Origin of the sequence: Streptomyces sp. NPDC015242 (assembly GCF_043079125.1) — a bacterium.
GTDB lineage: Bacteria > Actinomycetota > Actinomycetes > Streptomycetales > Streptomycetaceae > Streptomyces.
On record NZ_JBIBUF010000001.1, the window covers coordinates 646,945 to 702,726 of the forward strand.

Annotated in this window: 53 protein-coding genes (2 of these 53 cut by a window edge); 19 read left to right on the forward strand and 34 right to left on the reverse strand. The window is 72.8% G+C overall.

Annotation, left to right across the window (positions count from 1 at the left end):
* From ACF07N_RS02935 to ACF07N_RS02950, 4 genes are all read right to left on the reverse strand, one after another.
* On the reverse strand, positions 1-1,806 hold the 5' portion of the coding sequence (locus ACF07N_RS02935; RefSeq protein ID WP_392107554.1) for an AAA family ATPase. The gene continues 1,128 nt to the left of window position 1, outside the view; the window shows 1,806 of its 2,934 coding nt (coding positions 1-1,806); it begins with the start codon at positions 1,804-1,806; its stop codon lies beyond the left edge, outside the window.
* 84 nt (positions 1,807-1,890) lie between these two features.
* Positions 1,891-2,247: a UBP-type zinc finger domain-containing protein gene (locus ACF07N_RS02940; protein WP_383336009.1), complete on the reverse strand. Its 357-nt coding sequence runs from the start codon at positions 2,245-2,247 to the stop codon at positions 1,891-1,893.
* Complete coding sequence (locus ACF07N_RS02945; RefSeq protein WP_392107557.1) at positions 2,244-3,689, reverse strand: ATP-binding protein; 1,446 nt, start codon at positions 3,687-3,689, stop codon at positions 2,244-2,246. The genes ACF07N_RS02940 and ACF07N_RS02945 overlap by 4 nt, the downstream gene beginning before the upstream one ends.
* A complete protein-coding gene (locus tag ACF07N_RS02950) occupies positions 3,686-5,362 on the reverse strand; it encodes an FAD-dependent oxidoreductase (protein WP_383336011.1) in 1,677 nt (558 codons plus the stop codon). Before ACF07N_RS02950 ends, ACF07N_RS02945 begins: the two co-directional genes overlap by 4 nt.
* 192 nt (positions 5,363-5,554) lie before the next feature.
* Here ACF07N_RS02950 and ACF07N_RS02955 point away from each other — a divergent pair, with 192 nt between their 5' ends.
* A complete protein-coding gene (locus tag ACF07N_RS02955; protein ID WP_392107560.1) occupies positions 5,555-6,448 on the forward strand; it encodes a universal stress protein in 894 nt (297 codons plus the stop codon).
* A 1-nt stretch (position 6,449) separates the two neighbouring features.
* Here the strand turns inward: ACF07N_RS02955 and ACF07N_RS02960 are convergent, their stop codons facing one another.
* The 3 genes from ACF07N_RS02960 to ACF07N_RS02970 form a co-directional block, all read right to left on the reverse strand.
* Positions 6,450-7,721, reverse strand: a complete 1,272-nt coding sequence (locus ACF07N_RS02960) for a DUF4032 domain-containing protein (protein ID WP_392107562.1) — start codon at positions 7,719-7,721, stop codon at positions 6,450-6,452.
* A 41-nt stretch (positions 7,722-7,762) separates the two neighbouring features.
* On the reverse strand, positions 7,763-8,509 hold the full coding sequence (locus tag ACF07N_RS02965; RefSeq protein ID WP_392107565.1) for an MBL fold metallo-hydrolase: 747 nt from the start codon (positions 8,507-8,509) through the stop codon (positions 7,763-7,765).
* 129 nt (positions 8,510-8,638) lie between these two features.
* Positions 8,639-9,262, reverse strand: a complete 624-nt coding sequence (locus tag ACF07N_RS02970) for an alpha-ketoglutarate-dependent dioxygenase AlkB family protein (RefSeq protein WP_383336015.1) — start codon at positions 9,260-9,262, stop codon at positions 8,639-8,641.
* Between the two features lie 97 nt (positions 9,263-9,359).
* Here ACF07N_RS02970 and ACF07N_RS02975 point away from each other — a divergent pair, with 97 nt between their 5' ends.
* Both ACF07N_RS02975 and ACF07N_RS02980 read left to right on the forward strand, forming a co-directional pair.
* Positions 9,360-10,025, forward strand: coding sequence for a TetR/AcrR family transcriptional regulator (locus ACF07N_RS02975; RefSeq protein WP_392107568.1), 666 nt, complete (start codon positions 9,360-9,362; stop codon positions 10,023-10,025).
* Between the two features lie 17 nt (positions 10,026-10,042).
* Positions 10,043-11,716 carry an FAD-binding dehydrogenase gene (locus ACF07N_RS02980; RefSeq protein WP_392107571.1) on the forward strand — a complete coding sequence of 558 codons (1,674 nt, stop codon included), beginning with the start codon at positions 10,043-10,045 and terminating at the stop codon, positions 11,714-11,716.
* 39 nt (positions 11,717-11,755) lie between these two features.
* Here ACF07N_RS02980 and ACF07N_RS02985 read toward each other — a convergent pair whose 3' ends face one another.
* A complete protein-coding gene (locus ACF07N_RS02985; protein WP_392107574.1) occupies positions 11,756-12,106 on the reverse strand; it encodes a DUF488 domain-containing protein in 351 nt (116 codons plus the stop codon).
* Between the two features lie 145 nt (positions 12,107-12,251).
* On the opposite strand from ACF07N_RS02985, the gene ACF07N_RS02990 reads away from it, so the two are divergent.
* A complete protein-coding gene (locus tag ACF07N_RS02990) occupies positions 12,252-12,695 on the forward strand; it encodes a DUF6098 family protein (protein ID WP_392107577.1) in 444 nt (147 codons plus the stop codon).
* Between the two features lie 131 nt (positions 12,696-12,826).
* On the opposite strand, the gene ACF07N_RS02995 is transcribed toward ACF07N_RS02990, so the two are convergent.
* Together ACF07N_RS02995 and ACF07N_RS03000 are read right to left on the reverse strand one after the other, a co-directional pair.
* A complete protein-coding gene (locus tag ACF07N_RS02995) occupies positions 12,827-13,078 on the reverse strand; it encodes a WhiB family transcriptional regulator (RefSeq protein ID WP_383335709.1) in 252 nt (83 codons plus the stop codon).
* Positions 13,079-13,191: 113 nt separating this feature from the next.
* The gene (locus ACF07N_RS03000) at positions 13,192-14,409 is read right to left on the reverse strand and encodes a saccharopine dehydrogenase family protein (protein WP_392107580.1); all 1,218 of its coding nucleotides are present in this window, start codon (positions 14,407-14,409) and stop codon (positions 13,192-13,194) included.
* Between the two features lie 125 nt (positions 14,410-14,534).
* On the opposite strand from ACF07N_RS03000, the gene ACF07N_RS03005 reads away from it, so the two are divergent.
* Positions 14,535-15,281, forward strand: a complete 747-nt coding sequence (locus ACF07N_RS03005) for a TetR/AcrR family transcriptional regulator (RefSeq protein WP_392107582.1) — start codon at positions 14,535-14,537, stop codon at positions 15,279-15,281.
* On the opposite strand, the gene ACF07N_RS03010 is transcribed toward ACF07N_RS03005, so the two are convergent.
* Positions 15,247-16,146, reverse strand: a complete 900-nt coding sequence (locus tag ACF07N_RS03010; protein WP_392107585.1) for a LysR family transcriptional regulator ArgP — start codon at positions 16,144-16,146, stop codon at positions 15,247-15,249. The two genes, ACF07N_RS03005 and ACF07N_RS03010, sit on opposite strands and share 35 nt — an antisense overlap.
* 70 nt (positions 16,147-16,216) lie before the next feature.
* Here ACF07N_RS03010 and ACF07N_RS03015 point away from each other — a divergent pair, with 70 nt between their 5' ends.
* Both ACF07N_RS03015 and ACF07N_RS03020 read left to right on the forward strand, forming a co-directional pair.
* Entirely contained in the window at positions 16,217-16,834 is a 618-nt protein-coding gene (locus ACF07N_RS03015) for a LysE/ArgO family amino acid transporter (RefSeq protein ID WP_392107588.1), read from the forward strand.
* 83 nt (positions 16,835-16,917) lie between these two features.
* Positions 16,918-18,207, forward strand: coding sequence for an MFS transporter (locus ACF07N_RS03020; protein ID WP_392107591.1), 1,290 nt, complete (start codon positions 16,918-16,920; stop codon positions 18,205-18,207).
* A 13-nt stretch (positions 18,208-18,220) separates the two neighbouring features.
* On the opposite strand, the gene ACF07N_RS03025 is transcribed toward ACF07N_RS03020, so the two are convergent.
* The 3 genes from ACF07N_RS03025 to ACF07N_RS03035 form a co-directional block, all read right to left on the reverse strand.
* Positions 18,221-18,676, reverse strand: a complete 456-nt coding sequence (locus ACF07N_RS03025; protein ID WP_392107594.1) for a cyclic nucleotide-binding domain-containing protein — start codon at positions 18,674-18,676, stop codon at positions 18,221-18,223.
* Between the two features lie 266 nt (positions 18,677-18,942).
* The gene (locus ACF07N_RS03030) at positions 18,943-20,424 is read right to left on the reverse strand and encodes an aminotransferase class I/II-fold pyridoxal phosphate-dependent enzyme (protein WP_392107597.1); all 1,482 of its coding nucleotides are present in this window, start codon (positions 20,422-20,424) and stop codon (positions 18,943-18,945) included.
* A 463-nt stretch (positions 20,425-20,887) separates the two neighbouring features.
* The gene (locus ACF07N_RS03035) at positions 20,888-21,109 is read right to left on the reverse strand and encodes a hypothetical protein (protein ID WP_392107600.1); all 222 of its coding nucleotides are present in this window, start codon (positions 21,107-21,109) and stop codon (positions 20,888-20,890) included.
* 271 nt (positions 21,110-21,380) lie between these two features.
* Between ACF07N_RS03035 and ACF07N_RS03040 the strand changes: the two genes are divergently transcribed.
* From ACF07N_RS03040 to ACF07N_RS03065, 6 genes are all read left to right on the forward strand, one after another.
* Positions 21,381-21,815, forward strand: a complete 435-nt coding sequence (locus ACF07N_RS03040; RefSeq protein ID WP_392107602.1) for an ATP-binding protein — start codon at positions 21,381-21,383, stop codon at positions 21,813-21,815.
* A gap of 209 nt (positions 21,816-22,024) precedes the next feature.
* Entirely contained in the window at positions 22,025-22,888 is an 864-nt protein-coding gene (locus tag ACF07N_RS03045; RefSeq protein WP_383335719.1) for an RNA polymerase sigma factor SigF, read from the forward strand.
* 29 nt (positions 22,889-22,917) lie between these two features.
* On the forward strand, positions 22,918-23,184 hold the full coding sequence (locus ACF07N_RS03050) for a DUF5133 domain-containing protein (RefSeq protein WP_392107604.1): 267 nt from the start codon (positions 22,918-22,920) through the stop codon (positions 23,182-23,184).
* Positions 23,185-23,302: 118 nt separating this feature from the next.
* On the forward strand, positions 23,303-24,163 hold the full coding sequence (locus tag ACF07N_RS03055; protein ID WP_392107607.1) for an ANTAR domain-containing protein: 861 nt from the start codon (positions 23,303-23,305) through the stop codon (positions 24,161-24,163).
* Between the two features lie 154 nt (positions 24,164-24,317).
* Positions 24,318-25,154 (forward strand): DUF1206 domain-containing protein, encoded by an 837-nt coding sequence (locus ACF07N_RS03060; RefSeq protein WP_383335722.1) that lies wholly within the window; start codon positions 24,318-24,320, stop codon positions 25,152-25,154.
* Positions 25,155-25,182: 28 nt separating this feature from the next.
* Complete coding sequence (locus tag ACF07N_RS03065) at positions 25,183-25,617, forward strand: hypothetical protein (protein WP_383335723.1); 435 nt, start codon at positions 25,183-25,185, stop codon at positions 25,615-25,617.
* 25 nt (positions 25,618-25,642) lie between these two features.
* Here ACF07N_RS03065 and ACF07N_RS03070 read toward each other — a convergent pair whose 3' ends face one another.
* The 8 genes from ACF07N_RS03070 to ACF07N_RS03105 all read right to left on the reverse strand — a co-directional run bounded on the left by ACF07N_RS03070 (position 25,643) and on the right by ACF07N_RS03105 (position 35,112).
* Entirely contained in the window at positions 25,643-27,886 is a 2,244-nt protein-coding gene (locus tag ACF07N_RS03070; protein WP_392107612.1) for an FUSC family protein, read from the reverse strand.
* Positions 27,887-27,973: 87 nt separating this feature from the next.
* Positions 27,974-29,344, reverse strand: coding sequence for an NAD(P)/FAD-dependent oxidoreductase (locus tag ACF07N_RS03075; protein WP_392107615.1), 1,371 nt, complete (start codon positions 29,342-29,344; stop codon positions 27,974-27,976).
* Between the two features lie 215 nt (positions 29,345-29,559).
* Complete coding sequence (locus ACF07N_RS03080; RefSeq protein WP_383335726.1) at positions 29,560-31,284, reverse strand: PP2C family protein-serine/threonine phosphatase; 1,725 nt, start codon at positions 31,282-31,284, stop codon at positions 29,560-29,562.
* Positions 31,281-32,699 (reverse strand): SpoIIE family protein phosphatase, encoded by a 1,419-nt coding sequence (locus tag ACF07N_RS03085; RefSeq protein ID WP_392107618.1) that lies wholly within the window; start codon positions 32,697-32,699, stop codon positions 31,281-31,283. Before ACF07N_RS03085 ends, ACF07N_RS03080 begins: the two co-directional genes overlap by 4 nt.
* Positions 32,699-33,139 (reverse strand): anti-sigma regulatory factor, encoded by a 441-nt coding sequence (locus tag ACF07N_RS03090; protein ID WP_383335728.1) that lies wholly within the window; start codon positions 33,137-33,139, stop codon positions 32,699-32,701. The genes ACF07N_RS03085 and ACF07N_RS03090 overlap by 1 nt, the downstream gene beginning before the upstream one ends.
* A complete protein-coding gene (locus tag ACF07N_RS03095; RefSeq protein WP_383335729.1) occupies positions 33,139-33,558 on the reverse strand; it encodes an STAS domain-containing protein in 420 nt (139 codons plus the stop codon). Before ACF07N_RS03095 ends, ACF07N_RS03090 begins: the two co-directional genes overlap by 1 nt.
* Entirely contained in the window at positions 33,555-34,442 is an 888-nt protein-coding gene (locus ACF07N_RS03100) for an STAS domain-containing protein (protein WP_383335730.1), read from the reverse strand. Before ACF07N_RS03100 ends, ACF07N_RS03095 begins: the two co-directional genes overlap by 4 nt.
* A 268-nt stretch (positions 34,443-34,710) precedes the next feature.
* Positions 34,711-35,112, reverse strand: a complete 402-nt coding sequence (locus ACF07N_RS03105; protein ID WP_392107623.1) for an STAS domain-containing protein — start codon at positions 35,110-35,112, stop codon at positions 34,711-34,713.
* Positions 35,113-35,450: 338 nt separating this feature from the next.
* On the opposite strand from ACF07N_RS03105, the gene ACF07N_RS03110 reads away from it, so the two are divergent.
* The gene (locus tag ACF07N_RS03110; protein WP_383335732.1) at positions 35,451-35,822 is read left to right on the forward strand and encodes a PRC-barrel domain containing protein; all 372 of its coding nucleotides are present in this window, start codon (positions 35,451-35,453) and stop codon (positions 35,820-35,822) included.
* Positions 35,823-35,874: 52 nt separating this feature from the next.
* On the opposite strand, the gene ACF07N_RS03115 is transcribed toward ACF07N_RS03110, so the two are convergent.
* A complete protein-coding gene (locus tag ACF07N_RS03115) occupies positions 35,875-36,309 on the reverse strand; it encodes an ATP-binding protein (protein WP_351367353.1) in 435 nt (144 codons plus the stop codon).
* A gap of 117 nt (positions 36,310-36,426) precedes the next feature.
* Entirely contained in the window at positions 36,427-38,325 is a 1,899-nt protein-coding gene (locus ACF07N_RS03120; RefSeq protein WP_392107627.1) for an AMP-dependent synthetase/ligase, read from the reverse strand.
* A gap of 151 nt (positions 38,326-38,476) precedes the next feature.
* Here ACF07N_RS03120 and ACF07N_RS03125 point away from each other — a divergent pair, with 151 nt between their 5' ends.
* A complete protein-coding gene (locus tag ACF07N_RS03125) occupies positions 38,477-38,710 on the forward strand; it encodes a DUF6480 family protein (RefSeq protein WP_383335735.1) in 234 nt (77 codons plus the stop codon).
* 25 nt (positions 38,711-38,735) lie between these two features.
* Here the strand turns inward: ACF07N_RS03125 and ACF07N_RS03130 are convergent, their stop codons facing one another.
* From ACF07N_RS03130 to ACF07N_RS03155, 6 genes are all read right to left on the reverse strand, one after another.
* Positions 38,736-39,824, reverse strand: a complete 1,089-nt coding sequence (locus ACF07N_RS03130; RefSeq protein ID WP_392107630.1) for a glutamate--cysteine ligase — start codon at positions 39,822-39,824, stop codon at positions 38,736-38,738.
* A 108-nt stretch (positions 39,825-39,932) separates the two neighbouring features.
* Entirely contained in the window at positions 39,933-42,134 is a 2,202-nt protein-coding gene (gene glgB / locus ACF07N_RS03135) for a 1,4-alpha-glucan branching protein GlgB (protein ID WP_392107633.1), read from the reverse strand.
* A 3-nt stretch (positions 42,135-42,137) separates the two neighbouring features.
* Positions 42,138-43,508, reverse strand: a complete 1,371-nt coding sequence (locus ACF07N_RS03140; protein ID WP_392107635.1) for a maltokinase — start codon at positions 43,506-43,508, stop codon at positions 42,138-42,140.
* A gap of 28 nt (positions 43,509-43,536) precedes the next feature.
* Complete coding sequence (treS, locus tag ACF07N_RS03145) at positions 43,537-45,255, reverse strand: maltose alpha-D-glucosyltransferase (RefSeq protein ID WP_392107637.1); 1,719 nt, start codon at positions 45,253-45,255, stop codon at positions 43,537-43,539.
* Complete coding sequence (locus ACF07N_RS03150) at positions 45,252-47,249, reverse strand: alpha-1,4-glucan--maltose-1-phosphate maltosyltransferase (RefSeq protein WP_392107639.1); 1,998 nt, start codon at positions 47,247-47,249, stop codon at positions 45,252-45,254. The genes treS and ACF07N_RS03150 overlap by 4 nt, the downstream gene beginning before the upstream one ends.
* 70 nt (positions 47,250-47,319) lie before the next feature.
* On the reverse strand, positions 47,320-47,661 hold the full coding sequence (locus ACF07N_RS03155; protein WP_392107641.1) for a DUF5133 domain-containing protein: 342 nt from the start codon (positions 47,659-47,661) through the stop codon (positions 47,320-47,322).
* Positions 47,662-48,023: 362 nt separating this feature from the next.
* Here ACF07N_RS03155 and ACF07N_RS03160 point away from each other — a divergent pair, with 362 nt between their 5' ends.
* Entirely contained in the window at positions 48,024-48,536 is a 513-nt protein-coding gene (locus tag ACF07N_RS03160) for a pep a2 (RefSeq protein WP_383335742.1), read from the forward strand.
* Positions 48,533-50,695 (forward strand): glycogen debranching protein GlgX, encoded by a 2,163-nt coding sequence (glgX, locus tag ACF07N_RS03165; protein WP_392107643.1) that lies wholly within the window; start codon positions 48,533-48,535, stop codon positions 50,693-50,695. Before ACF07N_RS03160 ends, glgX begins: the two co-directional genes overlap by 4 nt.
* A 67-nt stretch (positions 50,696-50,762) precedes the next feature.
* Here glgX and ACF07N_RS03170 read toward each other — a convergent pair whose 3' ends face one another.
* Positions 50,763-51,566: a VOC family protein gene (locus ACF07N_RS03170; RefSeq protein ID WP_383335744.1), complete on the reverse strand. Its 804-nt coding sequence runs from the start codon at positions 51,564-51,566 to the stop codon at positions 50,763-50,765.
* 249 nt (positions 51,567-51,815) lie between these two features.
* On the opposite strand from ACF07N_RS03170, the gene ACF07N_RS03175 reads away from it, so the two are divergent.
* Positions 51,816-52,166, forward strand: a complete 351-nt coding sequence (locus ACF07N_RS03175; protein WP_383335745.1) for an ANTAR domain-containing protein — start codon at positions 51,816-51,818, stop codon at positions 52,164-52,166.
* A gap of 27 nt (positions 52,167-52,193) precedes the next feature.
* Here ACF07N_RS03175 and ACF07N_RS03180 read toward each other — a convergent pair whose 3' ends face one another.
* On the reverse strand, positions 52,194-53,015 hold the full coding sequence (locus ACF07N_RS03180; RefSeq protein ID WP_383335746.1) for an RNA polymerase sigma factor SigF: 822 nt from the start codon (positions 53,013-53,015) through the stop codon (positions 52,194-52,196).
* Positions 53,016-53,461: 446 nt separating this feature from the next.
* Here ACF07N_RS03180 and ACF07N_RS03185 point away from each other — a divergent pair, with 446 nt between their 5' ends.
* Positions 53,462-53,983: a hypothetical protein gene (locus ACF07N_RS03185; protein WP_392107646.1), complete on the forward strand. Its 522-nt coding sequence runs from the start codon at positions 53,462-53,464 to the stop codon at positions 53,981-53,983.
* Between the two features lie 24 nt (positions 53,984-54,007).
* Here ACF07N_RS03185 and hemC read toward each other — a convergent pair whose 3' ends face one another.
* The gene (gene hemC / locus ACF07N_RS03190) at positions 54,008-54,943 is read right to left on the reverse strand and encodes a hydroxymethylbilane synthase (RefSeq protein WP_383335748.1); all 936 of its coding nucleotides are present in this window, start codon (positions 54,941-54,943) and stop codon (positions 54,008-54,010) included.
* Between the two features lie 162 nt (positions 54,944-55,105).
* Positions 55,106-55,782, reverse strand: the 3' portion of a protein-coding gene (locus ACF07N_RS03195; protein ID WP_392107649.1) for an NPP1 family protein. The gene runs 97 nt beyond the window's last position; the window shows 677 of its 774 coding nt (coding positions 98-774); its start codon lies beyond the right edge, outside the window; it ends in the stop codon at positions 55,106-55,108.

The window sequence follows — 55,782 nt, forward strand, 5'->3', positions numbered from 1 at the left end:
CGCCAGGTTGAACAGGGCCCGCAGTTCCACGGCCGCGTTGCCGGAACCGCGGGCCAGTTCCCGCGCCCGCAGCAGCCGCTCACGCCCCTCGGGGCCACGCCGCCCGCCTCCGTCGAACACGGCCAGCGAGATCAGCAGATCCGCCTGGGCGTCGGTGACCCGCAGCTCCTCGGCCACGCTCAGGGCCCGCCGGGCGACCCGCACCGCCGTCTCGTTCTCCCCGACGTGACGCGCGGCCATGGCGTGTGTGGCCGCCGCCCACACCCAGGTGCGTGAGGGGGGCTCCTCCGGGATCATCGCCAGTGCCTCACTGCTGTAGGCGAACGCCGCGGTCAGGCTGTCCACGCTCAGCAGGTTCCCGGCGAGCGTGTAGCGGACCCGGGCGGCGAGTTCGGAGTCGGCGTCCTGGCCCAGCTGGGTCAGCGCCGACCGGGTCAGCGAGACCGCGCGGTGCAGTTCCCCGGCGTGCGCGGCAGCCGCCGAGGCCCGCAGCGTCAGCGTCACCCGGCCGGCGCCCGCCGCCGCGGGCCGGGCCTCGGACGGCACCGCCGACCACAGGTCGAGGGCCGCTTCGAGGTGCCGGTGCTCCTCGGCCGGCGCCCCCACCCGCTGGGCGTGGTCGGCGGCCTCCAGCGAGGCGGCCAGCGCCTCGGCGAGGTCGTGGCTCTCCCGGTAGTGGTGGGCGCGTTCGGCCGCGCTCTCGGCCCGGTGCCCGCGCCCGGCGAGCAGCCGCGCGAACGCGCCGTGCAGCCGGGCCCGTTCGCCGGGCAGGAGATCCGCGTAGACGGCCTCGCGGGCGAGCGCGTGCCGGAAGGAGTAGGTGTCGTCGCCCCCGGCGACGAGCAGCTGCCGCCCCACCGCCTCGCGCAGTGCGCCCTCCAGCTCCTCCTCGGGCAGCCTGACCGCCTCGCGCAGCAGGTCGTGCTCGACACGGCGCCCGGCGACGGCCGCGGTGCGCAACACCTGCTGGGCGGTGTCGGACAGCTGCTCGAAGCGGATGAGCAGCACGTCGGCGAGCCCGCTCGGCACGCCGCCGGAGCCGGTGTCCGTGGCCGCGAGCAGTTCCTCGGCGTAGAAGGCGTTGCCCTCGGCCCGTTCCACGATCCGCCGCACCGTCGCCTCCGGCAGCGGCCGGCGCTCCAGCGCCCGCACCAGCCGGGCCACGTCGGGGTCGGGCAGCGGCCGCAGCTCCAGCCGCTCGACGGCCGGCAGCCGTATCAGCTCCGCGAGCAGCGGCCGCAGGGGATGGCGGCGGTGCAGGTCGTCCGCCCGGTACGAGGCGAACACCGCCAGGCGCCGGCGCAGGACACCCCGCCCGAGCAGGAACCGCAGCAGGTCCCTCGACGACTGGTCGGCCCAGTGCAGGTCCTCCAGCACGAGCAGCAACGGCGCCACGTCCGCCACCTCGGCCAGCAGCCCGGCGATCCCCTCGAACAACCGCAGCCGCCCGTCGACGTCCCGCACGGCGTCGGTCCCGGACCCCAGCAGCCGCTCGGCGACGGGATGCGCGGCCACGGCGGCCGAGAAGCGCTCGTCGGCGGCGAGCACCCCGAGGACCTCGGTGAACGGCAGATAGGGCAGTCCGACGTCGCCGAGATCGACGCAGTGCCCGACGAGCACGGTCATGCCCGCCTCGGCGGCCCGCTTCCCGGCCTCGTCCAGCAGCCGTGTCTTGCCGACACCGGCGTCCCCGGCGAGGAGCACGGCACGCGCCTCACCGGCGCGGGCACCGCGCAACACCTCGGAGAGCCGGGCGAGTTCGGCTTCCCTTCCGACGACCGGCGCGATGAACGAGGCCTGCGGCACTGCACCAACCTTCTTCTCCGGGCGCGGGGACCTGCGCGCCCCCTCCTGACGATCCGCAGCCGCCCGCAGCGGCTCAATCCCGGGCTAGCCGGCCCGCAGCACCTTGGCCCAGTCCGCCGGCACCCGCCCGGCGGGACCGGGAGCGGGCTGGTCCTCGGGATGGCTCACCGGCGCGGCCAGCTCCGGCCCGCCCTCGTACAGCTCGTTCGTCGCATAGCTCCAGAACCAGCTCTCGCCCGGCTCGTAGCTCTGCACGAACGGGTGCCCGGTCTCCCGGAAGTGCGCCGTCGCGTGCTTCGCCGGCGAGCTGTCGCAGCAGCCCACGTGCCCGCACTGCGCGCACCGCCGCAGGTGGAACCACCACCCGCCGTCCGCGTCGCACTCCGCGCACCCGCTGCCGCTCGGCGGGACACTCGGGTCGATCCCGTCCTGGCCACTCATTCCGACTCCTCCTCGGCCGCCGTCAGCGGCAGCAGCACCTGGAACCGGGTGTCTCCCGGCTCCGACTCCACCTGAATGCTCCCGTGGTGCTTGTTCACCACGATCCGCCAGGAGATGTCGAGCCCCAGCCCGGTCCCCTCGCCCACCGGCTTGGTGGTGAAGAACGGGTCGAAGATCCGCCCCCGGTCCTGCGCCGGGATGCCGACCCCCGTGTCCCGGAACTCCACCAGCAGCCGGTCGTGTTCCCGGGCCGTCCGCACGGTCAGCGTCCCTTCGCCGCCCGCGCTGTTCATCGCCGAGACCGCGTTGTCGATCAGGTTCGTCCACACCTGGTTGAGCTCCGCCGGGTACGCCGGGATCCTCGGCAGCGTGCGGTCGTAGTCCTTCACGACCTCGATCCGCCGGCCGATCTTGCCGGACAGCATCAGCAGCGTCGAGTCGAGGAGTTCGTGCACGTCGGCGTTCTGGAACGGCGCCCGGTCGAGCTGCGAGTACTGCTTCGCCGCGTCCACCAGGTGCGAGATGCGCGTGGTGGAGTCGCTGATCTCGTCCATCAGCAGCTCGGTCTCGACGGTGTAGCTGAGCCAGCCGATCGCGCTCGGCACGATCTCCTCGTCGACGGCGGCCGCGACCTGGTCGAGCCAGTCCACGTCCAGACCGGCCTGCACGAACGTGGGCGCGATCCGCCAGCCGTCCGGGATGCCGTGGTCGTCGAGCCAGTCGGCGAGCGCGTCCTCCCGGTCGGATGCCTCCAGCGGACTCAGCACGGGTGCCTTGGCGACGCGCTCGGCGGTGCGCTCCTGGATGTCGATGAGGTTCGCCATCACCTCCGGCGAGTACGAACCCTGCGCGATGACCGCCAGCTTGTGGCGCATCTTCCCGACCCGCTCGCGCAGCGTCGCGGTCGCCCGCACGGCCGCCGCGGCCGGGTTGTTCAGCTCGTGCGTGAGACCCGCGGACAACGAGCCGAGCGCCAGCAGCCGTTCCCGCTGCCCGATGGCCCGCTGGGTGTTCTTCGAACCGAAGAAGAGCCCCTCCAGCAGGTGCACCGCCATCGGGAACCACTCTTGCATGATCCGCGCGAACGTGTCGGCGGGCAGCACGAAGAAGCGCGTCGGCTCGGTCACGCGCATGGAGTTGTTGTAGACCTGCCGCACCCGGTCGCCGAGATAGGCCTGCATCGAGCCCGCGTACACCCCGCGCTGGGAGGTGCGGCTCACCTCCACATCGTCGCCGCCGACCCGGCGGTAGAGCACGACCGTGCCCTCCAGCATCACGTAGAAGCAGGTGGCGGGCTCGCCCTCGGTGTACACGGGGCCGGGCTCGAAGCGCTCGACGCGCCCCTCGGCGCACAACCGTCCGAGCTGCTCGGGCGTGAGCTTCTCGAACAGGAACAGCGACCCGATCTCCTCGGGGTTGCACGGCAGGCACACCCCGCTCACGACTGCTCCAGGTACCGGTGGACGAGCATGACGGCCATGGCTCCCTCTCCGACGGCGGACGCGACCCGCTTCGCGGATTCGGAGCGGGCGTCGCCCGCCACGAACACGCCGGGCACATTGGTCTCCAGGTGGTACGGCGGCCGGTCCAGCTCCCAGCCCTCGGGCGGGCGGCCGTCGGCGCTCAGATCGGGCCCGGCGAGGATGAAGCCGCGCTCGTCGCGCAGCACCGTGCCGTCCAGCCAGTCCGTCAGCGGGGCCGCGCCGATGAACACGAACACCCATTGCGCGTCGACCTGTTCGGTCTCGCCGGTGTCCACGTCCCGCAGGGTCAGCCGCTCCAGGTGCCCGTCGCCGTGCGCCTCCTCGACGACCGTGCGGGCGCGCACCCGGATGTTCGGGGACTCCTCGATCTGCTGGATCAGGTAGTGCGACATGGACGCCGTCAGCGACTCGCCGCGCACCAGCAGCGTCACGGACTTGGCGCTCCGGGACAGGTACATCGCGGCCTGGCCCGCCGAGTTGGCGCCGCCGACGATGTACACGTCCTGCCCCTGGCAGGCGGGCGCCTCCGTCAGGGCGGAGCCGTAGTAGACCCCGCAGCCGGTCAGGTCGTCGCAGCCGGGCGCCTGAAGCTGCCGGTAGCTCACACCGGTCGCCAGGATCACGCTGTGCGCGGCGACCGCCGACCCGTCCGAGAACCGCACGACGCGGGCGGCGCCGCTGACCTCCAGCGCCGTCACCTCGCGCGCGGTGAGGATCTCCGCGCCGAACTTCGCGGCCTGCCGCCGCGCCCGGTCGGTCAGCTGCGCCCCGGACACGCCGTCGGGGAAGCCCAGGTAGTTCTCGATGCGGGAGCTCTGCCCGGCCTGCCCGCCGGTCGCCGACCGCTCCACCAGCACGGTCCGCAGCCCCTCGGAGGCGCCGTACACGGCCGCGCCGAGCCCGGCCGGGCCGCCCCCGATCACGACCAGGTCGTAGAAGTCCGCGGTCGGGGTGGTCGCCAGGCCCACCCGGGCGGCGAGGTCGACGGCCTCCGGCTCGACCAGCGGCGTCCCGTCCGGGGTGATGACGACCGGCAGCCGCAGCCCGTCCGCGCCGGCCGCGGCCAGCAGCCGCCGCCCCTCCGGCTCGTCGGAGGAGTACCAGCGGTAGGGCACCTGGTTGCGGGCCAGGAACTCCCGCACGTCCGAGGAGCGCGCCGACCAGCGGTGCCCCACCACCTTCGTGGCGGGCACGGGCCGGAAGTCGCTGGACCGCCACGCCTGGAGCAGGTCGTCCAGGACCGGGTACAGCTTCTCCTCCGGCGGGTCCCAGGGCTTGAGCAGGTAGTGGTCGAGGTCGACGACGTTGATCGCGTCGATCGCCGCGTTCGTGTCCGCGTACGCGGTCAGCAGCACGCGCCGTGCGCCCGGGTAGACGTCCAGGGCCTGTTCGAGGAACTCGATGCCGTTCATCTGCGGCATCCGGTAGTCCGCGAGGATCACCGCGACGAGATCACCGCGCAGCTTCAGCTCCCGCAGCGCCTCCAGCGCGGACTCGCCGGACTCCGCCCGCACGATCCGGTACGACGCGCCGTACCGCCGCCTCAGGTCCCGCGCCACGGCCCGGGAGACCCCCGGATCGTCGTCCACGGTCATGATGACGGTCCGCGCCGTATCGGCGGCCTGTGCCATTGCATCCCCCACACCGGGCGGTCGACTCACGGCACGGCGCTCCGGGGCGCCGCGCCGACCTCCGCCCATCGTATGTTCGATCGCCGCGGAACGCCCGGATACGGAGATCACCTCCACCACGGCGCCCGACGTGCGCGGAGGTTGGGGGAGACTGATCACCCCCGCCCGTGACCCACACAAGGAGACAGCCGGATGACACGCCCGATCACCGCAGGAGTCGACGGAACGCAGGAGAGCCTCGCGGCGCTCGGCTGGGCGGCCCGCGAGGCGGTGCGGCGCGACCGGCCGCTGCGGGTGGTGCACGCCTGGTGGTTCGAGCCCCGGGAGGCCCTGGAGGCAGGCATCGAGGGGGACGCGGACAGCCAGGCCGAGTGGGTGCACAGCGCCGTCACCGAGGCCGTCACGACCGTCACCGGACGCCACCCCGACCTGGAGGTCACCACGGACGTGGTGGAGGGCCCGGTCGTCGACACCCTGATCGCCGCGGCCGCCGAGTCGGAGCTGCTGGTGCTCGGCTCGCGCGGGCACGGGCCGATCGTCGGCTTCCTGCTCGGCTCGGTCGGCCAGCAGGTCATCGCCGGGGCCACCCGGCCCGTGGTCCTGGTGCGGGCCGGCGACCAGCCCTCGGGCGAGGCCGCGGGGCGCGAGGTCGTCGTGGGCCAGCAGGGCGCCCCCGAGGACAGCGCCGACGCGCTCCGCTTCGCCTTCGAGACGGCTGCCGCGCGCGGAGCGACCGTGCGGGTGGTGCGGGCCTGGACGCTGCCGCCCGTGTTCGCCTACAGCCCCGGTTCGCTGAAGCTGCTCGACGAGGCCGGGGGCCTGGAGCCGTACGAGAAGAAGGCCCTGGCCGCCGCGGTCCGGCCCTGGCGGGAGCGGTTCCCCGAGGTGCCGGTGGAGGAGCACGTGGAGATGGGCAGCGCGGGCCAGGTCCTGCTGTCCGTCGCCGGGACGGCCCAGCTGATGATCGTCGGCCGCCGCGCCCACCGGACGGCGGTCGGCGCCCGGATCGGCTCGGTGGCCCACGGGGTGCTGCACCACGCGGACTGCCCGGTGGCGGTGGTGCCGCACGCCGCCCCGGCGCAGTAGGTCACTCGGCCGTCGGCTGCAGCGTCTTGCGCGCCTTCGGCAGGATGTTCCTGATGTAGTCCTCGACGGCCGTGTCGAGGCCGATGTCGTGCTGGGCCCGCTCGGACAGGTACCAGCGGTGTTCCAGGAGCTGGTGGTAGATCTCCGCCGGGTCCATGGAGCCGCGCAGTTCGGGCGGGACGGCCCGCACGGTCGGCCGGAACACCTCCCGCACCCAGCGGTGCGCGAGGACCTCGGGCCGGGCGCCGTGGGGGTCCCCCCTGTTCGAGCGAAGCCGAGAACTCGGGGGAGGGTCACCCGGGGCGTAGTCGTCCTGGGTGGCCATCCAGCTCTCCAGGTCGTTCAGCAGCCGCCGGGCCTGGTTCTCCTCGGTGTCGAGGCCGGTGAGCCGCAGCAGTTGCCGCTGGTGGTGGCCCGCGTCGACGACCTTGGGCACGAAGCTGACCGTGTCCCCGTGCGGGGCGTGCTCGATCTGCATCTCGGCGACGTCGAAGCCGAGTTCGTTCAGGCGCCGGATGCGCCGTTCTATGTAGTGGTGCTTGCCCGCCGGGTAGACGGACGTGCGGGTCAGCTCGTCCCACAGGCCGCGGTAGCGGGCGCAGATCTCCATGCCGAACTCGATCGGGTCCACCGACGGGTGCAGCGCCCCGGAGGCCTCCAGGTCCAGCAGCTCGCCGCTGATGTTCACGCGGGCCAGGTCGAGGTCGTACTCGCGCTGTCCCGGGCTCAGCCGCGGGTGCAGGTCACCGGTCTCGGCGTCCACCAGGTAGGCCGCGTAGGCGCCCGCGTCGCGGCGGAAGAGGGTGTTGGACAGGGAGCAGTCGCCCCAGGCGAACCCGGCCAGGTGCAGCCGCACCAGCAGCACGGCGAGCGCGTCCATCAGCCGGTGCATGGTGGCCGGGCGCATGGTCGTCTCGAACATGGAGCGGTACGGCATCGAGCCGCCCAGGTGCCGGGTGATCAGCACGCTCTCCAGCGGGGCGCCGTCCGCGTCGGTGCGGCCGGTGACCACGGCCAGCGGGTCGACCGCCGGGATGCCGAGCCGGTCCAGGTCGCGCAGCAGCTCGTACTCGCGCAGCGCGGGCCGTTCGGCCAGCTCCTTGACGGCGATCACCTCGTCCCCGGCGCGCGCGTAGCGCACGACGTGGCGGGAGATGCCGCGCGGCAGCGGGACCAGGTACTCCTCCGGCCAGTCCTCCAACGGCACGTCCCAGGGCAGTTCCAGCAGGAGCGCGGGGTGCTCCGGGTTGGTCGCGCTGATCTGCAGTGCCATGCGCCGGGTGTCCTTGTCTCGCCGCCGATCGTCGCCTCACTCTAAAGGGCGCGCTCCCGGGCCAGGAGTGCGGCTTCGCGCACCGGGCCGCGGTGCACCGGCCCGTGCCCCGGCAGCAGCAGCTCGCCCTCCAGACCGGCGAGGACGTCGAGCGAGGCCACCGCGCGCGGCCGTTCGTGGTGGAACATGCCGGGCAGCAGCTGCGGCCCCTCGATCCGCGAGGTGGCATGCCCGCTGACCAGGGCGTCGCCCGAGATCAGCGCGCCGATGCCCGGCAGGTGGTAGGCGCAGTGCCCGTCGGTGTGGCCCGGCGTGTGCACCGGCACGGGGCGGCCGGGCAGGTCCAGGGCGCCCGCCCGCGGGAACGGCTCGGGGGCCGTGACGGGGTGCTGCTGCGTGCCGCCGGACCGCAGCACGTGCGCCGTCCAGGACAGCACTCCGGGGCGCCAGGCGTTCCGCAGTACCGTTCCGACGGTCACCTGCTGCAGGAAGTCCCGTCGCGCGTGCGGCACTTCGGCCTCGTGCAGGTACACGGGCGCGCCGTGGGCGGACCGCAGGCACTCGGCGGAGCCGAGGTGGTCGTTGTGCGCGTGCGTGATCAGCACGGCCGTGACCGCCTCCGGGGCGCTGCCCACCTCCGCGAGGGAGGCGAGGAGCTGCTCCCGGTCGCCGGGGTAGCCGGTGTCGACCAGCGTGACGGCGTCGCCTTCCGTGAGGATGACCCAGTTGGTGTTCGAGCCGTGCACCAGGTAGGTGCCGTCCGCGACGTGCTGTACGCCTGCCCGCATGATCGCCCCGCGCCGTGTGTGGTCCCGCTCCCGCTCCCGACGGGAGAAGGAAAGCAGACCCGGTGCCGGACGGGAACGCCGGGTCCGTGCCGACGGGCCCGCGCGGCGGGGACACCGGCCGGCGGCGCGTCAGCGCACGCCGTGCGGGCGGAACTGGATGCTGATGCGCGGCCCGGTCGCGCGGCTGCTCTTGGGGATCGCGTGCTCCCAGGTGCGCTGGCACGATCCGCCCATCACGACGAGGTCGCCATGGCCCAGCGGCCGGCGCACGGTGTCCCGCCCGCCGCGCAGGGGCCGCAGCAGCAGGTCCCTGGGCGCTCCGACGGACAGGATGGCCACCATCGTGTTCTCGCGGGCGCCGCGCCCGATCCGGTCGCCGTGCCAGGCGACGCTGTCCCGGCCGTCGCGGTAGTAGCACAGGCCGGCCGTGGTGAACGGCTCGCCGAGCTCCTCGCCGTAGTGGGCGCTCAGCGCGTCCCGTGCCTCGGCCAGCACCGGGTGCGGCAGCGCCTCGCCCGCGCCGTAGAACGCCAGCAGCCGGGGGACGTCCACGACGTGGTCGTACATCTGACGCCGCTCCGCACGCCAGGGCACCTCGGCGGCGAGCTGTTCGAACAGCGTGTCGGCGCCGCTGAGCCACCCGGGCAGCACGTCGAGCCAGGCGCCGAAGCCGAGGTCGGTCCGGCGGATTCCGTCGAGCGGACCGAGGCGCAGCTCGTCGGTCTGGTCGAAGAGGGAGCCCTGGAGGTGCATGCCTGCAGCGTACCTCGCAATCGAAAAGATGTTCCATTCTTGGCGCGGGATCCCCGGTGCGCGGACCCTTCCGTGTGCGGCCTCTTCCGATACAGCGATGTATCGAATACGTTCCCGTATCGGAAGGAGGCCGACCGTGCAGGGAACCACCGGCCGCGTGACCCGGCGCCGGGTCCGCACCCGCGCCAACCTCCTGGAGGCCGCGTTCGCCGTCTTCGCGGCCAAGGGCTTCGGGCACGTCTCGATCGAGGAGATCTGCGAGGCCGCCGGCTACAGCAGGGGCGCCTTCTACTCGAACTTCTCCAGCCTCGACGAGCTGTTCTTCGCCCTCTACCGCGAACGGGCCGAGCTGATCGCCGAGCAGGTGTCCGGGGCCCTCGCCCTCGACGGGCCCGGACTGGACGTCCCGGCCGCCGTGGACCGGGTCACCGAGGTGCTGCTCCTCGACCGGGACTGGCTGCTGGTGAAGACGGACTTCCTCGTGCACGCCGCCCGCGATCCGGAGGTGGCCCGCACGCTGCTGGAACACCGCGCACGGCTGCGGGAGGCGATCGCCGACCGGCTCGCCCGCGCCCACACCGCGCTGCCCGCCGTCCTGGGCGGTGGCGAGGGTGCCGCCCACGCGGTCGTCGCGGCGTACGACGGCGTCACCACGCAACTGCTCCTGGACCGGGACGCCGACCACGCCCGGGCCTGGCTGAAGCAACTGCTCACGGCCCTGCTGACCGACGGCAGCGGCACCCCCGATCACGCGAAGCACTGAGGAAGGGAACGGTCGCCATGGATGCCGACGTCATCGTCGTCGGAGCGGGCCTCGCCGGCCTGGTCGCGGCACACGAACTGACCAGCAGGGGCAGGAAGGTCGCCCTCGTCGACCAGGAGAACGCCGCCAACCTCGGCGGCCAGGCCTTCTGGTCCTTCGGCGGGCTCTTCCTCGTCGGCTCGCCCGAACAGCGCCGCCTCGGCATCAAGGACTCCTTCGACCTGGCCTGGAGCGACTGGCGGGGCAGCGCCGGCTTCGACCGCCTCGACGACGAGGACTCCTGGGCCGTGCGCTGGGCCCGCGCCTACGTGGAGTGGGCGGCGGGGGAGAAGCGGTCCTGGCTCGACGGCCACGGCATCAGCTTCCTGCCCACCGTCGGCTGGGCCGAGCGCGGCGACCTCACCGCGCACGGGCACGGCAACACCGTGCCCCGCTTCCACATCGCCTGGGGCACGGGCACGGGCGTCGTCGAACCCTTCGTCCGCCACGCGCGGCAGGCCGCACGCGACGGCCTGCTCACCTTCCATCACCGCCACCGCGTCGACGCCCTCGTCGTCGAAGGCGGCACGGCGAAGGGCGTGCGCGGCACGGTCCTCGCGCCGGACACCGTGCCCCGTGGCGTCGCCTCCAACCGCGACGCGGCCGGGGAGTTCGAGCTGACCGCGCAGGCCGTCATCGTCACCAGCGGCGGCATCGGCGCGAACCACGACATCGTCCGCCGCCACTGGCCCGAGCGGCTCGGCACCCCGCCGAAGGAGATGGTCACCGGCGTACCCGCCTACGTCGACGGCCGGATGCTCGACATCAGCGCCGAGGCGGGCGTCCGGCTGGTCAACCGCGACCGCATGTGGCACTACACCGAGGGACTGCGCAACTGGGATCCCATCTGGCCCGGCCACGGGATCCGCATCCTGCCCGGCCCGTCCTCGCTCTGGTTCGACGCCCTCGGCCGCCGCCTGCCGTCCCCGTACCTGCCCGGCTACGACACCCTCGGCACCCTGAAGCACCTGCGCACCACCGAGGACATCGCCGGGTACGACCACTCCTGGTTCATCCTCACGCGCAAGATCATCGAGAAGGAGTTCGCGCTGTCGGGCTCCGAGCAGAACCCCGACATCACCGCCAAGGACCGCGCCGGGTTCCTCAAGGAACGCATCCTCGGCAAGGGCGCGCCCGCACCGGTGGACGCGTTCCTGCGCAAGGGCGCCGACTTCGTCACCGCGCCCGGTCTCGATCAGCTGGTGGAGAAGATGAACCAGCTCACCGGCGAGCCGCTGCTCGACGCCGCGGAGATCAGGCGCCAGATCGAGGCCCGTGACCTGCAGATGGCCAACCCCTACGCCAAGGACGCCCAGGTCCACGGCATCCGCAACGCCCGCCGCTACCTCGGCGACCGGCTCGGCAGGGTCGCCTCCCCGCACCGCATCCTCGACCCGGCTGCGGGCCCCCTGATCGCCGTCAAGCTGAACATCCTCACCCGCAAGACCCTCGGTGGCATCCAGACCGACCTGGACTCCCGGGCCCTGGGCACCGACGGCAAGCCGGTCGAGGGACTGTACGCGGCGGGGGAGGTCGCCGGGTTCGGCGGCGGCGGGGTGCACGGCTACAACGCCCTGGAGGGCACCTTCCTCGGCGGCTGCCTCTTCTCCGGGCGTGCCGCGGGCCGGGCGGCGGCCCGGCAGACCGCCTGAGCCACCTGCGGCGGCCCGTCTCCCGCGGCGCGCGGAGGCCTACCCTCCGAGGAGACGGGCCAGCACCGCGGCGTGGCTCTCCGCGGGTGTCTTCGACGCGGTCAGCAGGGTCACGTCACCCGCGCGGGCCAGCTCCCGCAGCCCCTCCAGGGCCTCGGCCGCCTCCGTGCCGGCCAGCTCCGCCTCGTACCGCCCGGCGAACTCCTCGTACGAGCCCTCGCCGGCGTGGTACCAGCGCCGCAGATCCGTCGAGGGGGTGAGGGCCTTGGGCCACCGGTCCACCCGTGCCGCGTCCTTCGCGAGACCGCGCGGCCACAGCCGGTCGACCAGGACCCGCTGCCCGTCCCGCCGTCCGGGCGGATCGTAGACGCGGCGCACGCGGACGCTCATGGGCGGGCCCTCTCGGCGGCGGACGGACGTGCCGCGAGCGTAACGCCGCAGGCAGCCGTCGGCGCGTCGTGCCGAAGGGCCGATTCCGCTCGCGCCGGGCGGGTACTCCGTCCGCCTGACCGCGCCACGGAAGGAGGTCTCGACAATGAGTGCACCGGACGACCTGCCGGTCGTGCGCACACTCGACGAACTCGCCGAGCTGGTCGAGGGAAACCAGGGCCTGTACGTGCGCTGGTCCCGCGGCCCGGGCACCGATCTCCGCGACGTGTCCAGCACGGACGATCTGACGGGCGTGTCCATGCCGGGCCTGTCCGCCAATTCGCTCGACGTCGAGGAGTGGTGGGAGCCCCGGCCCGTGCGCGTGTGGGTGGCGCGCCGCCTGTACGACTACGCCCACCTGCCGCACGAGAAGGGGCCCGGGGTCCGTCCCTGGGTGCTCGCGGGCAAGGAGTGCGCGCGCGGGCCCGACAACGAGCCCCTGGTCACCGATGTCCACCCGATGGGCTGGGTCGACCAGGAGGTCATCCACGAGGCGAAGGCGGAGGTGGCGCGGCAGGAGAAGCCCTGGGGAACGCTGCGGCGCGGCTGAAGGGCGGACGACAGCGCGGGGCCCGGACCGTTTCCCGGTCCGGGCCCCGCGCTGTCGTCCCCGCTTCACGCGGCCTGGGCGAGAGAGCGAGGGGCCGCCCGCGGCCCGTGCCGCGGGCGGCCCCCATCGGTTCAGCCCGAGCGGCGCCGGGCCGCGGCGCGCCGCTTCAGCGCACGCCGCTCGTCCTCGCTCGTCCCGCCCCACACACCGATGGACTGTCCTGTGTCCAGCGCCCACTCCAGGCACTGCTCCGTCACCGGGCAACGCCGGCACACCGCCTTGGCCTGCTGTGTCTGCATGAGGGCCGGGCCGGAGGTACCGATCGGGAAGAAGAGCTCGGGGTCCTCGTGCCGGCAGGCAGCGTGGTTTCGCCAGTTGTCCATCGAAGTCACCTGCATCGCGGTAGAAACGTGCTCTTTCGGAGGCTTGCTCCTCTTCGGGTCACCTGTCGATGCCGGGTGAAACAGCGCCTTCCCCGACCGCCGTTCACACCTGTTCACTGCTCGCGCATGCCCCAGGGGGAGCCGTAGGCCGTCAGCAGGTCGAGGAACGGCCGGGCCGGGAAGGCCTCCGGCCCGAGCACGCCCGCTCCGGACCAGGCGCCCGTGGCGAGGAGTTCGAGCGCGACGACCGGGTTGACGGCGGTCTGCCACACCACGGCCTGCGAGCCGTACTCCGCCATCGACCACTGGTTGTCGACCACGTGGTACAGGTACACCTCGCGCGGCCTGCCGTCCTTCACGCCGCGCACCCAGGTGCCGGCGCACGTCTTGCCGTGCATCCGCTCGCCCAGCGTCGCCGGGTCGGGCAGACACGCGGCGACCACGTCCCGGGGCGAGACCGCCACCGGGCCGTCCGGCCCCGGCACCGTCACCGGGTCGGTGCGGTCCAGGCCCAGCAGGTGCAGGGTCCGCAGCGTCTCGACGAACTTCCGGCCCAGCCCGTACTTGAAGGTGACCCGGCGCGCGTCGATCCAGCGGGGGACCAGTAGCACCTCCTCGTGCTCCACGTTCACGCACTCGACCTCCCCGATGCCCTCCGGGAAGTCGAACACCTCGGGCTCGCTGAACGGGGCGGTGGTGTACCAGCCCCGGCCGGACTCGTAGACGACCGGCGGGTTGAGGCACTCCTCGATGGTGGTCCAGATGCTGAACGAGGGCGCGAAGCCGTAGCCGTCGACGGTCAGGTTCGCGCCGTCGCGGACGCCGATCTCCTCGATCTCGTCGAAGAGTTCGTCGGCGGCGTGGCGGGCGAACACGTCCGACAGTCCCGGCTCCACGCCCATGCCGACCAGCGCCAGCAGTCCCTCCCTCTCCCACTCCGCCGCCTGCGCGAACTGCTCGTCTCCGAGCTTGACCCCGCACTCCTCGTAGGGCCGCTCCGGGTGCGGCCGGGACAGCGACATCGCCATGTCCGCGTAGGTCGCGCCCGCCGTGCGGGCCGCGCGGAACAGCGGCATCACGAAGCGCGGGTCGGTGGCGTTGAGGAGGACGTCGCAGCGGTGCTCGGCCAGCAGACGGACCACGGCCGCCTCGTCGCCCGCGTCCACCCGCTCCGCGGTGAACCGCGGGTCGCCGCCCAGGGCCGCGACCGCCGCCCGGGCCCGCTCCGGGTCGTGATCGGCCACCACCATCGCCTCGAAGAACGTCCGCCGGGCCGCGATCCGGGTGATCGCGCCGCCCACGCCGCCGGCACCCACGAGCAGTACACGCATGTCAGAAACTCCCTCTGTGCGAAGAACGTGGCGCGCCCTCGGGGAGATACAACGCGGCCCGGCGACATAAGGTCAATGGCGTTGGCATAAGACCGCACCGCACCCGACCGAGGAGGGATCCCGACGTGCCCAAGCCCGTGGTGCCCGAGGAGAAGCGCCGCCGGCGCAGGCCGACCAAGCGCGGCACGGTGCTGTCCGAGGAGCTGATCGTCCGGACGGCGCTGCGCCTGCTGCGCGAGCACGGCAGCGCGGGCCTGACCGCCCGCCGCCTCGGCCTCGCCCTGGACGCCGACCCGAGCACGCTCTACCGGTACTTCCGCGGCATGGACGACCTGACGCTCGCCATCGGCGACGCGCTCATCGGCCGGGCGCTCGACGGCTGGCGGCGCACGGGCCGGTGGCGGGCGGACCTGCGGGCCTTCGGGCTGGCCGTGCACGCCGCGTACGTCGGGCATCCGCAGGCGGCGGTGCTCACCGCGAGCCGGGTCTCGGGCCGGGCCAACGAGCTGGCGGCCGACGAGGCGGTCCTGGACGTCCTGCGCACGGCGGGCTTCCCGCTGCCGGAGGCGGTAGGGGTGTACCACGCCTTCATCGACACCACGCTGGGCTTCGCCGCCCTGGACGCCGCCGCGCTGGCCCTGCCCCGCGAGTCGCTCCGCGCCGACGAGGACATGTGGCGCTCGACCTACGCCCGGCTGCCCGCCGCGACCCATCCCCGCATCGCCGAGGCGGCCCCCCTGCTCGCCACTCGGATGGTCACCAGCGCCTACCCGACGGCCCTGGAGATGCTGCTGGACAGCGCCGAGGCCCGGCTGGCGTCCGTGCGGGGCACGGCCGTCAGGGACGCAGGGCCGCCGCAGCGGTCGCCGTGACCGTTTCCGCCACCCGGGCCAGGGCCGGTGAGTCGAGTTTCCACTGCTGCCAGTACAGCGGCACGTCCACCGCGCGGTCCGGGGCGATGCCGACGAGCCGGCCGGCGCGCAGCAGGGGGTCCGCCTGGGCCTCGGGGACCAGGCCCCAGCCCAGCCCGGCGGCGACCGCCTCGACGAAGCCCTCCGACGTCGGCACGTAGTGGCGCAGCGCGCTCGCCCCGCTCCGCCCCCGGGTCAGCCGCCGCACGAAGCCGTCCTGGAAGTCGTCCCGCCGGTCGAACACCACCACGGGAACCTCCGGCAGCGTCTCGGCCGGCGGACCGGCCAGCCGGCGCGCGGCGAAGCCCGGCGCGGCGACGGGCAGGTACCGCATCCGCCCGAGCGCGCGCACGGAGCAGCCCGGCACCGGATCCGGCGACGACGTCACCGCCGCCATCACGGCGCCCTCCCGCAGCAGCGCCGCCGTGTGGTCCTCGTCCTCGCGGCGCAGCTCGAAGTACAGCCGCGCTTCCGGCGGGACCCGGGAGAGCACCGGCAGGAACCAGGTGGCCAGCGAGTCCGCGTTCACGGCCACCGACACCCGGGTCGGCTCACCGGTGCCGCTCAGCCCGAGCTCGGCGTACGCGTCCCGTTCCAGCCGTGCCACCTGCCGGGCCAGCCGCACGAGCACCTCACCGGACTCGGTCGGCCGGACCGGCTTGGTCCGCAGCAGCACGACCCGCCCCGTGCGCTGCTCCAGCGCCTTCACGCGCTGGCTGATCGCCGACGGCGTCACGTGCAGCGCGGCCGCCGCCGCGTCGAACGTCCCCTCGTCCACGACCGCCAGCAGCGTCCGCAGCTGGTCCAGCGGGAGATCGGGCATCATCACAGCGGCTAATGATACGTAAGAATCTTTAGCTGGACCGTGCCACGGGCCCGTCCGTAGCGTCGACGCCATGACCAGCACCCTCACCGCCGGCGCGGCCGGTTTCGGCACCGGCCTGTCCCTCATCGTCGCCATCGGCGCCCAGAACGCCTTCGTCCTGCGCCAGGGCGTTCGCCGGCAGGCCGTCCTCGCCGTCGTCGCCATCTGCGCGCTGTCGGACGCGCTGCTGATCGCGCTCGGCGTCGGCGGGGTCGGCGCGGTGGTGGTGACCTGGCCGGGCGCGCTCACGGCGGTCGGCTGGATCGGCGGCGCCTTCCTGCTGGCCTACGGCGCGCTCGCGGCCCGGCGGGTGTTCCGGGCGGACGGCGGCGCGCTGCGCACGGAGGGGGAGGCGGCCGGGTCGGTGCGCCGGGCCGTGCTCCCCTGCCTGGCGATGACATGGCTCAACCCGCACGTCTACCTCGACACCGTCTTCCTGCTGGGCTCCGTCGCCGCCGACCACGGCCCGCTGCGCTGGACGTTCGGCCTCGGCGCCGTGCTGGCCAGCCTGTGCTGGTTCACCGCGCTCGGATTCGGTGCCCGGCTGCTCGGCCGGTTCCTCGCCAGGCCCGCCGCCTGGCGCGTCCTGGACGGCCTGGTGGCCGCCACCATGATCGTGCTCGGTGTCCTGCTCATCGCCGGAAGCTGACCTCGGCGGCCGGTCGTGCGGCCGCCGGTGCGATAGTGATCCCGCCCGGAAAGATGTAGTGAGCATCGAGAAAGCGACGGCGCGTGGACACGAGTGAGAACACGACCGGACGGCGGGAGCGCGAGCCGGAGGCGCCCCGGCGCGGCTGGCGCCGCTGGGCCATGGACACCCGTCCGCTGCGCCGCCCGGCCTACCGGCGGCTGTGGGGCTCGACCGTCGTCACCGCCGTCGGCAGCCAGCTCACCGCCGTCGCCGTGCCCAAGCAGATCTACGACATCACGGGCTCCTCGGCCTGGGTGGGCGCCGCGAGCCTGGCGGGCCTGGTGCCGCTGATCGTGTTCGCCCTGTGGGGAGGGGCGATCGCCGACACCATGGACCGGCGCAAGCTGCTGCTGATCACCAACACCGGCATCGCGGTCACCTCGCTGCTGTTCTGGGTCCAGGCCTTCGCCGGCCTGGAGTCCGTGGCCGTCCTCATGCTGCTGCTCGCGCTGCAGCAGGCCTTCTGGGGCCTGAACGCACCGGCCCGCAGCGCCTCCATCGCCCGTCTGGTCCCCGAGGACGAACTGCCCGCCGCCAACGCGCTGGGCTCCACGGTCATGCAGACCGGTCAGGTGGCCGGGCCCCTGCTCGCCGGGGCCCTCATCCCGGTCGTCGGACTGCCGGAGCTGTACCTCGTCGACGCCCTGGCGCTGTGCGTCACGGTGTGGGCCGTGTACCGGCTGCCGTCGCTGCCGCCCCTGACCGGCGCCACCGCACGTCGCGCGGGCGTGAAGGAGATCGCGGCCGGCTTCCGCTACATCCGGGGACACACCGTGCTGCTGCTGTCCTTCCTCGCCGACATCGTCGCCATGGTCCTCGGTATGCCCCGGGCCCTGTTCCCGCAGCTCGCCGCCCAGACCTACGCGCCGTACGGCGAAGGGCTCGCGCTGGGGCTGCTGTTCGCGGCGATCCCCATCGGAGCGGTGCTGGGCGGGCTGTTCTCGGGCACCTTCTCCCGGGCCCGGCGACACGGCTGGATGGTCATCGGCGCGGTCGTGGTGTGGGGCGCGGCCATCACCGGCTTCGGCCTGAGCTCCAGCCTGTGGCTCGGGGTGGCGTTCCTGGCCGTCGCCGGCGTGGCCGACATGGTGTCCATGGTCTTCCGCGGCGCGATCCTGCTGTCCGCCGCCACCGACGAGATGCGCGGGCGCATGCAGGGCGTCTTCACCGTCGTCGTGGCGGGCGGCCCGCGCCTGGCCGACGTGCTGCACGGCACCGCGGGCTCCGCCTTCGGTCCGCGCACCGCCGTCGCGGGCGGCGGGCTGCTGGTCGTCGCCGTGATGCTGGTCCTCGCCGCCGCGGTACCGGCCCTGCGCCGCTACCGCGTCTGACCGGCCGGGGGCCTCACAGCGCCCCACGCCGGTGCAGCGTGTACTGCTCCATCAACTTGCCGCGGGTCATCTCCAGCCGGTGGGCGAGCACCTCGGCGACGTTGCGCACGAGCGTCAGCCCGAGCTGCGGGTCCTGCTGGCACAGGTCCAGCACCGCCCTCGCGTCGAACTCGTAGGCCCGCACCGGGCTGAACGCCACCGCGCCGAAGTCCCAGGTGTACGGCGGGAACAGCCAGGACCAGCCCAGCAGGTCGCCCGCGCCGAGGCTGGCCACGGTGACCCGCTGCAGGGAGTTGACCTGCTGGTCCAGGGAGACGGCGCCCGAGCGGATGACCCAGAAGCGGTCGGCCGGGCCGTCCGCCTCGAAGATCCGGGTGTCCTCGGGGAAGGACACCTCCCTGGCGAGCGCCATCAGGCGCTGCCGCTGGGGCGGAGGCAGGGCGGTCAGGAGTTTGATCGCTTTGGTCATGCGGAGCTCCTCGCCGGGCGGTCGACTGCGGTGCTGTCCCTACGCCCATTTCAGCCGCTGGCGGGGCCGTGGGCACCTCGGCGTACGAGACTTCCTCACCGGCGCCGTCCGGGCAGGAAAAAGCCCTGGCTGGACGGGGGAAACCAGCCAGGGCCGTAAGCGGTGGCGCACGAAGGACAGGGGGTCGACTCCGTCACCACGTATGTGTGAACCGTAAACCATTCCGGCGGCTCACGTGTACCCCGAAGCGGGTCACGTGACCGGTTTCACTTTCCGGCGCCCTCGGTGACGACCCGGACCGTCTCCAGGCCGGGATCCGTCGGGTCGGGCAAGTGCATGCCCGCCTCCAGCCCGGTCCGCAGGTACGCCAGCACCGGCTCGGTGAGGAGTTCGCCCGGCAGGACCGCCGGGATGCCCGGGGGATAGGGCGTGATCATCTCCGCCGCGACCCGCCCGGCCGCCTCGGACACGGGGACGTCCTCGGCCGGGCCGAAGAACGCGTCGCGCGGCAGCACCGCCTGCTCCATCCGCAGCTCGGCGGGCGAAGGCACCTCCGTGCGCGGAGCCTCCGGCAGGTCCCGGGCGGCCCGGGCGAGATCGCGCAGGGCCGACAGCAGCTCGCCGGTCGTCTCCCGGTCGTCGCCGTGAGTGATCTGGGCGCCGATACGGCGGTGGTCCACCAGATGCGCGTCGATCTGCCGGTGCTCGCGCAGCCAGTCCGCCGCCTGGTAGCCGGAGATGCCGAGTTCGGTGAGGTCGATGACGCCGGGCAGCGGATCGAAGTCGTCGGACAGGTCAGGGCCGCAGAAGTCGCCGCGGTCGTTGACGTGCATCCCGCCGATCTCCTCGATCGCGGCGCGCACCTCCGCCGCCAGGTCCAGGGCGCCGCCCATCAGCTCCTCGCCGTGCAGCGCCATCTGCCGGCGCCAGCCGTCCAGACCCGCGAAGATCAGCACCGACGGACTGGTGGTGCCCAGCAGGTCCGCGCGCATGCCGAGCAGGGCCGGCGGCACCAGGTCGCCCTGGAGGTGGAAGACGGAACCCTGCTCCAGGCCGCTGCCCATCTTGTGGATGCTGGTCACGCAGATGTCCGCGCCCGCGTCCATCGCCCAGGACGGCAGGTCCGGATGGAACGGCAGATGCGCCCCCCAGGCCTCGTCGACGATCAGCGGGCGTGAGCGCCGGTGGCAGACCTCGGCGATCGCCCGCAGGTCGGCGCAGCCGCCGTACGGGGTCGGGCTGGTGACCAGCGCGCCGCGGGCGTCCGGGTGGGCCTCGAAGGCCTGGTCGAACTCCTCGGCCGACGGCGGGTGCGCGAGGTGCCGCTCGGCGTCCCAGCGGGGTTCGACCCAGACCGGTTCGATACCGGAGATGATCAGGCCCGACACCACGGACTTGTGGGCGTCCCGCCCGACCAGCAGCTTCTCGTGCGGGCCCGCCACCGACAGCATGGCGGCCTTCACCGACAGGGAACTGCCGCACGTGCTGAAGAACGTGTGGTCGGCGTGGACCGCGTCGGCCATCAGCTCCTGCGCCCGCTGCAGCACCTGCCCCCGGGTGAGCCGGTCGTCCAGACCGCCGGTGGCCAGCACGTCCCCGAGGTACACCGCGTCCCCGAGGATCTCGCGAGCCTCCGGATCGGCACCGCGGGCCTGCTTGTGCCCCGGCGGCGTGAAGGAGAGATGCCCCTTGCGGCGGTACGCGTCCAGGGCTTCCAGAACGGGCGCACGGGTGTGGTCGACTGTCATGCGCACCGGGTTCCCGGGCCGGGGACGAACAATCCGTGGGCGGCTGTCCCACGGATCCCTTGCGTCCGGATCCGCGGCACGGGAGGCCCGGTCATGCCGGGCGGTGCCGCACCCGCCCACCCGGCCCGAAGCCCGCGGCCGTGCGGGCCGCCGTCGGAGATGAGTCCGGCAGCGGAGCGAGCGGCCTGGAGTTCTGGTCTCGCGGCCAGCGGCCGGTCCGAGTGGCCGCGTTCGCGGTCCAGCGGGCGGCGGCGCCACGCGCCCGGCCTCGCTGCGCCGGCGGACCGCGCGGATACCTGGGTCCGCGAACCGAGCGGTCGGCGCGAGTACTCGGATCCGGTCGAGCGGCCGCCCGCAGCTGTGCCAGCAGCCCGCGTGTCCCGGTCCGCCACCGAATGGGCCGTCCGACCACCGAGTCCGAGGTCGCCGCACGGCCGCCCAGGACGGCCCGCGCGCCGGACGGTCAGCTCTCCTGTGTGTGTTTGCCCGGGGTCAGGATCTCGTCCAGAACGGTCAGGACCGCCTCGTAGGACATGCGCCGCACGGTCGCGTCCCGCGCGCCCTGCGGGTCCGTCGCGCTCAGTTCGTCGCTTCTGGTCTGCCACGCCTGCTCCTCCCGCAGCGCGCAGGCCCTCGCGCGCTGGATGCGTCGCAGCAGTTCGTCCGAGTCCACCACTTCGGTCATGTCCACCGCGTACCCCGGAAGCGCCCATGGATGGCACCGGCCCCCGGCTGTCCGGGGGTTTTCCGGCCGAGGGCGTGCCCCGGAGGTTTGCATATGCGGCGAAAGGTGAGCCGAAAGGGGAGCGAGCGGCGCTCGTGAGGTGCGTACGGGGAACGCCGCGACAGCCGAAGGAAGCAGCGGGTCCGTGAGCCCGGGGCGTACCCGTGTGCGCGTGGCCGGGGAACGCGATCCGGACCCGTCCTTCCGTCCTGACCGACCAGGGAGCTGAAGGATGTGCGAGGAGCACATGATCGAATCCGTATTCGAACCGCCCGGCGCGAGCCGGGCCCGGCCGTGCCAGCCCGCCGAGGCGCGCCGGGCCGTGGAGCGGGCCGTGGCGGAACGCTGCCGCGCCACCCGGACCCCGTGTGACGCGAACGCCCTGTCCGACGCCCTGCTCGTCGCCTCGGAGCTGACGACCAACGCGATCCTGCACGGCGGCGGGGTCACCGACTTCCACGTCGACGTCGACGGACCCGGCCTCCGTGTCTCGGTGAGCGACCGCAGTGACCAGCTGCCGGTGGCCGTGCCGCGCACCGACCCGCAGGGCCGGATCCGGCACGGCGGCCACGGCTGGCCCATCGTGTGCCGGCTCGCCCGCGACATCAGGGTGTCGGACCTGCCGACCGGGGGCAAACGGATCACCGCTGTGGTTCCCCTGTCCTGAGCTGCCGCGGCCGGTGCCGAAACGGTTCCGGAAGATTGCGCGGCAAAGCGGAGTTTGTTCCACCGGGGGCAGGGCAGACGCAGTTTCGTGCTTCGGACCGGAGGCGCGCCAGCGGGAGCGGTATGGCTGCCCCGGAGGCCGTCCATGGCGATCCGGGCAGCGACCTTCCCGCGGTAATCCCTGAAACCACCGTTCAGGAGCGAATCCGCATGCTCATCGAAACGCCCACCAACCGTCCCGGCACGCCCGAAACGACGACCACCGCCACCAAGCGGCGTCACGACGACGCGCCCGACACCGCCGCCCTCTTCGCCCGTATGGCGGAGCTCGAGGAAGGGCCCGAGAGGGAAGCCGTCCGCGACGAACTGGTCACGCTCTGGCTGCCCATGGCCCACCGCATCGCCGGCCGTTTCCGCGACCGCGGAGAGTCCATCGAGGACCTCCGGCAGGTCGCCGCCCTGGGGCTCGTCAAGGCCATCGACCGGTTCGACCCGAGCCGGGGAGCCTTCGAGAGCTACGCCGTCCCCACCATCACCGGCGAGGTCAAGCGCCACTTCCGGGACCGCATGTGGGCCCTGAGGGTCCCCCGCCGTGTGCAGGAACTGCGCAACAAGGTGCGCGTCGCACGGCGTGAACTCACCCAGAACCCCGGCAGCCCCGAGCCGTCCGTGGCGGACATCGCCACCCACACCGGGCTGACCGAGGAAGAGGTCAACGCCGGACTCGAGGCCCTCGACAGCTTCAGCACGCTGTCGCTGGACGCCGAGCTGTCCACCGACGACGACGGCTACAGCCTCGCGGACACCCTCGGCGCGGCCGACTCGTCCTACGACACCGTCGTCGACCGGGAGTCCGCCAAGGAAGGCCTGCGCCGCCTGCCGGAACGCGAACGGGCCATCCTCTACATGCGCTTCTTCGAGGACATGACCCAGAGCCGCATCGCCGACCGGCTGGGCATCTCCCAGATGCACGTCTCCCGTCTCATCAGCCGCAGCTGCGCCCGCGTGCGGGACGAGGTCCTCGGTCAGCGGACCGGGACCCGGGGCAGCGGCGGCCCCTCCGCCACGGCCTGACACACCACCCCCCACAAGGAGCGAACGACATGCTGAGGCCCCACCCCGCCGTGCTGCGCCGTCTCGTCGAGGAGTACGAGGCACTGTCGGCGACCACCGAGGCCGGCCGCGCCACGGCAGAGGTGAGCGCACGGGTGCGCGACCTCGCGTACACGCTGTGCGTGTCCACCGGCACCCGGGACGTCCGGCACGCCCTGGACACCGCACACCAATGGCTCGGGACCGCACCCGCACCGGTCCGCGAGACCGTTTCCCTGCCCACCGAGCGGCGGATGGCGGTGACGGAGCCCGCCTGACCGCGTGTGCGCGTGACGCGACGGGGAAGGCGAACAGCACCCGGGTCCGGCCGGCGGCGGCAGCCGCCGGCCGGACCCGCGCGTCCCCCCACACCGCACGGAAACACCAGGGAGTCCCATGTCCACAGCGGGGCGGCCGCCCGCCGCAGACGACGACGGTGAGCTGGAGCGGCTGCGCGCCGAGGTGCGCGACCTGCGGGCCCGGGCGCGCGTGTACCCGCTGATATCCCAGGCCCAGGGCATGCTGCAGGAGCGGTACGCGCTGGCCGACGCGGAGAGCGCCTTCGCGCTGCTGCAACGGGCCTCCCAGCGGTACAACATCAAGCTGCGCACCCTGGCGAACGTCCTGGTCACCGCGCCGCGCCCGGACAGCCGGGAGCGGTTGTGGTTCCCGCGCCGGGTCCGGCAGCCGCAGCCGGAGCTGACGTTCACCAGAGCCCATGAGTCCGGGTCCGGCAGTCGCGGCGCCGTCCTGAAGGCCGTGCTGAGCCGCACCCTGACCGTGACGGACACCTCCATGGGCAACGTCCAGCTCGCCGACCGGGCCCGCGGTGGCCTGCGCATCGAGGAGCACACCGGGCTCACGCCGGACTTCGTCGACTTCTTCGCCCATGTCGGCGAGGACGGCACCTCCTGCGCGCAGGCCGCCCGGGACGTCGCCCAGGTGACCGTGCGCGACGTGGAGAGCGACCCGGTGTTCACCGAGCCGGCCCGGCACGCGATCCTCGCGGCGGGCAGCAGGGCCTGCCACAGCGTCCCGCTGACGACCGCGTCCGGGCTGTGCGTCGGCATGGTCTCGGCCCACATGGACCGGACCCTGCGGGGACTGACCGCGACGCAGACCAAGGCCCTCGACGCCGTGGGCGCCGAGGCGGGCCGCTGGCTGGCCTGGCACGACCGGACAGTGGTCATGGACGCCCTGGAATACCTGCACGCCCTCGGCCGGGCCCGCAGGGGCGCGCGACTGAGGCGGTCCTGAGCCCCGGCGGGATGAGCCCGGGGCGGGGCTGCCTGTGACGGGAGGGGCCCCGCCGTGTCCCTGATCCCGGGCGCGAGGGGACAGGTCCGGTCCGGGCCGCCGCGCCGGGTGTGCGGCCGCCGCCGCGGGGCATCCGGAGTCCCGGGAGGTCCACATGAACACGAGTGCGATGGCACGGAGCGGTCGCTTCCGGGCCCGGCGGATGGCGCGGGGTTCGGTGACCGAGGGGGCGGCACGGGCGGGCTTCACCGCCCGGGGCGTGATCTATCTGCTCGTCGGGGCGCTGGCCCTGCAGATCGCCTTCGGCGGCACCGGCCGCCAGGCCGACCGCGGGGGAGCCCTGCAGGAACTGGCGCAGCAGCCGTTCGGCGCGGTGCTGCTGTGGGCCCTGGGCATCGGGCTCGTCGGCATGGCCCTGTGGCGGCTGTCCGAGGTGATCTTCGGCTCGGTCGGCAAGGACGGCCGCAGCCCGCGCAAACGGCTCATGGCGGCCGCCCGCTGCGCTTTCTACGTCTTCGTCGCCTACTCGGTCCTGTCGTTCGCGGCCAGCCGGCACCAGAGCGGCGGCTCCAGCGACCAGCAGTCCCGGGACGCCACGGCCAGGGCCCTGGAGATCCCCGCCGGGCAGTGGCTGGTCGGTGCCGCCGGGATCGCCGTCGTCGCGGCCGGCGGCTGGATCGCCGTACGCGCCGTCCTGCGCAAGTACCACGACAAGCTCAGGCTCGGGCAGATGAGCCCGCGCACACGGCGGCTGGTCGACGTCACCGGAGTGGCCGGCGGCGCCGCCCGCGGGCTCGTCTTCGCCGTCGCCGGAGTCTTCGCCGTTCGCGCGGCGATCGACTACGAGCCGGACCGGGCCAAGGGCCTGGACGACACCCTGCGCAGCCTCGCCGAGACCCCCCTCGGCCCCTGGCTGCTGGCGTGCGTCGCGGCCGGGCTGGTGCTCTTCGGCGTGTTCTCCTTCGCCATGGCCCGCTGGCGGCGCGTCTGAGCCGCGTCTGGCGGGGAACACGGAGCGAATGAGCGATTCCGAGATCCCGCATGGCGACGGCCGGCCCGTGGACGTGTACCTGGACCTCCTGCGCATCCGGATGGACACGGAGGACTACCGCCTCCTGATGCGTGTGGTGGAACCGGTCCTCGAGGCGATCGACGAGGAACGCCTGGCCAGCCTCGACTTCGCGCTCGACTCCGGGGCCAACGACGAACTGCCCCAGGAGGTCCGTGACGAGGTGGCCCTCGTCATCGCCACCGCCGTCACCGGCCGCCTCGACAACGAAGTGATCGAACTCGAGCTCGACGAGACCGGCCCGGTCCGGATCGTCACCGACGCGACCACCGCGTCCGACCCCGTCCGGCTCGGCGAGATAGCCGACTACATCAAGGAACGCCACCGGCAGACCGAGGAGCTGCGGGGCATCGCCGAGGTGAGCGGACTGCCCACCGACTTCTGACCAGGCGCTCCGCGCCCCCGGGCGGTCACCCCCGCGGTGTCGCCACCGGCACGTCCAGCGGCCGGGCGAGCCCCACCACGGCCTCGTCCAGCCGCTCCAGGTGCCGCAGCACGCGGTCGGTGATGCGGCCGTAGCGCGGTGTGCCCGCGTCGGAGCCCAGCAGCGAGGCGATGCTCGGCCCCGTCTCGACCTTCGCGCCGGCGTGCTCGTCGGCGACCCGGGCCGCGATGGCCTGGATGTTGCGCACGGTGCGCGCCGCCGCCCCGCGCAGCCGCGGGTCCGCCGCGATCGACGGATGCGTGGGCAGCAGCTCGGCGGTGGCCGCCAGCGTCCGCGCGTGGTACGCGCACGTCTCCAGCAGGGCCACCACGTACCGGGCCGTGTCCCGACGGGCCCGCAGCGGCGTGACCGGATGCGTCAGCGGCTGGGTGGCGGCCCGCAGATCGGCCAGCGCCTGGTCCAGGTCGCGCGCCTTGTCCAGCAGCTCGTCGGCCGCCCCGCCGCTGAGCTGCCCGACCGCGGCCTCAGCGACGTCGGCCAGCCGGTCCAGCACGGTCCCGAGCAGCTCGTTCGTCCGCCGGTCCGTCCGCACCGGCAGCACCAGCGCCGCCGCGACCACCCCGCAGGCGGCTCCGATCGCGGTCTCCTCGATGCGCAGCACCAGCACGTCGAGGCTGTAGGTGTGCAGCAGCGTGTACAGCAGCCCCAGCATCGCCGTGACGAAGAAAGACATCAGCGTGTACGACAGCGGCGCCACGTAGAACATCGCGAAGATCAGCACCAGCACGAGCGCGAACGCCGTCAGCGTGTGCTGCCCGACCAGCCCCGCCAGCACGATGCCCGCCACCACGCCGAAGACCGTGCCGAGCAGCCGCCGGTAGCCCTTCACCAGGATCTCGCCGGTCGACGAGGTGTTGATGAACACGATCCAGCACGTCAGCACCGCCCAGTACCAGCGCTGCGTGGACAGCAGCTCCCCGCCCGCGATGGCCAGGGAGGAACCCACCGCGACCTGCACGGCCGCCCGCGTGGTGGGACGCCGCAGGCCCGTCTGCTCCTCCTGCGCCGGTTCCTCCGCCCCGCCGTCGAGCGCGGCCTCCTCGGCGTCCAGCTCCTCGCGGGAGCGGGCCGTGGCGGGGGAGTCGTCCGACTCGTCCTGCGGCCCGTCCAGGGCGATCCGCAGCCCCAGCACCGCGCGGGCCGCCTCGCCGATGCCCCGGAACACGTCCTGCACGGCGGCCGAGGCGGGCGGCAGGTTCTCCTCGTCCCGGTAGCCGAGCAGCCGGTTGCGCACATGCGCCAGCGCGGTGCCGGAGTCGCCGCCGCCGGCCCGCAGCACCAGCGTGTGCAGCGCCCGCAGATCGCGGCGCAGCGTGGCGGTGGACTCGTCGGGCACGGCCGGCACGGCCACCGAGGGTGCGGGTGCGCCCGGCAGGTGCAGGGTGAGCGTGTCGGCCCGTTCGGCGCTGCGGGCCGACAGCAGCAGCAGGCCGAGCCGCTCGGCGGCGATCTCGGCGTCCGCGATCCGGCGCTGCACCAGCCGTGCCGCCGACTCGTCCGGGGTGCCCTCCTCCAGCCGTCCCTGGATCATCATGGCGGTCTCGTGCAGCCGCGCGGTGCCCTCGCGCACGGCCCCGAGCGCCTTGTCCATGTCGTCCCCGCCCGCGTCGAGGAGGTCCAGCTGCGCGGACACCAGCTGGGCCAGCCGGGCCCGGAAGGCCAGCCGCAGCCGCACCAGGATCCCCGCGGGCGTCGCGGGCACCACCGCGAACCGCAGGACGGCACTGGAGGCGAAGGCCAGGGCGATGGCGCCGTACAGCGCGGGCAGCGAGGAGACCGTGGCGCCGACGAACAGGGCCAGGAAGTACACCTGGAAGGCGATCAGCCCGAGCGCCGTGCCCCGGTCGCCGAACCGGCGGCCGTAGACCGCGCAGAAGATCAGGACGACGAAGAACGCGTCACCGACGACACGCCGCTCGCCGAGCACCGCGCTCAGGCTCACGGAGGCCAGCGCCACCGGCAGCCCCAGGGCCAGCGTCACGGCCTGGGCGCGCGGCTGCTTCTCCCGGATGGCGAAGGTGGCGACCATCGCCGCCATGGCCCCCGCCACCAGATGGGGCACATCGGTCCCCAGCAGGGCGAGCACGGCCAGGGTGAGGGCGATCGCGCCGACCGTCCGCAGTCCGGCCGTCAGACGCAGCAGTCCCGGGTCGGACGCCGCGATCCGGTCCCGCAGCCGTGTCCGCACCGAGTGTCCCGCCGCCCTCACGCCGCCGTACTCTCTCCCGACTCACCCAGCAAGATCCGCACCTCAGCATGTCATGCCACGTGCGGCGGCTCCCGGCCGGGCCGGGAGCTACTCCTGCCGTCCGGTGCCCTCGACGTGCGCCCGCACCTGCTCCGGCGTCAGATAGGCGTCCGTGTACTCGAAGTCCTTCAGCCGCGCGGGCTTGCGCGCCTGGAACCCGGTCCGCACGAAGTCGTCACCGGCGACCGCGTTGAGCAGCCAGTTCGTCATCACGCGCGTTTTGGCGACGTTGGTGCGCAGCGCCGACCAGTGGTACCCGCGGGCGACGGCCTGGGCGGGCAGGCCGCGCAGCTCGACGCCCAGCGGCTTGGACACCGCGTCGGTGCCGCCGAGGTCGACGACCAGCCCCAGGTCCTTGTGGACGTACGGCGTCATCGACTGCCCGCGCAGCGAGGCGATGACGTTGTCGGCGACGTGCTTGCCCTGCCGCAGCGCGTGCTGCGCGGTGGGCGGGCACATGGCCCCGTCGCCCTTGGCCAGGTCGGGCACGGCGGCCGCGTCGCCGAGCGCGAACACACCGTCGCAGCCCGGCAGGTTCATCTCGGCGGCGACGGCGAGACGGCCCTTGACGGTCTCGGCGCCCAGCGTGGCGATCAGCGGGCTGGCGACGACGCCGGCGGTCCAGATGAGCGTACGGGTCGGGATCACCCGCCCGTCGGTGAAGGTGACCTCCTCGGGGCCGGCCTTCGCGATGGAGGTGCCCAGGGAGATCTCGATGCCGCGCCGCTGCAGGATCTCCTGCGCGCTGCGGCCGAGCTTCTCGCCCAGCTCCGGCATCAGCTTCGGCGCGATGTCGATCAGGTGCCACTTGATCAGACCCGGGTCCAGCCGCGGGTAGCGCTTGACGGCGGCGTGCGTCAGGCGCTGCAGGCAGGCCGCGGTCTCGGTGCCGGCGTAGCCGCCGCCGACCACCACGAACTGCAGCCGCGAGGCCCGCTCCTGCGGATCCTGGCTGGCGTCGGCCAGGTCGAGCTGCGAGATGACGTGGTCCCGGATGTACGCCGCCTCGGCGAGCGTCTTCATCCCGAACGCGTGATCCGTCAGGCCCGGGATGTCGAAGGTCCGGGTGATGCTGCCGGGCGCCAGCACGATGTAGTCGTACGGCTCGTCGACGATCTCGTCGGTGATGGTGCGGATGACGCACACCTTGGCCTTCAGGTCGACGCCGATGGCGCCGCCCGGAATGATCCGCGTGCGGTACTTCTTGCTGCGGCGCAGGGAGACGGCGATCGACTGCGGCGTCAGCACGCCGGAGGCGACCTGGGGGAGCAGCGGAAGATACAGCTGGTAGGCGAACGGCGTCACCAGGGTGACGTCGGCCTCGTCGGGGGAGAGTTTCCGTTCCAGACGGCGGACGCACTCCACGCCGGCGAAGCCTGCGCCAACCACCAGGATCCTGGGTCGTGTCACGGTGTTCATCCCTTTCTGCGGCTCCAGGCGGTCTGCCTCGAACGCCTTTCGCCTGCCCCTGGATCGCCGGTTCGCACCCTTTCGATCCCACCCCGTGTCCGGCCGGTTCGCCAGTCGGGCGTGGCAGGCAGACGAACGCGTCGATCACCACCATGCCCGCAGGGTGGCCGAAAAGCACCGGCCGGGAGCGCAGAACGCGTGCGCACCGCCGCGGCGCCGGCCCGTCAGGACGCGGTGTCCCCCCGGACGTGGCACAGCAGCAGGCACACGTCGTCGTCGCGCTCGGAATCGCTGAGCAGCGGGTGCAGGATCCGGTCCGCCGAGCCCTCCAGATCCGCGTCCAGCTCCGCGGAGCCGAACCGCCCCAGCGCCGCGGCCAAGCGCTCGATCCCCGGGTCTATGCCCTGCGCGCGCCGCTCCACCAGCCCGTCCGTGTACAGCGCGAGCGTCGAGCCGGGCGTCAGCTGCACCGTGTGGTCGTCGATCTCCTGGGTCAGGGGAATGCCGAGCATCGCCCCGGGCTTGGCGTCGAGCGTGCGCACGGTGCCGTCGGCCAGGCGCAGCACCGGCGGCGGATGACCCGCGGCCGCCCAGGTCAGCGTGGGCTCGTCGGGGTGGAACCGGGCGATGACGGCCGTGGCGTACAGATCCGGCTGCAGGTGGTGCAGGAAGCGGTGCAGCCGGGTCAGCAGCCGGCCCGGGCTGTCGCCGTCGACGGCGTACGCCCGCAGCGCGGTGCGCAGCTGGCTCATCATCACCGCCGCGTGCAGCCCGTGCCCGGTCACGTCGCCGATGACGGTGATGAGCCCGCCGTCGCGCTGCGGGAACGCGTCGTACCAGTCGCCGCCGATGTTCAGCCCGTGCGTGGCCGGCAGATAGCGCGCGGCCAGGCTGAGCCCCGGCGTCGCCGGCAGGTCCGTGAGCAGCGCCCGCTGCAGCGTCTCGGCGATGTCGCGGTTGTGCTCGAAGCGGCGGGCGTTGTCGATGGCGATGCTGGCCCGCCGGGTGAGCTCGATCAGCATCACCGCGTCGTCCGGGTCCCAGCGCGCGCCGGGCGGCGACAGCGTCAGCACGCCCAGCGGCGCCCGCCGTGTCGGCAGTGGCACGCACAGCAGCGGCGTGCCCGGGTCCAGCGCCGACGGCGGCTGGTCGCCGACGCCCGGCAGGTTGCCCGGATGGTCGGCCGCGTACTGGGGCCGCCCGGTCCGCGCGGCCAGCACCGCGGCGGCCGGGTGCGGGGTCGTGCGGTGCTTGTCGTCCTCGTCGAACAGCCACACGTCGACGCTGCTCGCGTACTCCGGCACCAGCAGTTCGGGCAGCCGGCGCACGATCTCCTCGTGGTTGAGGGACGCCGTCAGCACGGCGCTCGCGTCCGCGAGGAACGTCAGCCTGCGGCGGGCGCTCTCCGCCTCGTTACGGGCGCTGCGCTCGGCGGCGAAGGCCTCGCGCTGCGCCCGTCCGGCCGCGTCCAGCTCGGCGTGCAGGGCCAGCACGCCCTGGTTGGTCTGGTGCAGCTCCTCCCGGTGGAAGGCGACCAGGTCCTCCTGCTCGGTGAGCTTGTCCAGCACCACGGCGGTGTCCTCGTCGGCGCCGAGCAGCGCCTCGGCGAGGGCCGCCGGGTCCTCGGCGACCGTGCCGGCGTCCGCGGGCCCGGCCGCCTCGGGGCAGGGCACCGTGACCTCCCACGGCGGCTCCCCGGCGGCACAGGCCTCCGGCGACGGGGTCACCAGGGCGCGCAGCAGCCCTTCCTCGGCGGGCGATCCGGCGACGTTCAGGGTGAGCAGCCAGGTGCCGCCCTTGGTGAGGCACTGCCGCAGGTGGGCGCTGAGGGCGGCGGCGAGCCTGGTTCGTTCGAGGGTGGGCACACCGTAGGCGGCGGCCAGGCGCGCGAGGGCGATCCGCGCGCGTGCCGCGTCGGTGACGGTGGTGATCTGCCAAGTGCGCATCATGGGCGTTCCGGCGGGGTGGGAGTCAGCACGGCCACGGCGGTGTCGTCCCGCACCGGGCGGGCGGGACTGCTGGCGTCGCGTATCGTCACGGCGGCCGTCACGGCCGGGTCGGCCGCGGGCGCGCCGGAGTCGTCCGGCGGCGTCCAGCGGCTGGGCAGGCCGTCGGTGTGCAGGATGAGCAGCCGGTCGGCCGCCCAGCGGGCCTCCTCCTCACGGAGGGTGGTGGGCCGGTGGACGCCGACGATGCCGGGGCGGGACAGCAGGGCCCGCCAGCTGCCGTCCGCGCGCAGCCGGGCCCCCACGTTTCCTATGCCGGCGAACTTCAGCCGCCCGGTCCGCAGATCGAGCTGGGCCAGCGCGACGGCCGCGCCGCGGGTGCCCCGCAGCGCCTCGTGCAGGTGCCTCAGGGCCTCGGCGGGGGAGAGGTGGGCCCACCGGTGCAGCGCCGCGACCGCGGCGGACGAGGCCCGGGCGGCCTCCGGCCCGTGCCCCAGCCCGTCCGCCAGCATCAGCGTCACCCGCTCCCCGGAACGCACACAGGTCCAGGCGTCACCGGAGTACTCGGCTCCGCCGTAGGGGATGTTCACGCCGCCGGCCCGGACGCGGGCGAGCGGGTCGCGAGGCGCGCGCGCCGGTGCCTCGCGGAGCGCGTGCCCGGCCGGGCCGCCACGCTCCGCCGGGGAGGGGTCCGGCGCCGCGCCGGTGCCCGGGCGGCCGCGGGACCCGGTCGGTGCCGCATCGTTCCGGGACGTCGGTGACGCGCCCCGCCCGGTGAGGCCGGGCGCGCCGGCGTGCCCGGTGAGGCCCCCGCAGGCCATGGCCGCGAGCGGCGCCGAAGCGGCGCGCGGGGCGCCGCCCGGCCCCGGCTCGTCCCGGGAGACCGGGTCGTCGGGCCCCGTCCAGGGGTCGCCGTCCGGGGGGACGGCCCGGCCCGCCGCGCCTCCGTCGGGCCACGCGGCGGCCGTCGCCCCCGCGGGCACGGCACCGGTCCGGGACGTCGAGCCGACCCGCGCCACCGCCACCGTGCCGCGGCCGGGCGTGCTGTGCAGGCCGAAGTCGTCGGCCAGGCGGCGGCACGTGCCGAGGCCCGCGCCGAGCGAGCGGGTCGTGGAGAAACCGTCGCGCACCGCAGCGGGGACGTCGCGTATGCCCGGGCCGTGGTCGATCGCGGCGATCTGGACCACCCGGGACTCCTCACGGCCGTCCCGCAGCACCGGCGGGTCCACGACGTCGATGAGCACCTGCCCGCCCTCCGCGTGCTTGAGCAGGTTCGTGGCCAGCTCGGTCGCGACCAGCGCGGCCGCCGCCGTACGGCGCTCGTCGAGCCCGGCCAGCGCGGCCGCCTGTTCGGCCGCGACCCGCGCGTCGCGGACCCGGGTCGCGTCGCGCACCGGGATGTCCCACACGCGTGGCATCAGGCCTCCTCGCGGGGGCGCGGCGGCTGGGCCACCCAGCACGTCACCCGCACCGTCGTGCCGGCACCGGGCGTGCTGTCGATGTCGAAGTCGTGCACCAGGCGCCGGGCACCGCTCAGCCCCATCCCGAGCCCGCCGCCGGACGTGTAGCCGTCGCTGAGCGCCAGGTCGAGGTCGGGGATGCCCGGCCCCTCGTCGCTGAAGGACAGCCGCAGCCCCTGCGCGGCCCCGCTGCTGACGCGGGTCGCCTCCATCTGTCCGCCCCCGCCGTGGACGAGGGTGTTGCGGGCCAGCTCGCTCGCGGCGGTGACCAGCTTGGTCTGCTCCACCAGGCCGAAGCCGAGCCGGGCAGCGGCCTGCCGTACGTGCTGGCGCACCCACACCAGGTCCATGTCGGACCGGATCGGCAGGCAGGCCTCCACGCCCGCGGCGGTGTGCATCACGGAATCTCCTGACGCGGACTGCCGGGACGGGGCGCCGGGGGCTGCTGCGTGAGGAGCTCCATGCCCGCCTCGGTGCTGAGCGCCGTCCTCAGGCCCGGCAGCGTGAGTCCCAGTTCGACCAGGGTGATGGCGACCGCCGGGCGCATGCCCGCCACCACGGTCCGCGCCGCCAGCAGCTTGGCCTGCGCGGCGATCTCGGCCAGTACCCGCCCCAGGAAGGAGTCGACGATCTCCACGCCGGAGATGTCGATGAGGACACCGTGCACCCCGGTGCGGGAGATGGTCTCGGCGAGGTCCTGCTGGAGCTGCTGCGCCGTGCTGTCGTGCAGGTCCCCCTGGAGCGTGACCAGCAGGACGTCCCCGAGCCGGAGCACCGGCACCTGGCCCGGGACGGGACGGGGGGAGGCGTCGCTCACCGCTGACCCGTACCCGGGTTCACGATGTCCGCGCCGAGTTGGTGCAGCGCGTACCCCAGCGCGTCCGAGAGGCTGGCGCGGGTGAGGACGTCCAGGTCGAGACCGAGGTGGACCATGGTCTGCGCGATGGCGGGCCGGATGCCGGAGACGATGCACTCGGCGCCCATCAGCCGTGCCGCGGCCACCGTCTTCATCAGGTGCTGCGCGACCAGCGAGTCGACCGTGGGCACACCGGTGATGTCGAGGATCGCGAACCGGGCGTGCTGCTCGACGACGGCGTTCAGCAGCGTCTCCATCACGATCTGGCTGCGCGCGCTGTCGAGCGTGCCGATCAGCGGTACGGCCACGATGCCGTCCCACAGCCGGATGACCGGCGTGGCGACCTCCAGCAGCTGCATCCGCTGCCGGTCGCTGAGCGCCTGCCACTCGCTCAGCGCCGTCTGCATGGCCACCAGCCGCAGGGTGCCCATCAGCACCGTCAGCGTGGTCGAACAGGCCCGCAGGTGCTCCGGCGGGGCCTGTTCCAGATCGGAGGCCAGCAGATTCTCCACCGGCGGCCGCAGCGCCGCCAGCTCGCTGGAGACCTGGGTGTTCGACAGCCCCGCGCGGGAGCGCGCCGCGCCCATGCGGGCCAGCTGTTCGCGCACCCCGCTGAAGCCCGCGGCGTCCGGGTCCTCCACCTGGTCGGAGTCGGCCACCCGGGCGAGCGCGTCGACGACGGCCTTGCCCGCCTCCACCGCCTCGTCGCGCGAGACGGTGAACACGGTGCGGAACAGGGGCTCGTCCGCCCACCGCTGGGCGATCTGCTCACGCCGCCGGTGCAGGAAGTCCCGTACCTCCTGGGAAGGCGTGGCGAGTTGTCCGTCCGCTTCGTGCTCCGGCACCTGGTTCTCTCCTCATTCGCGTTGCGTCGACCGAGCCCGCTTCTGGCAACGAGAACGGCGATGTGACACTTGCCGGGCGACAACTCTAACCATGCGCCGACCTCGTACGACACCGGATCCGGCGCAAGCGTTCCGGTTCCGGCCGACGGCGGTTGGGCACCGCCGTCACCGGCGTGCGAGGGGGGTGAACCACCGTGCGGGCAGGGCGGGGCCAGGGCTCCGGCCGGCCGGTTCGTCGCCGGCGCCGGGCCCACGGGCGCCCGTCGGGTCAGACGCCCTCCGCCCCCGGCTCCTCCGGGAGCACCGGCCCCGCGTCGACGCGGGCCAGGGCCTCCTCCACGGTCTCCGATATGGGCACCGTGATGCTCACGCCGGTCAGATCGAGGATGCGCCCCACGGCCGGCGTCGGGCTGATGACGTGCACGCTGCCGGCGTTGCCGCGGGTCTCCTGGTACACCCGCAGGATGATGTTCATGCCCGACGAGTCCATGAACGGGACGGACGACAGGTCGAGCAGGAAGTGTCGTCGGCCGTGGTGGAGTTGGTTGGCCAGATGGGCCTGGAACTCGGTCGCGGTGTCGACGTCCAGGTAGCCGTCGACCGTGAACAGGGCCACGTTCTCCCGGGGCAGTTCGACTTCCACGGACAGCGGGTTCTGGGCGAGGGGCACGGGTACCTCCAACAAGTGCTACGGCCTGGGGCTGGTCACCTCTGGGGATGACCGCGGTGCGGGGCGGTGCCGGTCGTGTCACGGACGCGACTGCCGTTTCCCATGTGCCTCCCTTCGCTGGCGGGCTCCGTTTTCACCGCGCCCCCGCGATTACCCCGGAAACCGCCTCCCATGCACCCCGATGTGCGTCGGCCCCGGATCACGTCGCGCGCACTGCTACAGGGGTTCGCCGAATGCGCGTGCGACAGGAGGGTAATTGCTGCTGTGGAGCAGGGCGGGCGAGAGCCGTCCGCCGGGGCTTCGAGCGATCCGCACACCGTCAGGGAGGATGGAGCAGCGTGACCATCGACAGAATCTGGTCGTACGCGCCGGACAGCGGTCACGTCGAGGGGCAGGACCTGACCGGTTTCACCGTCGCCGCGGCCGACGGCACGATCGGGCACGTGGACCGCGAGGCCGCTCCGCACGGCCTGCGGCACCTGGTCGTCGACACCGGCGTCTGGGTGTTCGGCCGGAGCGTCCTGGTGCCGGCCGGAGTCGTCACCGGCATCGACACGCAGGCCCGCAAGGTCACACTGGCCTGCAGCAGGGGAGACGCCAAGGCGGCACCCCGCTTCCAGACCGACAGCGAGACGCGGGACCAGCAGTACCTGCGCGCGGTGGGTGACTACTACGACAGGCTGCCCCCGCGGGAGACGACCGCCGTCTGAGCCGGGCGCGGGCGCGCGGCGCCCGCGCCCGGCCCGACGCGGAAACCCGGACTCACCAGGGCAGGAAGACGTGCACGTCCTTGCCCTGGTCGTCGGTCACCACGCTGACCTGGTCGCACAGGGTGTGTATGAGGTGCCAGCCGATGCCGCCGCCACCGCTGCGCGGATCGAAGGGGCGGGGCGCGGGCTCGGTGGTGCTGGTGTCGTGCAGGACCACGTGCACGCCGTCGAAGGTGCGGCGCATCCGCAGTGCGAAAGGCCCCGGGGCGTACTGGACCGCGTTGGCGGCCAGTTCCGTCACCACCAGCAGGATGTCGTCCCAGTACTCGGGGGCAGAGGGCGGCGAGGAGCGTGCGAGATCACGCAGGAACTCCTCCGCGGCCAGCCGCGCACCCGTCACGTCATGCGGCTCGCCCACGAAGCTGTTCGTGCGGCTCGGGATCTCCTCGGAGGTCAGGGCGTCGTCCCCACGCGGCTCGGTTGACATATCGCCTTTCCGGCCCAGGCGTCAGCGAGGGCTGTCGTCAGGGCTGTCGTCCTTTCTCTTGCGTCGCCACTGTTGCGTGTTCCCGAGCGGGCGTGGCCTACGCGTCCGGCCGCACGCTCAACGGAACACACTGTCGGAATCGTCCCAGTGTGCCGCTTCTTCCGGGGTGTTCGGCCGCCCGGGGCGCCTGCGGGAGGCGTACATGGCGTCGATCTCGGCGGCGTAGTGCCGCACGATCTCGTCCCGGCGCAGCTTCATCGACGGGGTCAGCAGCCCATTGGTCACGTCGAACGGCTCCGGCAGCACCCGGAACACCCGGATCGACTCCGACCGTGACACGGCGCTGTTCGCCGCGGCCACGGCCCGGGCGACCTCCTCGCGCAGCGCGTTCTCCTCCCGGGCCTCGCGCATCTCGCCCTGCAGGGACAGCGCGGCCCGCCAGTGCGCGAGGAACTCCGGGTCCAGCGTGATCAGGGCGCCCACGCACGGCCGGTTGTCGCCCACGACCACGGCCTGGTGGATGAGCGGATGCATCCGCAGCCGCTGCTCCAGTGCGGCCGGTGCGACGCTCTTGCCGCTGCTCGTGATGATGATGTCCTTCTTGCGGCCGGTGATCGTGAGATAGCCCTCCGCGTCCAGCTGCCCGAGGTCCCCGGTCGCCAGCCAGCCCCCGCGCAGCGCGGCCCGGGTGGCCGCCTCGTCGTTCACGTAGCCCTGGAAGACCGACGGCCCGCGCACCAGGATCTCGCCGTCCTCGGCCACCCTGATCTCCGTGCCCGGCAGCGCTCGTCCGACCGTCCCGGACTTCTCCCGGCCCAGCGGCTGCATCGTCACCCCGCCGGAGGTCTCGGTCAGGCCGTACCCGTCGTGCACGTAGATGCCGATGCCCTCGTAGAACAGCGACAGGTCACGGCTGAGGGGTGAACCGCCGGACGTCGCCCGCTGCACCCGGCCGCCGAGCGCGGCCCGCAGCCGGCGGTAGACCGTGCGCTCGTACAGGGCGTGCTGCAGCCGCAGGTCGAAGCCCGGCCCGCGGCCCCGGCCCAGCCGCTGGCGCTCCAGGGCGGCGGCGAAGTCCCGGGCGGTCCCGGCGGCCCGTTCGAAGAGCCCGCCGTGACCCCCCTGCTGGGCGATGCGCAGGAAGTTCTTGTAGATCTTCTCGAAGACCGACGGGACCGCGTAGAAGTACGTGGGACGGAACGAGCGCAGCGCCGCCGACAGCGCCTCGCCGCCGAGGTCCGCCTGGTGTCCCATGAGCAGCCCGCCGCGCACGCACAGGCCCTGGATCATCAGGCCGTACACGTGGGAGAAGGGCAGGAACGCCAGCACCGAGCCCTGCTCTCCGCGTGGTGCGGCCGTGTGGCCCCAGCCCGCCAGCAGGGTGTCACAGGTGACGGCCAGGTTCCGGTGGCTCAGGGCACAGCCCATGGCGTGGCCGGTCGTGCCGGAGGTGTAGGCGATGACGGCGGTCGAGTCCGGCAGCACGATGCGGCGCATCGAGTCGACCGTGGCGAGCGGCACGTCCCGCCCGCGCACCGCCAGCTCCTCCAGCGCGCCCGCGTCGAGCTGCCAGACGTGGCCCAGCATCGGCAGGGACGCGCACACCGAGCCGACCGTCATGACGCCCTGCTCGTCCTCCACCACCACGGCCACGCAGCCCGCGTCCCGCAGGATCCACTCGACCTGGTCGCGTGAGGCCGTCGGGTAGATGGGCACGACCTCGGCCCCCACCGCCCACAGCGCGTGGCACAGGACCGTCCACTCGTAGCGGGTGCGCGCCATGATGGCCACCCGGTGGCCGGGGGCGATCCCGGCGGCGATCAGGCCCTTGGCCACGTCCACGAGCTGGTCCCGCAGCTCGCTCGCCGTGACCTCCTCCCACGCGGACGAGGCGGGGCCGGCCCGGCGGGCGAGCACCGGCCGGGCCGGTTCCCGGTCCGCCGTCTCGAAGACGCTGTCGGCGAGCCCGCCCGTCAGGGGCGACACGGCCGGTGGAGCGAGGGCGAGATCGCGCATGCACTGCTCCTGACATGTACGGGGTGTCACGCAGCCGATGGGTACCGTCATCAGCGGTGCTCGAATGTAGTCGAGTCGGGACCCTTCGGGGTCGGGAAATACGGAAGTGGGTCCGCTGATGATCTCGGCGTGATCGGGGGACCCGGGAGACATGAGTCACTACAGCCCAGATCCCGAGCCCGAGCGCAGCACCGGTCTCGAGCCCGGCGGCGGTGTGCCGCCGGGCGAGACCCCGCCCGCGGAGAGCAGCATGCCCGAGGCGCTGCCGCGGGAGACCCACAACCCGACCAAGGGCTGGGCCAAGGCCCCGATGGCCGTGATCATCGTCATGACGGTGCTGATCGCGGCGTTCTTCCTCGCCTACGCCCTCGTCCTCATCCTCTGAGAGAGCAGCCGCCCAACGGGACGCCTCAGCCCTGCGTGTGCCGCACGCACTCGGTGACGACGTCCCGCAGGCTGCCCGTGCGCTCCATCAGCTCGCGCTGCACCTGTGCGCCGTTGCCGTCGCGCAGCAGTTCCTCGCACGCCACCCGGGCCTGCTCCAAATCCCCCGTGCTGTCGAGGGCCTCCTCGACGTGCTCCAGCAGGGTCCGCACGACCGACTCGGCCGGCATGCGCCGCATGGTCGCGGGGTGCAGCAGCTCGCCCGTCAGTCCCGAGCGGGCGGCCTGCCAGTCGGCCAGCCGCAGCAGGGTGACGCTGTGATCGAGCGGTTCCCGGCCCTCCCGCCACTCGCGTGCGGCCGTCTCGACCAGCCCGCGCACGAGGGTGGCGATCAGCACCGCCGTCCCGGCGTGCAGGCAGACGTCCGCGACCCGCAGCTCCACCGTCGGGTACCGCGGGGAGAGCCGCGCGTCGAAGTAGATCATCCCGTCGTCGAGGAGGGCGCCGGTGGCCACCATGTCCGCGATCAGCCGGTGGTACCGCTCGGGCGAGCCGAAGATCTCGGTCGGGCCGGCCGAGGGCCAGCGCAGCCACACCCGGCTGCGGTAACTGCTGTAGCCCGTGTCCTTGCCCTGCCAGAACGGCGAGTTCGCGCTGAGCGCCCGGAGCACCGGCAGCCACGGCCGCAGCCGGTCGACGACCGCGACACCCTCCTCGTCCGACTCCACCGAAACGTGCACATGACAGCCCAGGACCAGTTGCTCCCGGGTGGCTATGCCGTACTGGTCCGCCATCCACTGGTACCGCCGGTTCAGCCCGACGGCCGGGCTGACCGGCAGCGGCGAGGTGGCGAGCGCCGCCACCGTGCAGCCGATCTCCCCGGCGTGCCGGGCGGCCTCCTTGCGGCAGCGGACGATCTCCGCGCGCAGGGCCTCCATCGACGACTGCGGATGTGTCGCGAACTCCAGCATCTGCTCGTGGAGTTCCTTCTCGAACACGTCCTGATCCGCGTCGTCCCGAGCCGCCCGGGCGAGGACCGCCGCGGACAGCGCCCGCGGCTCCCCGGTTTCCGGATCGACCAGGAGGAGTTCCTCCTCCACTCCGACGGTGCGCACTGATGCCCGCCCTTCCAAGACTCCGAAGCGTCGACCACCGGGTTTTCCCGGGGTAGACCCCCAGTGCCCCTCACAGGCCGTTCGGACACCTGGTGCGCCGGACCGACTTCACCCCGCGAACGGCGTGAGCCACACCGTGGCCAGCGGAGGCAGCGTGATCCGGACCGTGCCCTCCTCCGGCTTGACCGGGTCCGGGTTGGTCACGCCGCTGCCGCCGTAGCGCGTGTCGTCGGTGTTGAGGACCTCCTGCCAGGCGACGACGTCACCCGGGACCCACAGGCCGTAGTCCTGCCGCACCACGGGGGAGAAGTGGGAGACCGCGAGCAGCGGGTTGCCGTCGGCGTCGTAGCGCAGGAACGCGAGGACGTTGTCGTCGGCCGCGTCCACCGCCACCCACCGGAACCCCTCCGGGCGGGTGTCGCACTGCCACAGGGCGGGCGTCGCCAGGTACCGCGTGTTCAGGTCGCGGACCAGGTCGCGCACGCCCCGGTGGTCACCCGCCGAGTGGTAGCCCTCGTCGAGCAGCCACCACTCCGGGCCGTGCTCCACCGACCACTCGGCTCCCTGTGCGAACTCCTGCCCCATGAAGAGCAGTTGCTTGCCCGGGTGGCTCCACATGAAGCCGAGATAGGCCCGCAGGTTCGCCCGCCGCTGCCACCAGTCGCCCGGCATCTTCGTCACCAGCGCCTGCTTGCCGTGCACGACCTCGTCGTGGGAGATCGGCAGGACGTAGTTCTCGCTGTAGGCGTACACCATCGAGAACGTCATCTCGTGGTGGTGGTACTTGCGGTGCACCGGCTCGTGGGAGATGTACTCCAGCGAATCGTGCATCCAGCCCATGTTCCACTTCAGCCCGAAGCCGAGCCCGCCGGTGTCGGTGGGCCGGGTCACCCCGCCCCAGGCGGTGGACTCCTCGGCGATCGTGACCACGCCCGGGGCCCGCCGGTACACCGTGGCGTTCATCTCCTGCAGGAACGCCATGGCCGCCAGGTCCTCCCGGCCGCCGTGCACGTTGGGCTCCCACTGGCCGTCCTCGCGCGAGTAGTCGAGGTAGAGCATCGAGGCGACCGCGTCCACCCGCAGCCCGTCGATGTGGAACTCCTCGCACCAGTACACGGCGTTCGCGACCAGGAAGTTGCGCACCTCCGTGCGGCCGAAGTCGAACTCGTAGGTGCCCCAGTCGGGGTGCTCCGCGCGCCGGTCGTCGCCGGGCTCGTAGAGCGGTTCCCCGTCGAACCGGGCCAGCGCCCAGTCGTCCTTCGGGAAGTGCGCCGGCACCCAGTCCATGATCACGCCGAGACCGGCCCGGTGGCAGGCGTCGACGAAGAACCGGAAGTCGTCGGGCGTGCCGAGCCGGGCCGTCGGCGCGTAGAAGCCCGTCACCTGGTAGCCCCAGGACCCGTGGAAGGGGTGCTCGGCGACCGGCATCAGCTCGACGTGCGTGAAGCCCAGGTCCTTGACGTACTTCGGGAGTTCCTCGGCGAGCTGACGGTAGGTCAGCCCCGGCCGCCAGGACGCCAGGTGCACCTCGTAGACCGAGAACGGCGCCTCGTGCACCGGCCGGTCCGCCCGGTGCGCCATCCACTCGGCGTCGTTCCACTCGTAGTGCGAGGCCGTCACGATGGACGCGGTGTTGGGCGGCTCCTCGGTGCGCCGGGCCATCGGGTCGGCCTTGAGGAAGCGCTGCCCGTACCGCGAGTGGATCTCGAACTTGTACGGGGTGCCCTCGCCGACGTCCGGCAGGAACACCTCCCACACGCCGGACGCGCCCAGCGAGCGCATCGGGAACTGCGTCCCGTCCCAGTGGGTGAAGTCCGTGGCCACCCGCACGCCCTGCGCGTTCGGCGCCCACACCGTGAACCGCGTGCCGGCCACGCCCTCGTGGGTCATGGGCTCGGCGCCCAGCGCCCGCCACAGCTGCTCGTGCCGGCCCTCGCGGATCAGGTGCAGGTCGAGCTCACCGAGCGCGGGCAGGAAGCGGTACGGGTCGTGCGTCTCCTGCTCGCCCTCCTCGTAGACCACGTGCAGGGTATACGCGGGGATCTCCGCGAGCGGCAGCACGCCGGAGAACAGGCCGTCGCCCTCCGAGACCAGGGCCGTGCGCCGGCCGTCGACCACCACGCCCACCGCACGGGCGAAGGGGCGCAGCGCCCGGAACACGACCCCGCCCGGGACCGGGTGGGCGCCGAGCAGCGCGTGCGGGTCGTGGTGGGCGCCCGCCAGCAGGCGTCCCCGGTCCTCCGGGCTCAGGGCGGGCGCGGTCGGGACCGGGCCGGACGGCTCCGGGATTGAGGTGTCTCGCAGGGCCACGGCTCAGTCTCCTCTCACGGCGAGGCGCTCGATCGCCGCCATCGGTACAGGCAGCCAGTCGGGGCGGTGCCGTGCCTCGTACAGCACCTCGTACACGGCCCGGTCCGTCTCATAGGCCCGGAGCAGTCCGTGCTTCTTGCGGGGGTCCCAGCCGGCGCGGGCGGCATAGCCCGCGCAGTAGGCCTCGCGGCAGCGCCGCGCCCACTCCGGGCGCCAGGGACGGCGCTGCCGGGCGGCGTAGTCGAAGGAGCGCAGCATCCCGGCGATGTCCCGCACGGGGGAGTGGGCGCTGCGCCGCTCGGAGAGCGGCCGGGACGGCTCGCCCTCGAAGTCGATGACGAACCAGTCGCGTCCGGCCCGCAGCACCTGGCCGAGATGCAGGTCGCCGTGGATGCGCTGGGCGGGCGGCCCGGGATCACAGCTGTTCAGCGCGGCGAACGCGGAGCGCAGACCCGGCACATGGGGCCGCAGCGCGGGCACGCAGTGCGCGGCGGCGTCCAGCCGCTCCGCCATGGCCGACGCCGTCCGCGCGTTCTCGCCCGGGGCGCCGACCGGGAAGGCCGAGGCCAGCGCGAGGTGCACCTCGGCGGTGGCCGCGCCCAGCGCCCGCGCCTGGGCCGTGAAGTCGTCCCCGGCGGCGAGTGCGTGCAGCGCCAGCGTCCAGCCGTCGGAGGCGTCCCGCAGGTACGGCTGGAGGACCCCGAGGGTGGCCTGGAACGGGTGCTTGGTCTGGAACCAGGCGACCGGTGCCGGGACGCGGTGACAGCCCTGCCGGGCCAGCGCCCCCGGCACCTCCAGGTCCGGGTTGACGCCCGGCTGGATGCGGCGGAAGACCTTCAGGATGTACTCGTCGCCGTACACCAGCGAGGAGTTGGACTGCTCCGCGTCCAGCAGGCGCGGCACCAGCCCGGCGGGCACCCGCTGGTCCGGGTCGCACTCGAAGCGCAGGGGGCCCGCGGTGCCCGGGTGCCGCAGCCGGTCCAGGAGCAGCTGGGCCGACCGCGGGTCGTGCAGCGCGTCGTAGACGGTCTTGCCGGCCAGCGGCCCGTCCTGCACCTGCCCGATGAGCGCCCGGCCGAGCCGGGGCGCCGGGTGCTCCCGTACGCCCAGCAGCAGCTGGTAGCAGTCCCCGGCCGGGGGAGTCCCGCCCGGGGAGGGCACGCCCGTGTGACCCGCGTGCCCGGCGTGGACGAGCAGGTGCAGACAGCCCGGGAAGAGCTCGGTCATCGACAGCAGGCCGAGCTCCGTGACGGGCCGGTCCTTGCCCGCGAACCAGCGCTGGCGCGGCAGCCAGTCGCGCAGGAGCCGGCCGAGCGACTCCATGGGCTCGGCCAGGCGCGAGGGGATCGGGCGGAGGGATGCGGTCTTCGGCATGGTCACGCCTCCTTTCGTCGGCGCATGCTCACAGTCGCCGGCCGATGCGCGATGCGACTCGAGTGAGCCGGAACCAGTAGAAGCCGTGGCCCCCGAGGGTCAGCAGGTACGGAAGTTCACCGATGGCGGGGAAGCGCACCCCGCCGAACAGCTCCACCGGATGCCGCCCGGCGAACTCGCGCAGGTCGAGCTCGGTCGGCTGGGCGAACCGCGCGAAGTTGTTCACGCAGAGCACCAGGTCGTCCTCGTACTCGCGCAGGAAGGCGAGCACCGCGGGGTTGGAGGACGGCAGTTCGGTGTAGGAGCCGAGTCCGAAGGCCGGGTTCTGCTTGCGGATCTCGATCATGCGGCGGGTCCAGTGCAGCAGCGACGACGGCGACGACATCGACGCCTCGACGTTGGTCACCTGGTGCCCGTAGACCGGATCCATGATCGCCGGCAGGAAGAGACGGCCCGGGTCGCAGGTGGAGAAGCCGGCGTTGCGGTCCGGGGTCCACTGCATCGGGGTCCGCACGGCGTCCCGGTCGCCGAGCCAGATGTTGTCGCCCATGCCGATTTCGTCGCCGTAGTAGAGGATCGGCGAGCCGGGCAGAGCCAGCAGGAGCGCGGTGAACAGCTCGATCGTATGCCGGTCGTTGTCCAGCAGCGGGGCCAGGCGCCTGCGGATGCCGATGTTGGCGCGCATCCGCGGGTCCTTGGCGTACTCGGCCCACATGTAGTCGCGCTCCTCGTCGGTGACCATCTCCAGGGTCAGCTCGTCGTGGTTGCGCAGGAACATGCCCCACTGGCAGTTCGACGGGATGGCCGGTGTCTTGGCGAGGATCTCGGAGACCGGGTAGCGGGACTCGCGGCGTACGGCCATGAAGATGCGGGGCATGACCGGGAAGTGGAAGGCCATGTGGCACTCGTCGCCGCCGGTGGCGTAGTCGCCGAAGTAGTCGACGACGTCCTCCGGCCACTGGTTGGCCTCGGCGAGCAGCACGGTGTCCGGGTACTGCGCGTCGATCTCGCGGCGGACCCGCTTGAGGAAGGCGTGCGTGGCGGGCAGGTTCTCGCAGTTGGTGCCCTCGGCGGCGTAGAGGTACGGGACCGCGTCGAGCCGGAACCCGTCGATGCCGAGGTCCAGCCAGAACTTCAGCGCGGCCAGGATCTCCTCCTGGACGCGCGGGTTCTCGTAGTTCAGGTCGGGCTGGTGCGAGAAGAATCGGTGGAAGAAGTACTGGCCGCGCACCGGGTCGAACGTCCAGTTCGACGTCTCGGTGTCGACGAAGATGATCCGCGCGTCCGGGTAGCCCTTGTCGTCGTCGGCCCACATGTAGTAGTCGCCGTAGGGCCCGTCGGGGTCCTTGCGCGACTCCTGGAACCAGGGGTGCTGGTCGCTGGTGTGGTTCATGACGAAGTCGATGATCACGCGCATGCCGCGCTGGTGGGCGGCGTCGACGAACTCCACGAAGTCCGCGAGGTCGCCGAACTCCGGCAGCACGGCCGTGTAGTCGGAGACGTCGTAGCCGCCGTCGCGCAGGGGCGACTTGAAGAAGGGCGGCAGCCACAGGCAGTCCACGCCGAGCCACTGCAGGTAGTCGAGTTTGGCGGTCAGGCCCTTCAGGTCACCGACGCCGTCGCCGTTGCTGTCCTGGAAGGAACGGACGAGCACCTCGTAGAAGACGGCGCGCTTGAACCACTCCGGGTCGCGGTCCCTCGCGGGGGTGTCCTCGAAGGTGTCCAGCACGGGCTCGTTCACGGTCATGACGTTCCTGCCCCTCCGTTCCCTTGCGCGGCGGGCGGCGACTGGACGTGGAACACATGCGCAGGAGCCCGCCCCGGCTCCAGGCGCACATAGTTGTTCCGGCCCCAGTGGTAGGTCTCGCCGGTGAGCTCGTCGCGCACCGGCACCGACTCGTGCCGGTCCAGGCCGAGGTGCGGCAGGTCGAGCGAGACCGTGGCCTCCTGGGTGTGGTGCGGGTCGAGGTTCACGACCACGAGGACGACGTCGGATCCGGTGCGCTTGCTGTACGCGATGAGCGCGTCGTTGTCGGTGTGGTGGAAGCGCAGGTTCCTGAGCCGGTGCAGCGCGGAGTGGGCGCGGCGGATGGTGTTGAGCCGGGTCAGCAGGGGGGTGATGGTGCGGCCCTCGCGTTCGGCGGTGTCCCAGTCGCGGGGCCTGAGCTGGTACTTCTCCGAGTCGAGGTACTCCTCGCTGCCTTCGCGCAGCGGGGTGTTCTCGCACAGTTCGTAGCCGGAGTAGACGCCCCAGGTCGGGGAGAGCGTGGCGGCGAGGACGGCGCGGACCTCGAAGGCGGGCCGGCCGCCGTGCTGGAGGTAGGCGTGCAGGATGTCGGGGGTGTTGGCGAAGAAGTTGGGCCGCATGTAGCTCGCCGCCTCGCCCGACAGCTCCGTCAGGTACTCGGTGAGCTCTTCCTTGGTGTTGCGCCAGGTGAAGTAGGTGTAGGACTGCTGGAAGCCGATCTGGGCCAGGGTGTGCATCATCGCCGGGCGGGTGAACGCCTCGGCCAGGAAGATCACGTCGGGGTCGGTGCGGTTGATGTCCGCGATGACCCGCTCCCAGAAAACGACCGGCTTGGTGTGGGGGTTGTCCACCCGGAAGATGCGCACCCCGCAGTCCATCCAGTGCCGCAGCACCCGGCAGGTCTCGGCGACCAGGCCGTCCATGTCCGCGTCGAAGGCGATGGGGTAGATGTCCTGGTACTTCTTCGGCGGGTTCTCCGCGTAGGCGATGGTGCCGTCGGGCCGGTGGTGGAACCACTCGGGGTGCTTGTGCACCCAGGGGTGGTCCGGGGAGCACTGCAGCGCGAAGTCCAGGGCGATCTCCAGGCCCAGCTCGCGGGCCTGCTGAACGAACCAGGTGAAGTCCTCCAGCGTGCCCAGATCGGGGTGGACGGCGTCGTGCCCGCCCTCGGGCGAGCCGATCGCCCACGGCACCCCCACATCGTCCGGGCCGGGGGAGAGGGTGTTGTTCTTGCCCTTGCGGAACGTGGTGCCGATCGGGTGGATCGGCGGCAGGTACACCACGTCGAAGCCCATCGCCGCGATCGCCGGCAACCGCCGCGCGGCCGTCCGGAACGTCCCGTGCGGCTGCTCAGGTGTGCCCTCCGACCGCGGGAAGAACTCGTACCACGACCCGTACAGCGCCCGCTCCCGCTCCACCAGCAACGGCAGCGGCTCGGACGTGCTGACCAGGTCGCGCAGCGGATGGCGGGACAGGACGGCGTCGACCTCGGGCGTCAGCGCCGCCGCCAGCCGGGTGGCCGGGGGCAGCGTGTCGTCGCGCAGGGTCCGGGCCGCGTCCAGCAGCACGGCACGGCCCTCCTCCTTCGGCACGCCCGCCGCCGCCCGCTCGTGGAGGTCGGCGCCCTCCTCCAGCACCAGTCCCGGATCGATGCCCGCCGGAACCTTTATGCCCGCCGCGTGGCGCCAGGTGGCCACCGGATCGCTCCAGGCCTCCACCCGGTACGTCCACCGGCCCTCGACGTCCGCGGTGACCTCGGCGCCCCAGCGGTCGCTGCCCGGAGCCAGCTCCCGCATGGGGGTCCAGGGGCCGGGGCGGCCCTCGGGGTCCTTCAGGACGACGTTGGCGGCGACCGCGTCGTGCCCCTCCCGGAACACGGTGGCGGTGACCTGGAACGTCTCGCCCACGACGGCCTTGGCCGGCCGGTTGCCGCCCTCCACCGCAGGCCGGACGTCCCGTACCGGGATACGGCCGATGGGCCGGGTCTTGCTCATGGTCCTCACCTCCACCGTGCTAGTGAGCCGGGCCGGGGCCCGGCCGGGGGACAGCTGTGCGGGAAGGCCGTCACCTTCCCGCGGGGGATCGCCGTTCGACCGCCGGTGCACGGCGGTCGACGGCGGGTGCGCGGCGTTCGACGGCCGGTGCGCCGCGTCCGACCGCCGCGGCGGGCCGGACCCGCTGGTCCGGCTCCTCCAGGCAGGCGGCCGGGTTCGCGCGGAGGTACCGCTCGGCCGCGTCCGCCGCCTCCCGCGCGCAGCGCTTTCCCATCAGCACGCAGAGGGTGTAGCCGGAGTCCTCGAAGGTGGCCCGTACGGTGCGGTCGTTCGGGGCCGCGAGCATCACGCGTTCCCAGGCCCGGTAACGCCGCAACTGCCGGGCGACTTCGGCTTTGGCGGGTAGCAGCATGGCGCCGATCACCTTTCGGGCTCGAGGGGCACGGTCTCCCGACGGTCGGACGGCATGCCGTGCGTACAGCGGCACGGACCCGTGACGGCGATCGAGTTCCTCACACATGGTGCACGTCTGACGACGCAGCGTCTTGTTGGGGCTTCAATCAAGTGCCCTCGTGCTGCGCCGTTCGGCTCATCGCGGCCGCTCACTTGTGTGTGTCGGCGCCTCAGAAGTGCGCTCGTGTTGCACGAACGGGCTAGCACCCTCAGGCTGAGGGTGACTCAGAAGCGATACGTGCTCACGTTCCGTGTTCGGGGCTCGTCCCGCAGGACCGCGGGAACGAGGAGGAGCTGAGCTTCGCGGTGAGGAGCCGACCGATGAAGACCGCAGTGCCCTGCTACTACCACCTCGACGTGGAAGTCAGCCCGGACCGGGTGGGACAGGTCAGCCGCATTCTGGCCGCTCACCTGAGGTTCTGGGATCTGGACAACCTGGTCCAGCCCGTCTGCGGCGGTGCCGAGATGCTGCTCAAGGCCATCGACGAACACGCCACGGACAAGAAGACGTCGATCGAGATGTGGTGGAACGGGCAGCACCTGATCACCGCCATCGGGGACAACGACCGGGCACTGCGCCCGGACCAGGAACTGCGCGGCTGCCTGGAGCACCTGGCCGCCGTGAGCGACGGGTGGGGCTGCTGCGCCACCGAGACCGGCAGCAAGGTCATCTGGTTCTCGCAGCGCGCCCGCGCCGGCGAGCGTGTCCCGCTGGTGCCGACCGCGCCCGCCCCGCAGGAGAGCGAAGGCCTCGAAGTGCCCCGAGAAGTGCGCGTCACGCAACTGGCCGGCCCCGCCGTCCTCCCGGACGAGGTCCTGGAGGACGCCCGGTGACCCGGCGGCAGACACGGAAAGGGGTGGCCGCGTGGAGCGGCCGCCCCTACCCCCTGGGTGCGGCCTACGACGGGGAGGGCACCAACTTCGCGCTCTTCAGCGAGGTCGCCGAACGGGTCGAGCTGATCCTGGTCGACGACGACGGCACCCACACCGCCGTGCCGCTGAACGAGGTCGACGGCTTCGTCTGGCACGGCTACCTCCCCGGGGTCGGCCCCGGCCGGCGTTACGGCTACCGCGTGCACGGGCCGTGGGCCCCGGCCGCGGGCCACCGCTGCAACCCGGCCAAGCTGCTGCTCGACCCGTACGCCCGCGCCGTCGACGGGCAGATCGACAACCACCCCTCGCTCTACGAACGCAACCCGGACGGCCCCGACCCGGCCGACAGCGCCGGGCACACCATGCTCGGCGTGGTGACCGACCCCGCCTTCGACTGGGGCGACGACAGCCGGCCCTCCCGCGCGTACGCCGACACGGTGATCTACGAGGCGCACGTCAAGGGCCTCACCCGCACCCACCCCGAGGTGCCCGAGGAACTGCGCGGCACCTACGCCGGGCTGGCGCACCCCGCGGTGGTCGAGCACCTCACCTCGCTGGGCGTCACGGCGGTGGAGCTGATGCCGGTCCACCAGTTCGTCCACGACGGCGTGCTGCACGACCGGGGCCTGTCGAACTACTGGGGCTACAACACCATCGGCTTCTTCGCGCCGCACAACGGCTACGCCGCCCACGGCACCAGGGGCCAGCAGGTCACCGAGTTCAAGCAGATGGTGAAGACCCTGCACGAGGCCGGACTCGAAGTGATCCTCGACGTGGTCTACAACCACACCGCCGAGGGCAACGAACTGGGCCCCACCCTGTCCTTCCGCGGCATCGACAACTCCTCGTACTACCGTCTGGTCGACGGCGACTGGGAGCACTACTACGACACCACCGGCACCGGCAACAGCCTGCTGATGCGCCACCCGTACGTCCTGCAGCTCATCATGGACTCGCTGCGCTACTGGGTCACCGAGATGCACGTCGACGGCTTCCGCTTCGACCTGGCGGCCACCCTGGCCCGGCAGTTCCACGAGGTGGACCGGCTGTCGGCGTTCTTCGACCTGATCCAGCAGGACCCGGTGATCAGCCGGGTCAAGCTGATCGCCGAGCCGTGGGACGTCGGCGAGGGCGGCTACCAGGTGGGCAACTTCCCGCCGCTGTGGTCGGAGTGGAACGGGATGTACCGCGACGCGGTGCGGGACTTCTGGCGCGGCGAGGACCACACGCTCGGCGAGTTCGCGTCCCGGCTGACCGGCTCCTCCGACCTCTACCAGCACAGCAGGCGCCGCCCGCGCGCCAGCGTCAACTTCGTCACCGCGCACGACGGGTTCACGCTGCACGACCTCGTCTCCTACAACGACAAGCACAACGAGGACAACGGCGAGGGCAACCAGGACGGCGAGAGCACCAACCGGTCCTGGAACTGCGGCGCGGAGGGCCCGACCCGCGACCCGGCCGTGCTCGAACTGCGCGGCCGCCAGCAGCGCAACTTCCTCGCGACGCTGCTCCTGTCCCAGGGCATCCCGATGATCTGCCACGGCGACGAACTCGGGCGCACCCAGCGCGGCAACAACAACGCCTACTGCCAGGACAACGAGATCTCCTGGATCGACTGGCGGCTCACCCGGGAACAGCGCGACCTGCTGGAGTTCACCCGGTACGTCATCCGGCTGCGCACGGACCACCCCGTGCTGCGCCGGCGCCGCTTCTTCCTCGGCGAGACCCTGACCCGCGCCGACCAGCCGCTGCCCGACCTGGTGTGGCTGGCGCCCGACGCCCGCGAGATGACCGAAGACGACTGGCAACGCGGCGACGCGCACTCCGTCGGCGTCTTCCTCAACGGCGACGCCATCGCCGAGCCCGACCCGCGCGGGCGCCCGGTGGTCGACGACTCGTTCCTGCTGCTGCTCAACAGCCACTGGGAGCCGGTCGGCTTCCGCCTCCCGGACGCCGCCTACGGCGAGCGCTGGACGGCCCTGATCGACACCGCCGACCCGGAGGGCACGCCCGACGAGTCGGAGCACAAGGCGGGCACCGGCCTGACGGTCGGGGCCCGCAGCCTGATCCTGCTCTCCCGCCCTTCACGGATCACGCACGGGCACGGCACCACCGCCTGACCCCAGCCCGAAAGGCCCCGCGCACCGAAAGGTCCGCGGGGCCTGTGGCTGTGTCGTGTCCGCGGGGTCAGCGGTCGCCGCGCGCGGTCACCGTGAACTGGGCGCCGTCGTGATCGCGCAGCACCGCCTCGTCACCGCCCTTGGACAGCACACTGCCTCCGTGCAGTTCCGCGGCCCGGGCACAGGCCTCCACGTCCTGGACGAAGAAGTGGACCTGCCAGTGCGGCCGGATCGTGGGATCGGGGGCCGCCTCCAGCGCGCCCGACTCGATCCGCGCCACCACGTCACCGCGGCTGCGCAGCACGACCTCGCCGCCCTCGTAGTGGACCTCGCAGCAGCCGGGACGCCCCGACGCCCAGTCCAGGACCTCGCCGTAGAAGATGGCCGCGTCGAAGGCGTCCCTGGTGTGCAGCGTGATGAAGGCCGGCTGGGCGTTGCGCCAGGTCTCCCAGTCGGTGAAGAGATCGCCCTCCCAGATCCCGAAGGTCGCCCCGTCCCGGTCGGCGAGCAGGGCCGCACGCCCGGGCGGCAGGGAGATCGGGCCGACCGCGGTCGTGCCCATGCGCTCCTGCACCCGCGCCGCCGCCTCGTCCGCGCTGCGCACGGCGAAGTACGGTGTCCACGCCACGGCCATCTGCCACATCGTCGCCACCCCGGCGATCCCGGCCACCGGCGAGTCGTCCACCAGCGCGATCCGGAACCGGTCGCCGAGCTTGGCCGGCCGCCACTGCCAGCCCAGCACGGCACCGTAGAACTCCTCGGTCGCCTTGACGTCGCGGCTGGTCAGACTCACCCAGCAGGGCGCCCCGAACACGGAGTGCGAGGAGAGCACGTCCTTCGTGCCGGAGGGGGTGGGCATGTCGTGGTTCATGGCAGTCGCGTCCTGATCTCGTCGGCCTGGCAGCCACCGGGGAATGACACCAGTGTCCAGCCGGGACCGTTGTGGCCGCCTGTCGAGTACCCCGGCGGCGGTGCCGAAACGGATCCGGAACCGGCTGCTCCGCCCCGGTGGCACCGGGCGGGCCGAGTGACGACGATGGAGGGGTCGGACACTGCGTCAAGGCACTCAAGCACTCGGTGAGGCCATCAGGACAGCGGCGCACCGGACCCGGAGGTGACCATGCCCACGGACGGGGGCTCGGAGCGGATCCTCGCACTGCAGGAGGAGATCCAGCAGCTGAAGGAGGCGGTGGTCTCCCACGCTGTCGTGGACCAGGCGATCGGAATGGTCGTGGCGCTCGGCCGGGTCTCGCCCGACCAGGGGTGGGACGTGCTGAAGGAGGTCTCCCAGCACACCAACATCAAGCTGCGCAACGTCGCGGAACTGATCCTGGTCTGGGGCCGCACCGGTCTGATGCCCGAAGAGATACGGGCCGCCCTGGAGGACGCGCTGGACCGGGCGGGGCCGACCCAGATCCCCGGAGCGGCGCCGCAGACGCCGCGCAGGCCGGGAGCACCGCCGAAGGCGTGACCCCGCCCCGGCGGCGCACCGGCTCCCTCAGTCCTCGCCCAGTGGTCCCCGTCCTTCGCCGCGGGGCTCCGCGAGCAGTTCCTCCCGCAGATGGGCGAAGCAGCTGCTGAGCAGCCGGGAGACGTGCATCTGCGAGATCCCGAGCTGCTCGGCGATGCGGCTCTGGGTCATGCCCTTGAAGAACCGCAGGTAGAGGATGACCCGCTCGCGCTCCGGCAGCGCCTGCAGGCAGGGCCGGACGGCCACCCGGTTGACGACGGTGTCGAAGGCCGGGTCGGGCGCGCCGATCGCGTCGCCCAGGGCGTAGCCGTCGGTGCCGGGCATCTCCGCCTCCAGCGACAGCGCGGAGAAACACTCCAGCGCCTCCATGCCGGTGCGCACCTCGCCCTCGGTGAGCTGGGCGTACTCGGCGATCTCGGCGACGGTGGGGGAGCGGCCGGACGTGGTCTGCGACAGCTCCTTGACGGCGTGCCGCACGCGGTTGCGCAGGTCCTGGACGCGGCGCGGCACGTGCAGGGTCCACATGTGGTCGCGGAAGTGGCGTTTGATCTCGCCCGTGACCGTCGGCACGGCGTAGGCCTCGAAGGCGTTGCCGCGCGCCGGGTCGTAGTGGTCGACGGCCTTGACGAGGCCGAGGGCCGCCACCTGGTACAGGTCCTCCAGGGCTTCGCCGCGGCCGCGGAAGCGGACGGCTATCCGTTCGGCCATGGGCAGCCAGGCCTCGACCAGCTCGTCGCGCAGTGCCTTGCGCTCGGGCCCGTCGGGCAGCCGCACGAGGCGCGCGAACGCCTCGGCGGTGTCGGGGGCGTCGTCGTGGGGGTGCGTTCGGGTGCTGCCGGCGATACGCATGGTGCGCACCTCCCTGAGCAGGTGCGGAAGGGACGGTCACCATGGGAGGCGCGGACGCGGACCTCAGGGGGCACCCGGGGCCCGGTCGACCGGCTCCCACGGACGTGCCTCCTGTCCGAAGCACTTCCCTGCCCATTCCCGGGCAGGGGCATAACGAAACAATTCCGACAATACGGCATCTGGGTGTCCTTGGCGCCACCGCGGCCGCGCCGACTTCTCCTCCCGCCTCCGGCGCGGCCCGCCGCGCACCGGTGATCTTCACTCCTGGAAGTGATGTGCGGCACGCCTGAGCAAGCGCTTTCTCCCGTCGCTCCCGGATAACCGCTGGGCACGGCTTGATCATCGATCAAATGGGATGAACTGCCTGGCCACAGCGCATTCTGCTCATTTGACAGTGCGCTCGGGCCACAGATAGGAAGCAGCTTCCAGAGGTCGAGAGGTGCAGCGTGTACGAGCCGAACGTGGTCGGGGACTGGCAGGAGTACGACGAGCATGCCGGTCTGCGGGTCCGCGTCCACCGTCTGGAACTGGCCGAGCCGCCGCGCGGCCGCGACGACGCCGCCGACGGGCTGACGTACTTCTGCCTGCGCGTCACCGTCGAGAACCGGGGCAGCCGGCACCTCGGCGTCCACCTGGAGGACGGTCAGATCGACGTCCGCGTCGGCCCCGACGGCGAGAGCGCCTTCCTGGACTGGCGCAACTCCCAGTTCATCGAGGGCTTCGACGTCTATCCGCTGCGCCGGGTCACCGCCGTGCTGTACGCGGCCGGCGCCGAGGCGTCCCTGGGGCTGGTGGACGTCCAGGTCCAGCTGCGGGTCGAGGAGGAGTGGACCGCGCGCCGGATGTGGTCCGGCTCCATCGGCGCGCAGGGGGCGCTCCCGGAGGCCCAGCAGGGGGCGGTCCGGGACAGTCTGGCGCACCAGGTGAGCGTCTTCCTGCGGGAGCAGGCGGAGGAGGGCACCGCCTGATCCGGCGCGGGGGCGCCGCGGGCGTCAGTGCGGGATGCCGTCGATGATCTCGCGGGCACCCTGGCGCAGCAGGGCCACGGCGACCGAGGTGCCGAGCGTGGCCGGGTCGAGCCGCCCCGCCCACTCGTGGGCGTTCAGGCGGGTCTTGCCGTCGGGGGTGAACACGCAGGCCCGCAGGGAGAGTTCACCGCTGCGGTCCACGCGCGCGAAGCCTGCGATGGGGCTGTTGCAGTGCCCCTGGAGCACGTGCAGGAACATGCGCTCGGCGGTGATCTCCCGGTGGGTGTCCGGGTCGCCCAGGCCGCTGACCGCGTCGATCAGGTCGGTGTCGTCCTCGCGGCACTGGAGGGCCAGGACGCCCGCGCCGATGGGGGGCATCATCGTCTCGGTCGAGAGGATCTCGCTGATCACGTCCGAGCGGCCGATGCGCTCCAGGCCGGAGACCGCGAGCAGCAGGGCGTCGGCCTCGCCGGCCTCCAGCTTGGCCAGGCGCCGGTTGGCGTTGCCGCGGAACGGCACGCACTCCAGGTGCGGGTGGGTCGCGGCCAGTTGGGCGACCCGGCGTACCGAGGAGGTGCCGATCCGGGTCCCGGCCGGCAGTTCGTCCAGGGTGAGCCCGCCGGGGTGGATCAGGGCGTCGCGGATGTCGTCCCGTTCGAGGAACGCGGCGAACACCGTCCCCGCCGGGAGCGGCCGGTCGGCGGGCACGTCCTTCACGCAGTGCACCGCGAGATCGGCCTCACCGGCCAGCAGCGCCGCGTCGACCTCCTTGGTGAACGCGCCCTTGCCCTCGACCTTCGACAGGTCCCCCATCCACTTGTCGCCGGTGGTCTTCACCGGGACGACCTCGGTGCGCACTCCGGGGTGGGCGGCGGCCAGTTCGGTCCGGACGCGTTCCACCTGGGCGAGGGCCATGGGGGAGTCGCGGGAGACGATGCGGATCAGTTCGGGGACGGACATGCGGACACGATAGCCCTCCCGGGGGCGGGCCCGTGCCGTACCTCCCCCGACCGCCCCACGGCGTACGCCAGTTCGGAGGGGGCGGTGATCTCGGGCCCGCCGCGCGTGCGGCCGTGGCGCGGGCCCGCCCGGAGGGGGGATCCCCGGACGGGCCCGCTGGTCTCACGCGTACGGGTCGAAGGCGATGCCCGAGGGCTTGGCCGAGGCCAGGTGGCCCGCGAAGCTCGCGTCCTTCAGGCCGAAGTTGGCGCTGCCGAAGTTGTACGAGGTGAGCTTGTCGCGCACCCCGGCCGGGTAGCCGTTCCAGCCCACCAGCGGCGGGTACTGCCAGGTGCCCTTGTGGTTCTCCGGCGGCTCGTCGTTGGAATTGGCCAGACGGAAGCAGTGCGTGCTGATGCCGTCCTTGTGGTAGACGATCTTCGGATGCGTCCCGTCGAAGCGGACCGAGGACGCCGCGTGCACGGTGAACGAGCCGTGGTTGGAGGTCGAGACGTACTTGACCTGGTTGTCCTGCACCCACACGGCGACGTGCTCGAAGTCGTGCCGGTGCCCGCCGATGCTGCTGCCCGCCAGGGCCTGGTCCTTCTCGAAGTACAGGGCGTAGAGGATCGCGCACCAGCCGTTGTTGCACTTGTAGCGCGAGTAGCCGTTGGTGTTGTCGAGGTCGGAGGCGTCCCGGCAGTTGCCGTTCAGCGCGCCGGTCGGGTTGAGCCCGCCGTTGACGACGCCGTCCGGGCCGATCGCGGGCGAGGAGTAGCAGCCGTCGGTGTCGTAGTCGTAGGCGGGCTGGTACGTCCGCTCCAGCGACTCGGCGTTGGCGGGCAGGGCCGGTGGCGGGG

Coding starts and splice junctions, on each gene's coding strand:
- ACF07N_RS02955 (WP_392107560.1), top strand. CDS start 5,555: ATGACACGCCCGATCACCGCAGGAGTCGACGGAACGCAGGAGAGCCTC.
- ACF07N_RS03125 (WP_383335735.1), top strand. CDS start 38,477: ATGAGTCACTACAGCCCAGATCCCGAGCCCGAGCGCAGCACCGGTCTC.
- ACF07N_RS03055 (WP_392107607.1), top strand. CDS start 23,303: ATGTCCACAGCGGGGCGGCCGCCCGCCGCAGACGACGACGGTGAGCTG.
- ACF07N_RS03155 (WP_392107641.1), bottom strand. CDS start 47,661: ATGCTGCTACCCGCCAAAGCCGAAGTCGCCCGGCAGTTGCGGCGTTAC.
- ACF07N_RS03010 (WP_392107585.1), bottom strand. CDS start 16,146: ATGATGCCCGATCTCCCGCTGGACCAGCTGCGGACGCTGCTGGCGGTC.
- ACF07N_RS03035 (WP_392107600.1), bottom strand. CDS start 21,109: ATGACCGAAGTGGTGGACTCGGACGAACTGCTGCGACGCATCCAGCGC.
- ACF07N_RS03040 (WP_392107602.1), top strand. CDS start 21,381: ATGTGCGAGGAGCACATGATCGAATCCGTATTCGAACCGCCCGGCGCG.
- ACF07N_RS03030 (WP_392107597.1), bottom strand. CDS start 20,424: ATGACAGTCGACCACACCCGTGCGCCCGTTCTGGAAGCCCTGGACGCG.
- ACF07N_RS03120 (WP_392107627.1), bottom strand. CDS start 38,325: ATGCGCGATCTCGCCCTCGCTCCACCGGCCGTGTCGCCCCTGACGGGC.
- ACF07N_RS03160 (WP_383335742.1), top strand. CDS start 48,024: ATGAAGACCGCAGTGCCCTGCTACTACCACCTCGACGTGGAAGTCAGC.
- ACF07N_RS03170 (WP_383335744.1), bottom strand. CDS start 51,566: ATGAACCACGACATGCCCACCCCCTCCGGCACGAAGGACGTGCTCTCC.
- ACF07N_RS03150 (WP_392107639.1), bottom strand. CDS start 47,249: ATGAGCAAGACCCGGCCCATCGGCCGTATCCCGGTACGGGACGTCCGG.
- ACF07N_RS03065 (WP_383335723.1), top strand. CDS start 25,183: ATGAGCGATTCCGAGATCCCGCATGGCGACGGCCGGCCCGTGGACGTG.
- ACF07N_RS03080 (WP_383335726.1), bottom strand. CDS start 31,284: ATGATGCGCACTTGGCAGATCACCACCGTCACCGACGCGGCACGCGCG.
- ACF07N_RS03180 (WP_383335746.1), bottom strand. CDS start 53,015: ATGCGTATCGCCGGCAGCACCCGAACGCACCCCCACGACGACGCCCCC.
- ACF07N_RS03075 (WP_392107615.1), bottom strand. CDS start 29,344: ATGAACACCGTGACACGACCCAGGATCCTGGTGGTTGGCGCAGGCTTC.
- ACF07N_RS03090 (WP_383335728.1), bottom strand. CDS start 33,139: ATGCACACCGCCGCGGGCGTGGAGGCCTGCCTGCCGATCCGGTCCGAC.
- ACF07N_RS03045 (WP_383335719.1), top strand. CDS start 22,025: ATGCTCATCGAAACGCCCACCAACCGTCCCGGCACGCCCGAAACGACG.
- ACF07N_RS02960 (WP_392107562.1), bottom strand. CDS start 7,721: ATGGCACTGCAGATCAGCGCGACCAACCCGGAGCACCCCGCGCTCCTG.
- ACF07N_RS02965 (WP_392107565.1), bottom strand. CDS start 8,509: ATGCGGGCAGGCGTACAGCACGTCGCGGACGGCACCTACCTGGTGCAC.
- ACF07N_RS02970 (WP_383336015.1), bottom strand. CDS start 9,262: ATGCACCTCCAGGGCTCCCTCTTCGACCAGACCGACGAGCTGCGCCTC.
- ACF07N_RS03015 (WP_392107588.1), top strand. CDS start 16,217: ATGACCAGCACCCTCACCGCCGGCGCGGCCGGTTTCGGCACCGGCCTG.
- ACF07N_RS03000 (WP_392107580.1), bottom strand. CDS start 14,409: ATGCGTGTACTGCTCGTGGGTGCCGGCGGCGTGGGCGGCGCGATCACC.
- ACF07N_RS03085 (WP_392107618.1), bottom strand. CDS start 32,699: ATGCCACGCGTGTGGGACATCCCGGTGCGCGACGCGACCCGGGTCCGC.
- ACF07N_RS02985 (WP_392107574.1), bottom strand. CDS start 12,106: ATGAGCGTCCGCGTGCGCCGCGTCTACGATCCGCCCGGACGGCGGGAC.
- ACF07N_RS02990 (WP_392107577.1), top strand. CDS start 12,252: ATGAGTGCACCGGACGACCTGCCGGTCGTGCGCACACTCGACGAACTC.
- ACF07N_RS02975 (WP_392107568.1), top strand. CDS start 9,360: ATGTATCGAATACGTTCCCGTATCGGAAGGAGGCCGACCGTGCAGGGA.
- treS (WP_392107637.1), bottom strand. CDS start 45,255: ATGACCGTGAACGAGCCCGTGCTGGACACCTTCGAGGACACCCCCGCG.
- ACF07N_RS03060 (WP_383335722.1), top strand. CDS start 24,318: ATGAACACGAGTGCGATGGCACGGAGCGGTCGCTTCCGGGCCCGGCGG.
- hemC (WP_383335748.1), bottom strand. CDS start 54,943: ATGTCCGTCCCCGAACTGATCCGCATCGTCTCCCGCGACTCCCCCATG.
- ACF07N_RS03140 (WP_392107635.1), bottom strand. CDS start 43,508: ATGCCGAAGACCGCATCCCTCCGCCCGATCCCCTCGCGCCTGGCCGAG.
- ACF07N_RS02995 (WP_383335709.1), bottom strand. CDS start 13,078: ATGGACAACTGGCGAAACCACGCTGCCTGCCGGCACGAGGACCCCGAG.
- ACF07N_RS02980 (WP_392107571.1), top strand. CDS start 10,043: ATGGATGCCGACGTCATCGTCGTCGGAGCGGGCCTCGCCGGCCTGGTC.
- ACF07N_RS03050 (WP_392107604.1), top strand. CDS start 22,918: ATGCTGAGGCCCCACCCCGCCGTGCTGCGCCGTCTCGTCGAGGAGTAC.
- ACF07N_RS03025 (WP_392107594.1), bottom strand. CDS start 18,676: ATGACCAAAGCGATCAAACTCCTGACCGCCCTGCCTCCGCCCCAGCGG.
- ACF07N_RS02950 (WP_383336011.1), bottom strand. CDS start 5,362: ATGGCACAGGCCGCCGATACGGCGCGGACCGTCATCATGACCGTGGAC.
- ACF07N_RS03115 (WP_351367353.1), bottom strand. CDS start 36,309: ATGTCAACCGAGCCGCGTGGGGACGACGCCCTGACCTCCGAGGAGATC.
- ACF07N_RS03175 (WP_383335745.1), top strand. CDS start 51,816: ATGCCCACGGACGGGGGCTCGGAGCGGATCCTCGCACTGCAGGAGGAG.
- ACF07N_RS02940 (WP_383336009.1), bottom strand. CDS start 2,247: ATGAGTGGCCAGGACGGGATCGACCCGAGTGTCCCGCCGAGCGGCAGC.